The sequence below is a fragment of the Pelagibius marinus genome, assembly GCF_014925385.1.
Classification (GTDB): Bacteria; Pseudomonadota; Alphaproteobacteria; order Kiloniellales; family Kiloniellaceae; genus Pelagibius; species Pelagibius marinus.
This window is the reverse complement of record NZ_JACSDK010000011.1, coordinates 1-54,626: the sequence shown is the minus strand read 5'-3', so window position 1 is coordinate 54,626 and position 54,626 is coordinate 1. Positions and strand designations below refer to the sequence as shown.

At 67.7% G+C, this 54,626-nt stretch carries 53 protein-coding genes (1 of these 53 running past the window's edge); 33 read left to right on the top strand and 20 right to left on the bottom strand.

Annotated features, from left to right (window positions below; genetic code table 11):
* The 4 genes from H7X47_RS14500 to H7X47_RS14485 form a co-directional block, all read right to left on the bottom strand.
* Nucleotides 1–707: the 5' portion of a LysR family transcriptional regulator gene (locus tag H7X47_RS14500; protein WP_227010504.1), read on the bottom strand. 208 nt of this gene lie to the left of the window's left edge; only the first 707 of its 915 coding nucleotides appear in the window; the start codon lies at nt 705–707; the stop codon falls past the left edge of the window.
* Between the two features lie 11 nt (nt 708–718).
* Nucleotides 719–964 (bottom strand): hypothetical protein, encoded by a 246-nt coding sequence (locus H7X47_RS14495; protein WP_193369429.1) that lies wholly within the window; start codon nt 962–964, stop codon nt 719–721.
* 292 nt (nt 965–1,256) lie between these two features.
* Nucleotides 1,257–2,231 (bottom strand): ABC transporter transmembrane domain-containing protein, encoded by a 975-nt coding sequence (locus tag H7X47_RS14490; RefSeq protein ID WP_227010503.1) that lies wholly within the window; start codon nt 2,229–2,231, stop codon nt 1,257–1,259.
* 61 nt (nt 2,232–2,292) lie between these two features.
* Nucleotides 2,293–3,612, bottom strand: coding sequence for an MFS transporter (locus H7X47_RS14485; protein ID WP_193369428.1), 1,320 nt, complete (start codon nt 3,610–3,612; stop codon nt 2,293–2,295).
* A gap of 210 nt (nt 3,613–3,822) precedes the next feature.
* On the opposite strand from H7X47_RS14485, the gene H7X47_RS14480 reads away from it, so the two are divergent.
* From H7X47_RS14480 to H7X47_RS14470, 3 genes are read left to right on the top strand one after another with little or no spacing between them, the layout of a single operon-like run.
* Entirely contained in the window at nt 3,823–4,530 is a 708-nt protein-coding gene (locus tag H7X47_RS14480; RefSeq protein ID WP_193369427.1) for an ABC transporter permease, read from the top strand.
* A complete protein-coding gene (locus H7X47_RS14475; protein ID WP_193369426.1) occupies nt 4,523–5,296 on the top strand; it encodes an ATP-binding cassette domain-containing protein in 774 nt (257 codons plus the stop codon). The genes H7X47_RS14480 and H7X47_RS14475 overlap by 8 nt, the downstream gene beginning before the upstream one ends.
* A gap of 38 nt (nt 5,297–5,334) precedes the next feature.
* Nucleotides 5,335–6,180, top strand: a complete 846-nt coding sequence (locus H7X47_RS14470) for an ABC transporter substrate-binding protein (RefSeq protein ID WP_193369425.1) — start codon at nt 5,335–5,337, stop codon at nt 6,178–6,180.
* A gap of 133 nt (nt 6,181–6,313) precedes the next feature.
* Here the strand turns inward: H7X47_RS14470 and H7X47_RS14465 are convergent, their stop codons facing one another.
* Genes H7X47_RS14465 through H7X47_RS14455 form a run of 3 tightly spaced genes read right to left on the bottom strand, consistent with a single transcriptional unit; the run spans nt 6,314 to nt 9,018 of the window.
* A complete protein-coding gene (locus H7X47_RS14465; protein ID WP_193369424.1) occupies nt 6,314–6,943 on the bottom strand; it encodes an SAM-dependent methyltransferase in 630 nt (209 codons plus the stop codon).
* A gap of 4 nt (nt 6,944–6,947) precedes the next feature.
* Nucleotides 6,948–7,841 (bottom strand): substrate-binding domain-containing protein, encoded by an 894-nt coding sequence (locus H7X47_RS14460; protein ID WP_193369423.1) that lies wholly within the window; start codon nt 7,839–7,841, stop codon nt 6,948–6,950.
* A gap of 58 nt (nt 7,842–7,899) precedes the next feature.
* Nucleotides 7,900–9,018: a 5-methyltetrahydropteroyltriglutamate--homocysteine S-methyltransferase gene (locus tag H7X47_RS14455; protein WP_193369422.1), complete on the bottom strand. Its 1,119-nt coding sequence runs from the start codon at nt 9,016–9,018 to the stop codon at nt 7,900–7,902.
* A gap of 479 nt (nt 9,019–9,497) precedes the next feature.
* Between H7X47_RS14455 and H7X47_RS14450 the strand changes: the two genes are divergently transcribed.
* The 7 genes from H7X47_RS14450 to H7X47_RS14420 all read left to right on the top strand — a co-directional run bounded on the left by H7X47_RS14450 (nt 9,498) and on the right by H7X47_RS14420 (nt 16,638).
* Nucleotides 9,498–10,541 (top strand): TRAP transporter substrate-binding protein, encoded by a 1,044-nt coding sequence (locus tag H7X47_RS14450; RefSeq protein WP_193369421.1) that lies wholly within the window; start codon nt 9,498–9,500, stop codon nt 10,539–10,541.
* Between the two features lie 377 nt (nt 10,542–10,918).
* The gene (locus H7X47_RS14445; RefSeq protein ID WP_193369420.1) at nt 10,919–11,446 is read left to right on the top strand and encodes a TRAP transporter small permease; all 528 of its coding nucleotides are present in this window, start codon (nt 10,919–10,921) and stop codon (nt 11,444–11,446) included.
* Entirely contained in the window at nt 11,443–12,765 is a 1,323-nt protein-coding gene (locus tag H7X47_RS14440; RefSeq protein ID WP_193369419.1) for a TRAP transporter large permease, read from the top strand. The genes H7X47_RS14445 and H7X47_RS14440 overlap by 4 nt, the downstream gene beginning before the upstream one ends.
* 15 nt (nt 12,766–12,780) lie before the next feature.
* The gene (locus H7X47_RS14435) at nt 12,781–13,353 is read left to right on the top strand and encodes a hemerythrin domain-containing protein (protein WP_193369418.1); all 573 of its coding nucleotides are present in this window, start codon (nt 12,781–12,783) and stop codon (nt 13,351–13,353) included.
* Between the two features lie 317 nt (nt 13,354–13,670).
* A complete protein-coding gene (locus H7X47_RS14430) occupies nt 13,671–14,933 on the top strand; it encodes an N-acetyltransferase DgcN family protein (protein ID WP_227010502.1) in 1,263 nt (420 codons plus the stop codon).
* Nucleotides 14,930–16,126, top strand: coding sequence for an alanine/ornithine racemase family PLP-dependent enzyme (locus H7X47_RS14425; RefSeq protein ID WP_193369417.1), 1,197 nt, complete (start codon nt 14,930–14,932; stop codon nt 16,124–16,126). Before H7X47_RS14430 ends, H7X47_RS14425 begins: the two co-directional genes overlap by 4 nt.
* 53 nt (nt 16,127–16,179) lie before the next feature.
* The gene (locus tag H7X47_RS14420) at nt 16,180–16,638 is read left to right on the top strand and encodes a hemerythrin domain-containing protein (RefSeq protein ID WP_193369416.1); all 459 of its coding nucleotides are present in this window, start codon (nt 16,180–16,182) and stop codon (nt 16,636–16,638) included.
* Between the two features lie 117 nt (nt 16,639–16,755).
* Here H7X47_RS14420 and H7X47_RS14415 read toward each other — a convergent pair whose 3' ends face one another.
* Together H7X47_RS14415 and H7X47_RS14410 are read right to left on the bottom strand one after the other, a co-directional pair.
* Nucleotides 16,756–17,220 carry a GNAT family N-acetyltransferase gene (locus H7X47_RS14415; RefSeq protein WP_193369415.1) on the bottom strand — a complete coding sequence of 155 codons (465 nt, stop codon included), beginning with the start codon at nt 17,218–17,220 and terminating at the stop codon, nt 16,756–16,758.
* 166 nt (nt 17,221–17,386) lie between these two features.
* Complete coding sequence (locus H7X47_RS14410) at nt 17,387–18,466, bottom strand: helix-turn-helix domain-containing protein (RefSeq protein ID WP_193369414.1); 1,080 nt, start codon at nt 18,464–18,466, stop codon at nt 17,387–17,389.
* Here H7X47_RS14410 and pobA point away from each other — a divergent pair.
* The 6 genes from pobA to H7X47_RS14380 all read left to right on the top strand — a co-directional run bounded on the left by pobA (nt 18,444) and on the right by H7X47_RS14380 (nt 24,216).
* Complete coding sequence (gene pobA, locus H7X47_RS14405; RefSeq protein ID WP_193369413.1) at nt 18,444–19,616, top strand: 4-hydroxybenzoate 3-monooxygenase; 1,173 nt, start codon at nt 18,444–18,446, stop codon at nt 19,614–19,616. The two genes, H7X47_RS14410 and pobA, sit on opposite strands and share 23 nt — an antisense overlap.
* A gap of 124 nt (nt 19,617–19,740) precedes the next feature.
* A complete protein-coding gene (locus tag H7X47_RS14400) occupies nt 19,741–20,790 on the top strand; it encodes a TRAP transporter substrate-binding protein (protein WP_193369412.1) in 1,050 nt (349 codons plus the stop codon).
* A 30-nt stretch (nt 20,791–20,820) separates the two neighbouring features.
* Nucleotides 20,821–22,092 carry a flavin-dependent oxidoreductase gene (locus H7X47_RS14395; RefSeq protein WP_193369411.1) on the top strand — a complete coding sequence of 424 codons (1,272 nt, stop codon included), beginning with the start codon at nt 20,821–20,823 and terminating at the stop codon, nt 22,090–22,092.
* A gap of 16 nt (nt 22,093–22,108) precedes the next feature.
* Nucleotides 22,109–22,576 carry a MarR family winged helix-turn-helix transcriptional regulator gene (locus H7X47_RS14390; protein WP_193369410.1) on the top strand — a complete coding sequence of 156 codons (468 nt, stop codon included), beginning with the start codon at nt 22,109–22,111 and terminating at the stop codon, nt 22,574–22,576.
* Between the two features lie 28 nt (nt 22,577–22,604).
* The gene (locus H7X47_RS14385) at nt 22,605–23,270 is read left to right on the top strand and encodes a 5-formyltetrahydrofolate cyclo-ligase (RefSeq protein ID WP_193369409.1); all 666 of its coding nucleotides are present in this window, start codon (nt 22,605–22,607) and stop codon (nt 23,268–23,270) included.
* A gap of 28 nt (nt 23,271–23,298) precedes the next feature.
* Nucleotides 23,299–24,216: an NAD-dependent epimerase/dehydratase family protein gene (locus tag H7X47_RS14380; protein ID WP_193369408.1), complete on the top strand. Its 918-nt coding sequence runs from the start codon at nt 23,299–23,301 to the stop codon at nt 24,214–24,216.
* On the opposite strand, the gene H7X47_RS14375 is transcribed toward H7X47_RS14380, so the two are convergent.
* Both H7X47_RS14375 and H7X47_RS14370 read right to left on the bottom strand, forming a co-directional pair.
* Nucleotides 24,209–24,499 carry a thiosulfate oxidation carrier complex protein SoxZ gene (locus tag H7X47_RS14375; protein ID WP_193369407.1) on the bottom strand — a complete coding sequence of 97 codons (291 nt, stop codon included), beginning with the start codon at nt 24,497–24,499 and terminating at the stop codon, nt 24,209–24,211. The genes H7X47_RS14380 and H7X47_RS14375 overlap by 8 nt on opposite strands.
* A gap of 2 nt (nt 24,500–24,501) precedes the next feature.
* Nucleotides 24,502–24,981, bottom strand: coding sequence for a thiosulfate oxidation carrier protein SoxY (locus H7X47_RS14370; protein WP_193369406.1), 480 nt, complete (start codon nt 24,979–24,981; stop codon nt 24,502–24,504).
* A 173-nt stretch (nt 24,982–25,154) separates the two neighbouring features.
* Here H7X47_RS14370 and H7X47_RS14365 point away from each other — a divergent pair, with 173 nt between their 5' ends.
* The 9 genes from H7X47_RS14365 to H7X47_RS14325 all read left to right on the top strand — a co-directional run bounded on the left by H7X47_RS14365 (nt 25,155) and on the right by H7X47_RS14325 (nt 35,645).
* A complete protein-coding gene (locus H7X47_RS14365) occupies nt 25,155–26,858 on the top strand; it encodes a winged helix-turn-helix domain-containing protein (RefSeq protein ID WP_193369405.1) in 1,704 nt (567 codons plus the stop codon).
* Nucleotides 26,859–26,959: 101 nt separating this feature from the next.
* Nucleotides 26,960–28,003: a hydroxyectoine utilization dehydratase EutB gene (eutB, locus tag H7X47_RS14360; protein WP_193369404.1), complete on the top strand. Its 1,044-nt coding sequence runs from the start codon at nt 26,960–26,962 to the stop codon at nt 28,001–28,003.
* Entirely contained in the window at nt 27,996–28,988 is a 993-nt protein-coding gene (locus H7X47_RS14355) for a cyclodeaminase (protein ID WP_193369403.1), read from the top strand. The genes eutB and H7X47_RS14355 overlap by 8 nt, the downstream gene beginning before the upstream one ends.
* Before the next feature lie 97 nt (nt 28,989–29,085).
* Complete coding sequence (locus H7X47_RS14350) at nt 29,086–30,270, top strand: hypothetical protein (RefSeq protein ID WP_193369402.1); 1,185 nt, start codon at nt 29,086–29,088, stop codon at nt 30,268–30,270.
* A gap of 445 nt (nt 30,271–30,715) precedes the next feature.
* The gene (locus H7X47_RS14345; RefSeq protein WP_193369401.1) at nt 30,716–32,818 is read left to right on the top strand and encodes an ATP-binding protein; all 2,103 of its coding nucleotides are present in this window, start codon (nt 30,716–30,718) and stop codon (nt 32,816–32,818) included.
* A 135-nt stretch (nt 32,819–32,953) separates the two neighbouring features.
* Entirely contained in the window at nt 32,954–34,045 is a 1,092-nt protein-coding gene (locus H7X47_RS14340; protein ID WP_193369400.1) for an alkene reductase, read from the top strand.
* A gap of 33 nt (nt 34,046–34,078) precedes the next feature.
* On the top strand, nt 34,079–34,702 hold the full coding sequence (locus tag H7X47_RS14335) for a TetR/AcrR family transcriptional regulator (protein ID WP_193369399.1): 624 nt from the start codon (nt 34,079–34,081) through the stop codon (nt 34,700–34,702).
* 13 nt (nt 34,703–34,715) lie between these two features.
* The gene (locus H7X47_RS14330; RefSeq protein WP_193369398.1) at nt 34,716–35,021 is read left to right on the top strand and encodes a YciI family protein; all 306 of its coding nucleotides are present in this window, start codon (nt 34,716–34,718) and stop codon (nt 35,019–35,021) included.
* 3 nt (nt 35,022–35,024) lie between these two features.
* On the top strand, nt 35,025–35,645 hold the full coding sequence (locus tag H7X47_RS14325; protein ID WP_193369397.1) for a DNA-3-methyladenine glycosylase I: 621 nt from the start codon (nt 35,025–35,027) through the stop codon (nt 35,643–35,645).
* A gap of 33 nt (nt 35,646–35,678) precedes the next feature.
* Here the strand turns inward: H7X47_RS14325 and H7X47_RS14320 are convergent, their stop codons facing one another.
* From H7X47_RS14320 to H7X47_RS14310, 3 genes are read right to left on the bottom strand one after another with little or no spacing between them, the layout of a single operon-like run.
* The gene (locus H7X47_RS14320) at nt 35,679–36,317 is read right to left on the bottom strand and encodes a hypothetical protein (protein WP_193369396.1); all 639 of its coding nucleotides are present in this window, start codon (nt 36,315–36,317) and stop codon (nt 35,679–35,681) included.
* Nucleotides 36,318–36,368: 51 nt separating this feature from the next.
* Nucleotides 36,369–38,498 carry a DUF294 nucleotidyltransferase-like domain-containing protein gene (locus H7X47_RS14315; protein ID WP_193369395.1) on the bottom strand — a complete coding sequence of 710 codons (2,130 nt, stop codon included), beginning with the start codon at nt 38,496–38,498 and terminating at the stop codon, nt 36,369–36,371.
* Nucleotides 38,499–38,505: 7 nt separating this feature from the next.
* Nucleotides 38,506–39,018 carry a hypothetical protein gene (locus tag H7X47_RS14310; RefSeq protein WP_227010501.1) on the bottom strand — a complete coding sequence of 171 codons (513 nt, stop codon included), beginning with the start codon at nt 39,016–39,018 and terminating at the stop codon, nt 38,506–38,508.
* 359 nt (nt 39,019–39,377) lie between these two features.
* On the opposite strand from H7X47_RS14310, the gene H7X47_RS14305 reads away from it, so the two are divergent.
* From H7X47_RS14305 to H7X47_RS14295, 3 genes are all read left to right on the top strand, one after another.
* Nucleotides 39,378–39,653, top strand: a complete 276-nt coding sequence (locus tag H7X47_RS14305; protein ID WP_193369393.1) for a DUF4212 domain-containing protein — start codon at nt 39,378–39,380, stop codon at nt 39,651–39,653.
* Nucleotides 39,654–39,664: 11 nt separating this feature from the next.
* Entirely contained in the window at nt 39,665–41,482 is a 1,818-nt protein-coding gene (locus H7X47_RS14300; RefSeq protein ID WP_193369392.1) for a sodium:solute symporter family protein, read from the top strand.
* Between the two features lie 94 nt (nt 41,483–41,576).
* Nucleotides 41,577–41,936: a YggT family protein gene (locus H7X47_RS14295; RefSeq protein ID WP_193369391.1), complete on the top strand. Its 360-nt coding sequence runs from the start codon at nt 41,577–41,579 to the stop codon at nt 41,934–41,936.
* Between the two features lie 17 nt (nt 41,937–41,953).
* On the opposite strand, the gene H7X47_RS14290 is transcribed toward H7X47_RS14295, so the two are convergent.
* The 5 genes from H7X47_RS14290 to H7X47_RS14270 form a co-directional block, all read right to left on the bottom strand.
* Nucleotides 41,954–43,012: a tartrate dehydrogenase gene (locus H7X47_RS14290; protein WP_193369390.1), complete on the bottom strand. Its 1,059-nt coding sequence runs from the start codon at nt 43,010–43,012 to the stop codon at nt 41,954–41,956.
* 110 nt (nt 43,013–43,122) lie between these two features.
* Nucleotides 43,123–44,040 (bottom strand): ubiquinone anaerobic biosynthesis protein UbiV, encoded by a 918-nt coding sequence (gene ubiV / locus H7X47_RS14285; protein WP_193369389.1) that lies wholly within the window; start codon nt 44,038–44,040, stop codon nt 43,123–43,125.
* A 29-nt stretch (nt 44,041–44,069) separates the two neighbouring features.
* Complete coding sequence (ubiU, locus tag H7X47_RS14280) at nt 44,070–45,074, bottom strand: ubiquinone anaerobic biosynthesis protein UbiU (protein ID WP_193369388.1); 1,005 nt, start codon at nt 45,072–45,074, stop codon at nt 44,070–44,072.
* A gap of 2 nt (nt 45,075–45,076) precedes the next feature.
* Nucleotides 45,077–45,634 (bottom strand): ubiquinone anaerobic biosynthesis accessory factor UbiT, encoded by a 558-nt coding sequence (gene ubiT, locus H7X47_RS14275; protein ID WP_193369387.1) that lies wholly within the window; start codon nt 45,632–45,634, stop codon nt 45,077–45,079.
* A gap of 124 nt (nt 45,635–45,758) precedes the next feature.
* Complete coding sequence (locus H7X47_RS14270; RefSeq protein ID WP_193369386.1) at nt 45,759–47,375, bottom strand: inverse autotransporter beta domain-containing protein; 1,617 nt, start codon at nt 47,373–47,375, stop codon at nt 45,759–45,761.
* Nucleotides 47,376–47,686: 311 nt separating this feature from the next.
* Here H7X47_RS14270 and H7X47_RS26340 point away from each other — a divergent pair, with 311 nt between their 5' ends.
* Nucleotides 47,687–48,742 carry a helix-turn-helix transcriptional regulator gene (locus H7X47_RS26340; protein ID WP_193369385.1) on the top strand — a complete coding sequence of 352 codons (1,056 nt, stop codon included), beginning with the start codon at nt 47,687–47,689 and terminating at the stop codon, nt 48,740–48,742.
* 343 nt (nt 48,743–49,085) lie between these two features.
* On the opposite strand, the gene H7X47_RS14260 is transcribed toward H7X47_RS26340, so the two are convergent.
* Nucleotides 49,086–50,669, bottom strand: a complete 1,584-nt coding sequence (locus tag H7X47_RS14260; RefSeq protein WP_193369384.1) for a rhodanese-like domain-containing protein — start codon at nt 50,667–50,669, stop codon at nt 49,086–49,088.
* Nucleotides 50,670–50,822: 153 nt separating this feature from the next.
* Here H7X47_RS14260 and H7X47_RS14255 point away from each other — a divergent pair, with 153 nt between their 5' ends.
* From H7X47_RS14255 to H7X47_RS14240, 4 genes are all read left to right on the top strand, one after another.
* A complete protein-coding gene (locus H7X47_RS14255; protein ID WP_193369383.1) occupies nt 50,823–51,992 on the top strand; it encodes a mandelate racemase/muconate lactonizing enzyme family protein in 1,170 nt (389 codons plus the stop codon).
* Nucleotides 51,989–53,029: an Ldh family oxidoreductase gene (locus tag H7X47_RS14250; protein ID WP_193369382.1), complete on the top strand. Its 1,041-nt coding sequence runs from the start codon at nt 51,989–51,991 to the stop codon at nt 53,027–53,029. The genes H7X47_RS14255 and H7X47_RS14250 overlap by 4 nt, the downstream gene beginning before the upstream one ends.
* An 88-nt stretch (nt 53,030–53,117) precedes the next feature.
* Complete coding sequence (locus tag H7X47_RS14245; protein WP_193369381.1) at nt 53,118–54,092, top strand: LOG family protein; 975 nt, start codon at nt 53,118–53,120, stop codon at nt 54,090–54,092.
* A 50-nt stretch (nt 54,093–54,142) separates the two neighbouring features.
* Nucleotides 54,143–54,505 (top strand): SpoIIAA family protein, encoded by a 363-nt coding sequence (locus H7X47_RS14240; RefSeq protein WP_193369380.1) that lies wholly within the window; start codon nt 54,143–54,145, stop codon nt 54,503–54,505.
* Nucleotides 54,506–54,626 lie beyond the last annotated feature (121 nt).

The following is a 54,626-nucleotide window of genomic DNA, read 5'->3' as shown; positions in this document are numbered from 1 at the left end:
AGGCCCAGCGAACCCAGCTCCATGTAGAGGCCCGGCGTCACGATGTCCGGAAAGTTCAGGCTGTGATCCACCTGAAACTCCGGGCCCCAGTCGATGTAGATGTAGTTGCGGCCCAACCTGCTGCCGGGCTTGCCGCCTTGCGCCCCCGCAGGGCGCGGCTCGCTGGAGACCAGCACCAGCTCTTCCTCGAACAGCAGCTCCACCTCGAAGCCGGGCCGCCCCTGGGGCGTGTACATGACGCCGAAGTCGAGGGTGCCTTCCACGAGGCGCTGCATCAGCGCCGAGGAAATGCCGGAGAGGGTGCGGATCGCCACCTCCGGCGCCTTGGCCCGCATGCGCGCCAGCCAGTCCAGCAGGAAGCCGTCCCAGAGGCTGTACTGGCCGCCCACGGTCAGGGCCGCCTGGTAGCCCGGCGGCAGCGACACTTCGAGCCGCGCCTGCTCCCAGACCCGGATCATGGCGACGGCATGCTTGTGGAACTGCGCGCCCGCCGGGGTCAGCACCGCCCCGGCCTTGCTGCGCTCGAAGAGCGGCTTGCCGAGCCGGTCTTCCAGGGTGCGGATCCGCGTCGAGACGGTGGACTGGGTCACGTAGACGCGCTTGGCCGCCTCGACGAAGCTGCCGCTGTCGACCACGGCCAGGAAGGTACGGGCGAGATCGATGTCCAAGACCGGGGTGCCCCATGCAACCAGGATAAAATTAGCCATGAAACCCGCCGTCAGGCAGGCGAAGGCGCTATATTTGTTTCATCGATATTAAACTGCAATAAAATTCGTTTGTTAAATGGATAGAGCAGGCGCATCTTCCGGGCATCGGCGAATTGTCGCCGTCTATTGGAGCCCATCAAAATGGCATTCGGCAAATCCACCAAATCGGCGGGCGGCAAGAGCGGCTCGTCCTCCGCGTCCCAGGTGAAGGCTGCCCCCAGCAAGGGCGCCGGCACCGGCAAGTCGGCTGCCCCCAAGAAGTAGGCTCTGGTCCCCCGACCAGGGAATAAGGGGCTGAAGCGCCCATGACGATTTCCCGCTTGGTCCAAGGCTTCGCCATGGCGCTCGTCAACGCGGATAAGCTCCCGGCTCACGCCCACGGGTCCCCCGCCCGGCTATCCGCAGCGCGCGGCGCTTCGTCCCGCCGACAAACTACCGCCCGGCTGCCGTAAACGGCGGCAGGGAAAGGGCAACCGAACGAGGGGGCGGCCAGCGAAAACCGGCCGCCCCCGCCCTCGTTGAAGCCTTCCCCGGAATCTTCCTGCAGGGCTACATCCAACGCGCAATCATGCGGTGCTGCACGTTGGCCTGGGCGGCGACGCGGTAGTAGGCGACGAGCTCACGCAGCGGCGCCGAAAGCCGGTCGAAACCGGAGATGAAGGCCACCACCACGCCGATGGTGGTCTGTCCCTGGATCACCATGAAGCCGCCGATCAGCAGCACGCTGAGCGGCGCCAGGGCGCTCAGCAGGTTGTTGGCCGCCTTGAGACCGAATTTCAGCAGGAAGCTATGCAGGCGGTTGTCGTAGATGCCGTCGAGTTGGCCGGGCAGGTCGCTGTCCTCCAGGCTACCCTCGGTCTCCGGCAAGGCGGTGAGGCTGTCGCCGAGGGCGCGCATCATGCGTACGCGCGTGGCGATCAGGCGATTGATGCGGCGCTGGAACAGCGGCACCAGAACGATCTGCGGCAGGATGAAGACCAGGGAGACCAGGGCGACCAGGGGCTCGACGGCGATCATGTAGCCGCCAACGGCCAGCAGCATCGCCAGATTCGTGCAGGGCTGCGACAGCCCTTCACCGACAAAGCCGCCAAGCTTGTCGACCTCCTGGCCGATGACCGAGACGGCCTCGCCCGCCTCGCCATTTCCCTTCGGCTCCGCGCCGGCCTGGCGGCATTCGTAGATGCGCGAGAGATGCGCGCGGTTGTAGCGGATCGCGCTCTCGCTCAGCCAGCCCTGGTACATGCGCAGGACGTACTTGGTCAGCCCCTGCATCAGCAGGACCGCAAGGTAAAGTCCGGCGAAGAGCCACAGCAGGTTCAGATCCTCGTTGCCGATGACGCGATCGACGATGCGCCGCTGCAGTTCCAGCGGCACCGCGGTCAGCCCGGCCGTGAGCACGGCGAGCAGGCAGATCGTGACCTGATGCCAGCCGCTCATTCGCCAGACGTAGCGCAGCAGCGTCGCGGCGGGCGTGTCGTCGCCAGAGCGGGGTATCTTGCGCGGGGGAATCAGGAACTCGGGCATCTTGGGAACTCCCGGTGAAGTCCTGGCAGGTGAAGTCCTGGTGGGTAGAGGCTCTGGTGCGTCACGCCTCGCGCGCCTGTTCCTCGCGCAGACCCCAGGCGGTCAGCGCGGCCAGCGCACTCATGATGGCGAAAACCGCGAGCACCGTCGCCTCTCCGGCGGCCTGCGCCAGGAAGCCGAAGGCGCCGCCGGCCAGCAGCAGAATCCCGATCACGCTGTTGGAGAGCGCCGTATAAGCGGCGCGGTCGTCGCGCCCGGCCATGTCGACGATATGGGTGGAGCGGCCGAGGCGTACGCCCTGATAGGCGATCATCAGCACCAGCAGCAGCGCCGGGGCGGCGACGCCGCCGGTCAGCTGGCCCGGGGCCCACCATCCGACGAGCGCGCAGAGCGCCAGCACCGCCGCCGCGACCAGGGCGGAAAGCAGCAGCACCTTGCGGCTCGACTTGTCGGACAGGCGTCCCCAGACATAGCCGCCGCCCATGCCCGCCAGGGCCGAAGCGACGACGAAGAGGCCGAGCTGGCCCAGTTCGCCTCCCCCCTCGCGCCCGGCCAGCGCCAGCAGGTAGGGCGGCGCCAGCGCCGTGGCGGTCAAAAGGCCGCGGGTGGCGATGAAGCGCGTGAGCTGCGGGTCGCGCCACAGCAGGGAGACCTGTTCGCGCGCCACGGCAATGGGATCGCCGCCGCCCTCTGTGGCGCCGGATTGTTCGGCCAGGGTGGCGAAGACGGCGGCGGCCAGGATCCAGAGCCCGGCGGCCACCGTCAGGGCCGCGGCGATCGTCGCCAACGATTTCTCCAGCAGGCCGAGACTGAGCAGCAGGCCGAAGGCCAGCACCAGGGCGGCGGCGATGCTGCTCGCCGTGCCGGTCGCGGTGCCGCGGGTCGCCTTGGAGACCGTCTTGCCGAGTACGTCCTTGTAGCTCACCGAGCAGGCCGCGCGCGCGCTGGCGAAGACCGCCAGCAGCACCAGGATCGCCCAGCCGGCTGCCGCGCCGGTCAGGGTCAGCGCCGCCGCGGCCATGCCGAGCAGGCAGAGCCCCTGCACCAGACTGCCGCCGGCCCAGACCCACTTGCGCTGCGGCAGGCCGCGCACCGTGGCGGCGATGAAGAGCTGCGGCAGCAGGGCCCCGGCCTCGCGCAGCGGCACCAGAAAACCGATCATGAAGGCCGGCGCACCCAGCGCGGTCAACAGCCAGGACAGCACCAGCTTCGGGTCGACCAGGCCGTCGCCGGTCTTGGTCGCCGCCAGGCTGATCACGTGCTTGGTGAAGTTCTGCGGCTGCTCATCGCAGGCCTCTTCGGGAATGTCGCGGCAGACCCGGCCGTCGTCCTCGCTGGTCAGCAGCTCGTAGACCGCCTGCTGCGTTTCCTCGATGCCCACATCGCCCCCGAAAAATCGTTTTCTCCACGGCACTTAGAAGTATCGGTCGCGGTCGCGCCGGGACAAGGCCCGGCCTGCCGACTGCGCCCGAAACCTGAGGATTCCCTGGCTTTCTTGCCCTTTGATATGTTTATTTTCCGAATATCAGGAAATTTCGACAACTAACGCAGATTAGAGTATGCTGTGGGCCGGAGTTGAGGGGACCAGGTGATGCAGGATTTCGGGGCGGCCTTCGGCCAGGCCTTCGCCCTTATTCTGTCGGGCGACGCCGACCTGATGGAAATCATCGCGCTGTCGCTGCGGGTGACCATCCTGGCGGTGGCCATGGCCTGCGCCATCGGCTTGCCGCTGGGCGCCCTGCTCGCGGTCGGGCGCTTTCCGGGCCGCGGCGCCGCGACGGTCTTCGTCAACGCCCTCATGGGCCTGCCGCCCGTGGTGGTCGGCCTGGGCGTCTACCTGCTGCTGTCCAGCGCCGGCCCCCTGGGGGTGCTGCAGCTGCTCTACACCCCGACGGCGATGGTCATCGCCCAGACCATCCTGGTGACGCCCATCGTCGCCGCCCTCACCCGCCAGGTGGTGGAGGACCTCCACGCCGAGTACGACGAACTGCTGCGCTCCATGGGCGCGCGCCGCCTGGGGGTCATCGCCACCCTGCTGTGGGACGCCCGCTACTCGCTGCTGACCACCGCCCTGGCCGGTCTCGGCCGCGCCCTGGCCGAGGTCGGCGCCGTCATCATCGTCGGCGGCAACATCAACCACGTGACCCGGGTCATGACCACCACCATCGCCCTGGAGACCTCCAAGGGGAACCTCTCCCTGGCGCTGGGGCTCGGCATCATCCTGGTCGGCCTCTCCATCCTGGTGAACGGCCTCGTCATGGGGCTGCGCGGCAGCGCGGCGCGACTGGCCTATGCATGACGCCCTGACCAGCCCGGCGCGCCAGCGCACCACCGCGGCGGCGCCGGCCGGCGCCATCTGGCCGGTGGCGCTGGAAGACGCCAGCTTTGCCGCCGGCGACAAGACGTTGATCGACCGCCTGTCGCTGCAGCTGACCCCCGGCTTGCGCAGCATCGTTATGGGCCCCAACGGCGCCGGGAAGAGCCTCCTGCTGCGCCTTGTCGCGGGCCTGCTGCGCCCCAGTGCCGGGCGCGTCACCTTCGCCGGACAGCCCCTGGACGAGACCCTGCGCCGCCGCGTCGCCATCGTGTTCCAACGCCCGGTGCTGCTGCGCCGCTCGGTCGCCGCCAACCTGACCCACGCGCTGAAGACCTACGGCGTGCCGCGCGGCCAGCGGGCACAGCGCCTCGACGAACTGCTCTCGCTCGGCCAGTTGGAGAGCATCGCCGACAGCCCGGCCCGCGTGCTCTCCGGCGGCGAGCAGCAGCGTCTCTCCATGGTGCGCGCCCTGGCCGCGGAGCCGGACCTGCTGCTGCTCGACGAGCCCACCGCCAGCCTGGACCCCCAGGCCACCGCCGCCATCGAGGCCCTGGTCAGCCAGGCCGCCGCCAAGGGCGTCAAGATCGTCATGGTCACCCACGACCGCGGCCAGGCGCTGCGGCTGGCCGACGAGGTGCTGTTCCTGCACCGCGGCCAGCTGGCCGAGCGCGCCCCGGCCGAGACCTTCTTCGCGCAGCCGCAGTCGGCGGCGGCGCAGGCCTACCTGGAGGGCCGCCTGCTTCTCTGAACCCAAACAGATCAGTCTAAGAATACGGGAGACGCTTAATGATCAGACGTTCGTTCCTCACCCTGACGCTTCTGGGCGCCGCCGCGGCGACCGCCGCCGGCCTGGCCTTCACCGGGCCATCCCAGGCCGAGGACAAGTTCATCGTCGTGCAGTCCACGACCTCGACCCAGAACTCCGGCCTCTATGACTACCTGCTGCCGATCTTCACCAGAGAGACGGGCGTCGAAGTGCGCGTGGTCGCCGTCGGCACCGGCCAGGCGATCAAGAACGCGCAGAACTGCGACGGCGACGTGCTGCTGGTGCACGCCAAAGCCTCGGAAGAGAAGTTCGTGGCCGCCGGCTACGGCGTCAGCCGCGCCGACGTGATGTACAACGACTTCGTCATCGTCGGCCCGGGCAGCGACCCGGCGGGCATCGCCGGCGGTAAGGACGTCACGGCGGCGCTCACCAAGATCAAGGACAGCAAGGCGGTCTTCGCCTCGCGCGGCGACGATTCCGGCACCAACAAGAAGGAGATGGCGCTCTGGAAAGCCGCCGGCATCGACCCGACGGCGGACAGCGGCAGCTGGTACCGCGAGACCGGCTCGGGCATGGGCGCGACCCTCAACGCCTCCGTCGGCATGGGCGCCTACACCATGTCCGACCGCGCCACCTGGATCGCCTTCGGCAACAAGGGCGACTTCGAGATCGCCGTCGAGGGCGACGAGCGCCTGTTCAATCAGTACGGCGTCATCCTGGTGAACCCGGAGACGTGCGCCAACGTGAAGGCGGACCTGGGCCAGGCCTTCATCAACTGGATTCTCTCCGACGAGGGCCAGTCCGCCATCGCCGACTACAGGCGCGACGGCAAGCAGCTCTTCTTTCCCAACGCCAAGATGAGCTGAGGTTCAAAGTTCCCGGGGTCGTGCCCTGCCCTTTCCCGGGTGGGGCGCGAACGAGGGGTGAATGGCCTCGTGCCGCAGGGCTCGCTCAAGTCCCATCTGCCGGCAGGGGGCCATTCATTTTCCATTCAAGCGATCAGGCGGGACGCCGCGCGGCGAAACGGACCACTTCCGCTTCGCCCCGGTGCCGGGGGCCTTCGTCGAGCCGCACCTGCCCGGCCAGGGCCTCGATCACCTGCAAGCCGGAAGTCGCCGCGCGCAGCTCCTCCAGGTCATAGAGCCGGTCGGGGTCGTCCGGCCCGATGCCGGGCCGCGGGCCCTGCGCCTTCGAAAACCCCTCCACCAGCAGCCAGCCGCCCGGCGCCAGCGCCGCCGCCGCGATCTCCAGCGCGCGCAGCCTGAGCGCCTGGGTGCCCTGCAGATAGATCACGAAGACCGCATCCCAGGCCTCGCCCGGCGCGGGCGACCACTCGGCAAGGTCGGCGACGATCCGCGTCACCGCGACGCCGCGGCGCCGGTCCAGGTCCTCCGCCCGCTCGGTCGCCACCGCGGAGCAATCCACCGCCGTCACCGCCAAGCCCTGCGCGGCCAGCCAGGCGCCATTGCGCCCGTCGCCGTCAGCCAGGGAGAGCACGCGCCGCGCCGCGAAGTCCGAGCGCGCGCAGACCATGCGCAGATACTCGTTGGGCGCCTCGCCGAAAGGCGGCTCCGTCGCCGCCCGGTAGCGCTCGTCCCAGCGCTCCGCCGAGGAAGTCTCGTCTGTCATGATGTCAGGGCGCGTTCCAGACCACCCGGCCGTGGCCGGAGAGATCGTAGCCGCCCAGCTCCGCCGCCTTGGCGGTGAAGGCCGAGGAGCCGCAGAAGCTCAGCAGCCGCTGGAAGGGCGGCTCGAACCAGGCGTGGCGGTCGACCACCAGGTCGAAGCGCTCCTCCACCGTCGGCAGGAAAGCCAGGCCGAACTGGCGGGCCATGGCCTCCAGCCCCGGCGCCGCTTCAGCCTGCCCGGAAGCGACGGCCGCCGCCGCCTCTGTCTCGGTGCGCGCGACCTCCACCAGGAAATCGACCTGCGAAGGACCGAGCCCGGCTTCCGCCAGCAGGTGGTCGAGCAGCAGGCCGGCCCCGGCCGAGGCCTGGCGCCGGACCACGCGCCGGCCGGCCAGGTCGGCGGCCGAGGTCACGCTGCCGTCCAGGGACTCGGCAAGCAGCAGGCCCTGCTGACGCCGGGCCCATTCGACCAGCACCACCGGGGCGCCGCCCAGGGCCTCGCGGACGTGGGCGACGTTCCAGTCGCGCCGCTCCGGCTCGTAGACGTGCAGGCCGGCCAGTGCCGCCTCGCCCGCCCGCAGGCGCTTCAGCCCGTCCAGGCTGCCGTCGAAGAAGGTGGCGAGGCCGGAGCCGGACTCGCGGATCGCCCAGTCGAGCAAAGGATCATGGCTGCCTGCGGCGATGTTGGCCGGCGCGGTCTTCGGTCGTGCAACCTCGCCGTCGGCGCCGGCCAGCCAGGCCTCGATCTCCGCGCGCGGGAACAGCAGCTTGCCGGTCACCCGGCGGCAGGGGATGCCGCCGGAGGCCGCCAGGTCGTAGACCTTGCGCTCCTTCACGCGCAGCAGCTCGGCAACCTCGCGCGTGGTCAGGAAGGTGGGCTCGGAACCTTCGACTGTCATGCCCTCTTCCTTAGACGTTCCATCGGAAGCGGGAAAGCCCCCTTGGCGTGCGCGGCTCTCAGGTCTCGCCCCAGACTTCGCCCGCGACGTCGACGCAGCGCGCCAGCTTCTTCCACTGGTCGTCCTCGGAAAGCTGGTTGCCGTGCGCGGTGGAGGAGAAGCCGCACTGGTGGCTGAGGGCGCACTGGTCGAGCGCCACGTACTGCGTCGCCTCGTCGATACGCTGCTTCAGCTCGTCCTTGGATTCCACCGCCGGGTGCTTGGAGCTCATCAGCCCCAGGACCACGCGCTTGCCCTTGGGCATGAAGCGCAGGGGCGCGAAGTCGCCGGAGCGCTCGTCGTCGTACTCCAGGAAGAAGCCGTCGATGCCCATCTCGTTGAAGAGGATCTCCGCCACCGGCTCGTAGCCGCCCTGGGCCACCCAGGCGCTCTTGAAGTTGCCGCGGCAGAGGTGGACGCAGACCGTCATGTCGTCGGGGCGGTCCTTGATCGCCTCGTTCACCAGGCGGCAATAGAGATGGGTCAGCTCGTCGGGATCATCGCCGCGCGCCGCCGTCCGCTCGCGGATCGCCGGGTCGCAGAGGTAGGCCAGGTTGGTGTCGTCCATCTGCAGGTAGCGGCAACCGCGCGCCGCCAGGTCGTTGATCTCGGCCCGGTAGGCGGCGGTGAGGTCGGCGTAGAAGGCCTCCAGGTCGGGATAGACCTCTTCCGAGATCGCCTGGCGGCCGCCGCGGAAGTGCAGCATGGAAGGCGCCGGGATGCAGACCTTGGGCGTGCGGCTGACGACGCTCGCCAGGTAGTCGTAGTCCGCGCCCTGGATCGACGCCACGTGGCGGATCGGCTTCTCGACGTGCATGGTCGGCGGGCGGAAGCCCACCTCGGTGCCGTCGTCCCGGCGAAAGGCCGCCGTGAACTCGCCGTAGGTCACGGTCACGCCTTCCAGGCGCTCCAGAAAGTCCACGTGGAAGAAGGTGCGGCGGAACTCTCCGTCGGTGATGCCTTTCAGGCCGACTTCTTCCTGCTTGGCGACCAGTTCGCGAATACATTCGTCCTCGACCTCGCGCAGGGCCTCGGCGCTCAGGTCACCGGCGGCATGGCGCCCGCGGGCCTCGACGAGACGCTCGGGGCGCAGAAAACTGCCGACGTGGTCAGCGCGAAAAGGGCGTGTACCGTGCATCAAAAAGCCTCCTGGTCTGTTCCGCTTACCGCGGAATCGTCGCTTCCCGCCCTGAAAGGCGGCGCAGGGGGTAGCCCCCACACCTTCTCGGTAGCGCGTCTTGCCGCTTTATACAACGCCCGGGCAGTCCTTGGGCCCGGGCAGTCCTTGGGCCCGGGCAGCCCTTGGGCCCGGGCAGCCCTTGGGCCCGGGCAGCCCTTGGGAAAGTGCGATCTGCGTCAAAACCGGGGCCGCCGCAGCGGCGCAGAGAGCGGGGTTGATCACGAGACATGGAAGCATCAAGCTAGACCCCAAATGAAGTCCGGCCGGGCAGCAGAAGCCGGACCTGAATAAGATCGCCCTCCCGAGGCTCCAGGGCCCGAGGCTCCAGGGCCCGAGGCTCCAGGGCCCGAGGCTCCAGGGCCCGAGGCTCCAGGGCCCGAGGCTCCAGGGCCCAGGGCTTTAGGTCTTACCGGGAGAGGCGTCAACGGGAGGCTATCATGAAAAGAAACGTTTCCTTCGCGCTGGCGTTCGCCCTCGCGGCTGCCGTCACGGTTTCGCTGCTGCCGGCGGCACAGGCGCAGGAAGTCACCCTGCGCCTGCACCAGATGCTGCCGCCCCAGGCGGCCATTCCGGCCAGGGCCTTGACGCCCTGGATCGAGAAGGTCGAAAGCCAGTCCGGCGGGCGCATCAAGGTGGAACACTACCCCTCGATGCAACTGGGCGGCGCGCCGCCCGCGCTCTACGACCAGGCCCGCGACGGCGTGGTCGACCTGATCTGGACCGTGCTGGGCTACACGCCGGGCCGCTTCCCGAAGTCGGAAGCCTTCGAACTGCCCTTCATGGTCACCACCGCGGAAGTGACCAGCCGCGCCTTCCATGAATACGTACTGGCCAACGCGCTGGACGAATTTAAGGACGTGCATCCTATCGCGCTCCACACCCACGGCGCCGGCCTGCTGCATGTGCGCGGCAGCGGGGTGCACAGCCTGGCCGACATGAAAGGGCTGAAGATCCGCACGCCGACCCGCGTTGCCGCCGGCCTGCTGAAGAACCTGGGCGCCACCCCGGTGGGGATGCCGGTACCCTCGGTGCCCGAGTCCCTGTCGAAGGGCGTGATCGACGGGGTCGCCATCCCCTGGGAAGTGACCCTGCCGCTGAAGATCTCGGAACTGGTCGACAGCCACACCGACTTTTCGGGGCGCCACGGGCTCTATACCTCGACCTTCATCTTCGCCATGAACCGCGACTCCTACGAGCAACTTCCCGCCGACCTGAAGAAGGTCATCGACGACAACTCGGGCCCGGAGGTCGCCGCCCTCTTCGGGCGGGCCATGGACGAGGTCGACGTGATTGGCCGCAGCGTCGCCGAGAAAGCCGGGAACAGCATCATCACCCTGGACGACGCGGAGACCGCACGCTGGCAGGAGGTCGCGGAGAAAACCAAGCTCGACTGGATCGCCGAGATGAAGGGCAAAGGCATCGACGGCGCCGCCCTGGTGGAAGACGCGCGCAGGCGGATCGAGAAATACAGCGGCCAATAGGGCCCGAACATGGCCAGGGAACCGCTTCGCCGGCGCGGAGGCCGCCCCCTCGGCGCGCGCCCCATATCACAGGCGTGGAAAGCGGGATGCCGGAATTCGCGGTCTCAGGTTCGATTTATCCAGGAATTTGTCCGAAGTCCCCCTTCCGCCCCGGCCGCCCCGGTGGCTGTAATGCGCCAAAAAAATAGGAAAAGAACGGGCAAGGGTGGGTCTTCGGCTATTACTATGCTGGTTGGAATTGTCGGGGGCGGGTCCCGCTGGCGGACGCCCGCGCGAAACGAATAGACTGCGCCCTGCCGCGGGCGGTCTGCGATACCCCCCGAAGGGGAGCTGTATCGGGCTGAACAGGATGGAAAGCTCTTTTGGGGACCTCGTCTATGCGATCAAGGATTGATCGGGCCGTCGAACGCATCGCGTTCTGGACCGCGATGCTCGGCGGCGTGGCGCTGATCGCCGTGCTGGTCCTGACCGTCGTCAGCATCATCGGGCGCAGCCTCATCTTCGCGGGTCTGGGCCCGATCCCCGGTGACTTCGAGCTGGTGGAGGCCGGCACCGCCTTCGCCGTGCTGACCTTTCTGCCGCTCTGCCAGTTCCACCGCGGCCACGTCACGGTGGATCTCTTTCTGTCGCGCGCGGGACGCCGCCCCAACGCCGTCATCGACGTGATCTCCAACCTGTTGATGACCGGCGCGGCCGCCGTCCTGACCTGGCGTCTCTACGACGGCATGCTCGACAAGCGCTCCTACGGCGAGACCACCTTCATCCTGCAGTTCCCGGTCTGGTGGGGCTACGCCGCCTCCCTGCTGGGCGCCGCCGCCTTTACCCTGGTCTGCGCCTACACCGTCGTGCGCAGCCTGCGCGAGACCCGGACGACCCACGGCGCGCGAAAGATCTCCGAGCGATGAGTCACCTGGAACTGGGTCTCTGGTCCTTCCCGCTGCTGCTGGCGCTGATCTTTCTGCGCGTGCCCATCGGCCTCGCCATGCTGCTGGTCGGCTTCTTCGGCACCTGGCTGGTGACCGGCAGCTGGACGCCGATCCTGGCGCAGATGAAGTCGCTGACCTACGACACCTTCTCCAACTATTCGCTTTCCATCGTGCCGCTGTTCCTGCTGATGGGGCAGTTCGCCACGCGCGGCGGCATGTCCCAGGCGCTGTTCAAGGCGGCGGAGACCTGGCTGGGCCACCGCCGCGGCGGCGTCGCCATGGCCGCCGTGGGCGCCTGCGCCGGCTTCGGCGCCATCTGCGGCTCCTCGCTGGCCACGGCGGCCACCATGGGCCAGGTCGCCCTGCCGGAGCTCAGGCGCTACGGCTACTCCGGCGCGCTGGCGACCGGCTGCCTGGCGGCCGGCGGCACCCTGGGCATTCTCATCCCGCCCTCGGTGGTGCTGGTGATCTACGCCATCCTCACCGAGCAGAACATCATCAAGCTCTTCATGGCGGCCATGGTGCCCGGCGTGCTGGCCGCCCTGGGCTACATGATCACCATCGCCATCTACGTGCGCCTGAAGCCGGACTCGGCCGGCCAGCGCGAGCCCGCCGACAGGGGCGAGCGGCTCTCCGCGCTGGTCTCCGTCTGGCCGGTGCTGCTGATCTTCACCCTGGTCATCGGCGGCATCTACCTCGGCTGGTTCACCCCCACCGAGGGCGCCGCCGTGGGCGCCGCCGGCACCGGGCTGCTCGCCTTCTTCAACGGCGGCCTCACCTGGCGCGGCCTCGGCGAGTCGATCACCGGCACGGCGATCTCCACCGGCATGATCTTCTTTATCGTGCTGGGCGCGGTCGTCTTCAACGGCTTCCTGGCCTTTTCCCAGCTGCCGCAGGAGACCGCCAACTATGTCGCCACGCTGGGGGTCAGCCCCTGGCTGGTGCTGGTGCTCATCCTGGCCTGCTACCTGGTCTTCGGCTGCGTCATGGACTCCCTGTCGATGATCCTGCTGACCATCCCGATCTTCTTCCCCATCGTCTCGGTCCTCGACTTCGGCCTGCCATCGGAGGAGCTGGCGATCTGGTTCGGCATCGTCGTGCTGATCACGGTGGAGGTCGGGCTCATCACGCCGCCGGTGGGCATGAACCTCTTCGTCATCAACTCCATGGCGCCCGACGTGCCGCTGCCGCGCACCTACGGCGGCGCCCTGCCCTTCGTGCTCAGCGACGTCATCCGGATCGCGATCCTGATCCTCTTCCCGACGATCACCCTGGGGCTGGTGCGGCTGCTCTATTGAGCTAGAGTGCCGGGCATGAACGACGACCTTCTCGATCTCGACAGGCGCAACGGCCTGCCGGCGGAATGGCTCACCCTGCTGTCGCGCCACCCGCGCAGCAGCTGGCAGAGCCCCGGAACACTAGGCATGACCGCGCAGTTCTGGCTCGACCGCCACCAGGCCTTCCGCCAGCTCGGCCAGGCGCTGCAGGACAGCATCGAGGCTCTACGCGCCGGCCGCAGCGCGCCCGAGGATTTCCAGGCGGGCTTCGTGCCGCGCCTGCGGCTCTTCCTCGGCGAGCTGAACGGGCACCACCAGGTCGAGGACCTCCACTACTTCCCGGTCTTCCGCCAGGCCGAACCGGATCTCGCCCCCGGCTTCGAACTGCTGGACCGCGACCACCAGACCTTGCACGCCGAGCTGATTGCGACGGCCGAGGCCGCCAACGCCCTGTTGCAGGCGCTCGCCCGCGATCCAAGCGCCGCGGAAGGCCCGCTGGAGACCTACGCCGAGATCAGCGGCGACCTGCTCAGTGGCCTGCTGCGTCACCTGGACGACGAGGAAGACCTTGTCATTCCGCTGATGATCGAGCTGGGGGAGATTGGCTGACGCCTCGGGGGGCAATGAGACGCCTTTACTCAGAGGTCCGCTCAGTCTCTCGCTGCGAACACAGGCAAGAGGGCGCTTTTGGTCTTAGATGTGCCAGGAGCGGAGATCAGCGAAAACGGGGCGCCTGTGGCCCTCTTCATCGCCGTTGGGGGCAGGGGACCGATCTTGCACCGCAAGTATAGAGCACAAGAAATACTGTCCTCACATTAAATATCCATCCGTCACCATGCTGAATAATGTTGGCACTGTGATTTGATCATGGGTTTCTTTTTATTGAAGTTAAATCGAACAAATTCGATAAACAATATTATTTTTAGTTGTTTTATCTGAAATTACCTCTATATCTCTTATGGCGCCACGGTATTTCCGAAATAATTACAGGTATTTTTATGCCCCTACGGCTCTCGGGACAATCAACGCGACTGCCATGCCCGGTCAAAGACGAGCCCCCGGTCGGCGCGCTGGCCATATCCCCTGACGCGCCCCTGCATACAGTGCCGGGCAGCGCCATCGTCTATTGCGAAGCGAATTTTGGCTCAATCGACGGCAAAACCGCCAACGGGCTGGTTCGTTACTCGCAGAAATACGAAATTCTCTCGGTTATAGATAGCTGCAAGGCCGGCCATGACGCCGGCATGGTGCTCGATGGAACACCGAAGGCTATCCCCATCTGCCGCGATCTTGCAGCCGCTCTGACACATGCCGGAGGTGTGCCCGACTATTTCATTTTCGGGATGGCGCCGGCGAGCGGTCTGCTGTCGCCTCAGGAGCGCGCCATCCTGCTCGAGGCAATGGGGCACGGGATGAACATCGTCAACGGTTTGCACGAGTTCCTCAGCGAGGATCCGAAATTCGTGGCGGCCGCGGTGTTGGCAAACGTAACGATCCTTGATGTCCGCAAACCGCGCGCGCTAAAGGGGCTTCGGACGTTCAGCGGTCGCATTGCCGAAGTCACCTGCCCACGTATCGCCGTGCTCGGCACCGATTGCGCCATCGGCAAGCGCACCACCGCTACCATCCTGACCCAGGCGCTCAACGATCGCGGCGTGAAGGCGGTATTGGTCGGCACCGGCCAGACAGGCCTGATCCAGGGCGCGCGTTACGGAATAGCGCTCGACGCCGTCCCGTCACAATTCTGCGCCGGCGAGTTGGAGGCCACTATTGTCGAGGCGTTCGAGGCGGAAAACCCCAACATCATCGTCGTCGAAGGTCAGGGCGCGCTGAGCCATCCCGCCTACTCTACCTCCTCATTTATCCTGCGCGGGAGCTGCCCCGATGGGGTCGTGCTGCAGCATGCACCGGGACGCAGCCATCGCTGTGACTTCGCAACGATGGCAATGCCGACTCCAGCCAGCGAAATCAATCTCATCGAGACCTTCGCCGACACAAAGGTCATCGGCCTGACGATCAACCATGAAAACATGACCGGCGCAGAGATCGACACCGCGATCACCCGCTACGAAGACGAGCTCGACATCCCCGTCACAGACGCCCTGACCCGTTCGCCGGAGCGCTTGGTGGACATGGTACTCGCCGCTTTTCCCGCGTTCGGCGTTGCGTTGACTGCCGGGGCGGGATGACGGCCCCACGGCTGGAAATCGACCTCGATAAAATCCACCACAACGCCCGCACTCTGGTCGACCGACTGGGCGCACGAGGCATTTCGGTCACCGGCGTCACCAAGGCGGTCCTCGGCGCGCCCGAAATCGCCGCCGCGCTGATCCGCGCCGGTGTGGTGGCTCTGGGCGACTCGCGCATCGGAAACATCGCGACCCTGCGCGGTGCGCGCATTGTCGCGCCGATAATGCTGATCCGATCGCCGATGCTGAGCCAGGTGGAAAAGGTCGTCGCGCAGGCCGAGACCAGCTTCAATACCGAACTCGACGTCGTCAGCGCACTATCCCAGGCCGCAATTGCGGCGCGGCGCACGCATGGCATCATGCTGATGGTCGAGCTCGGTGATCTGCGGGAAGGCATCATGCCCGGCGACCTTGAGTCATTTGTGCATGCGATGCTGGACTTTCCCGGCACCGCGCTTAGGGGTATCGGCACCAACCTCGCCTGCCGCAGCGGCGTGGCACCGGACGCCAGAAACATGGCCGAACTGTCGGTGCTGGCCGATTCGATCGATGCTACCTTCGGCCATCGACTTCGCCCCCGGCTCGGGTCTGCCGCCGGTTCCGGGCTCGAGATCGTCTCGGGCGGCAATTCGGCTAATCTCCAATGGGCTCTGAGCGGCGCCGATACGGGTCGGATCAACGATCTGCGCCTCGGCGAAGCAATCTTGCTGGGCTGCGAGCCGCTGCGTCGTCAGCCGATCGAGGGTTTGTACACCGACGCCTTCACGCTGATCGCCGAAGTGATCGAGACGAAGGTCAAGCCGTCAAAGCCGTGGGGTGATATTGCCCAGACCGCGTTTGGCGCGACGCCGACCCCTGCCACGGACCGGATTTCCGAACCCGCCGCCGAACAGAGCCGCACCACGCAGACAATCCTTGCCCTTGGGCGCCAGGATATCGATCCGGACGGCCTTCTTCCGCCTGCCGGAATAGATATTCTCGGAGCCAGCAGCGACCATCTCATTGTCGATTCCGGTGGCTCCCGTCTGTCCGTTGGCGCCGAAGTCCGCTTCCAGCTCAATTACAGCGCGCTGCTCCGCGCCATGACGTCACCCTTCGTTGTCCAGGTAGTGAAGACAGCCAGTGGTTGCCGCCAGTCCAAGACGAAGCAGCCTCCAGAAAGCGTGCAATTGGAATTCCAAGCTGCCAGCTGACGCTGCTGGCGCGCCATCCGCGCGAGCGCTGGCAGGACCCGGGGGCACTCGGCATGACCGCCGCCTTCTGGCTGGAGCGCCACGGCGCCTTCCGCAGCCTGGGCGATCTGCTGGAACAGGCGACGCAGCGCTTTCTCGGCGGCGGTGTCGAGGCGGAGGAGTTCCAGGGCTTCTTCGTGCCGCGCCTCAGGCTGCTGCTGGGCGAGTTGAACGGGCACCACCAGGTGGAGGACCACCACTACTTCCCGGTTTTCCGGCGCGCCGAGCCGAGCCTGGAACGCGGCTTCGACGCGCTGGACCGCGACCACGTGACCCTGCATGCCGATCTCCACGCCACCGCGGAAGCGGCCAACGCGCTGCTGCAGGCCCTCGCCCGCAGGCCCGACGTGGAAGCGCCGGCCGCGGCCTACGCCGAAACCAGCGCCCGCCTGCTACGCCGCATGCACCGCCACCTCGACGACGAGGAAGACCTGGTCATTCCGCTGCTGATCGAGCGGGGGGAGATTGGCTGACGTCTCGGGGGGCAATGAGACGCCTTTTCTCAGAGGTCCGCTCAGTCTCTCCCTGCGGAAGCAGGCAAGAGGGCGCCTTTGGTCTTAGATGTGCCAGGAACGGCTCTTGTCTGCATGTCAGAGGGCCATCTTCAGACGCGGACCGATTTCAGCGAAACCCTCTTTCAAGTAGAAGCTCAAAGTACGTTCCCACGCTGGTTGGTCGGGAGCACCAACTTCCAAACGCGACCAACCGCGCGCCTCTCCAACCTTCTTTGCCGCTTCAATAAGCCTTAGGGCTATCCCCTGAGATCGGTACTCCGGCGTTACGTACAACTCTGTGATTTCACCGAAACGCCCCCTGGCGTAAATCGCAGCGCATTCGTTCAAACATAACACCCCAACAGGTTCCTGATCTTTAAAGGCGATAAGGCCCGTCACTACCCCCGAGGCCATAAGTTCTTTTGCGGTGGCAGTCAAATCATTGAGTGAAGGCCCTTGACCATCAGCAAGCTCTTTCAAAAGGTTATGGACCAACTTCCCAACGATCGGAGCATTTTCAACTTCCGCTTCGGCAACAATAAAGTTCGTCTCTGTCGGCATTTCTTAATGGTTTTCCTTGGCAGTGGGTCGCAATGCAATCTCGATGATCCCGAAAATTCGCGCACGCATCAACTGTCCGAGATGGGTCAGATGTGGACGTCCGGAGGTCGCCATAGGTCGTCCGCTTTGAAGTCAAGCTCTGTCCTAAAAGTTGGCGCCGCTTGGGCTACAGCGCCGTCATCCGCACCCGGAACGCCGACGGGCTTTCCCCCGTCGCCTTGGCGAAGACGCGGGCGAAGTAGGCCGGGTCGCTGTAGCCCAGCATGTAGGCGATCTCCGCCACCTGCATGGTGGTGTAGGCCAGGGCGCGGCGTGCCTCCAGCAAGCGCCGCTCGAGGACGAGCTGCGAGGCCGGAACGCCGGTCAGCGCCCGGCTGACGCGGCTGAGGTGCGTCGGCGTCACGCCCAGGGCGCGCGCGTAGTCGGCCAGGGCGCGGGCGCTGCGGTAGTCCTGCTCCACCAGCGCCTGGAAGCGCGCCAGCAGCTCCGCGCCCGCCTGGGGCGCAGCGCCGTCGCGCGCCGCCTCCCGGGCCGCCTCCTGGGCCAGTGCCCGGGCGAACCAGGTGGCCAGCAGCCCGACGAGAGACGCCAGGGCCTTGTCGCGGCCGAGCCCGCTGCCGGCGAATTCGCGGGCCACCGCTTCGAAGATCCAGGCGGGGGACTGCTCCCGGTGAATGAGGGGCGGACGGATCAGCGCCGTGCGCGCCAGGGCGGCGCGCAGCGGCGCCGCGTCGGCCAGCTGCTGGGCCAGGGTGGCCACCGGCAGCGTCACCACCCAGCCCTGGGTGCCGGGCCGGAACTGGAAACCGTGCACGCTCAGGGGCGGCAGGGAGATCGCCGCCGCAGGGGCCAGGGCGTGGCTCCGGCCCTCCAGCGTCGCCTCGCCGCCTTCTGCATTCTCTTTCGGCGGTTCGATCCAGAAGAACTGGTGCAGGTTGTGGTGGCGGTGCGGCGCGATGGTCCAGTCGTGCAGGCTGGCCCGCGCCGGGATCGATTCGCAGTGCAGCACGTCGGGAAAGGGCGCCTGCCCGGCCTCGCCCCCCTGGCGCCCCGGGGCCTCGCCGTAGAGGGCGAAGTTGGGAATTCCCGCCTCGCCGGCCCAGGTGGCTTTATGTTCGATCTGTCCAGGAATTTGTCCGAAGTCTCCCTTCCGCCCGCGCCGCCGGAGGCGCTGTAATGCCCCAAAATAAGCAAAGTTGCCCGGAAAGGACAGTTCTTCAGGGATGCGTGCCCAGGTTGGAATCATCGGGGGTGGGCCGTCGGGCCTGCTGCTCTCGCAACTGCTGCACCTGCAGGGGATCTCCACCGCGGTGCTGGAGCGGCGCAGCCGCGCCCACGTGCTGGGGCGGATCCGCGCCGGGGTGCTGGAGCAGGGCTTCCAGAACCTCATGCGCCAGGCCGAGATCGCCCAGCGCATGGACCGTGAGGGCCAGGTCCACACGGGCGTCAACATCGCCTACCAGGAAGACCGCCTGCGCATCGACCTGGAAGGCCTGACCGGCGGCAAGACCGTCATGGTCTACGGCCAGACCGAGGTCACCCACGACCTCTACGAGGCCCGCGACGCCCTGGACGGCGTGGTCATCGACGAGGCCGAGGATGTCACGCCGCACGACCTGCAGAGCGACACGCCCTACCTGACCTTCCGGAAGGACGGCGCCGAGGAGCGCCTGGACTGCGACTTCGTCATCGGCTGCGACGGCTTCCACGGCGTCAGCCGGCAGTGCATCCCCGACGACGTGCTGCAGAGCTTCGAGCGGGTCTACCCCTTCGGCTGGCTGGGGGTGCTGTCGGAGACGCCGCCGGTAAACGAGGAGCTGATCTACGCCCGCCATGACGTCGGCTTCGCCCTCTGCTCCCTGCGCGGCCCGCAGCTCAGCCGCTACTACGTGCAGGTGAAGGCCGACGAGAACCCGGACGACTGGTCCGACGACGCCTTCTGGGAGCGCCTGAAGGCGACCATCCCGGCCGAGGTCGCCCAGCGCCTGGTCACCGGCCCCTCGATCGAGAAGAGCGTCGCGCCCTTGCGATCCTTCGTCGCCGAGCCGCTGCGCTGGGGCCGGCTGTTCCTGGCCGGCGACGCCGCGCACATCGTGCCGCCGACCGGCGCCAAGGGGCTGAACCTCGCCGCTTCCGACATCCAGTACCTCTCCAGCGCGCTCATCGACTGGTACAAGAAAGGCGACAGCAGCGGCATCGACAACTACTCGGCGCGCGCCCTCAAGCGGGTGTGGAAGGCCGAGCGCTTTTCCTGGTGGATGACCTCGCTGCTGCACAGGTTCCCGGAGAACGAGGGCTTCGGCGACCGCATCCAGCGCGCCGAGTTCGACTACCTGGCCAGTTCCAAGGCCGCCCAGACGGTGCTGGCCGAGAACTATGTCGGCCTGCCGTACTAGGAACCCGCACGGCGGGCCGCCTCATCGGGAGACTTGACCCGCGACACGGCAATCAGTTTACATAGTAAACAATAATCAATGACGCCCGGTCCTCGCAGACCGGGACGCCTTGGGAGGAGACCTCATGACGTCGTTTTTCAAAAACCTTTGCGCCGCCGCCCTGATCGCGGCGGCGTGCTTCGCCGGCCAGGTCGGCCCGGCCGCCGCGCAGGAGGTCACCCTGCGCGTCCACCATTTCCTGCCGCCGCCGGCGCCGGTGCCCAAGAACTTCATCACCCCCTGGGCGGAGAAGATCGAGAAGGAATCCGGCGGGCGCATCAAGGTCGAGATCTATCCGACCATGCAGCTGGGCGGCAAGCCGCCGGCGCTCTACGACCAGGCGCGTGACGGCGTGGTCGACGTCGTCTGGACCCTGCCCGGATACACCCCGGGCCGTTTCCCCGGCACCGAGGCCTTCGAACTGCCCTTCATGCCGGCCAGCGCCGAGCAGACCTCGCAGGCCGCCTGGCGTTTCTACGAGAAGTACCTGACCGACGAGTTCAAGGACGTGCACATGATCGCCGTGCATGTGCACGGGCCCGGCCTGCTGCACGTGAAGGGGGACGGCGTCGCCAAGCTGGAGGACATGAAGGGCCTGAAGCTGCGTGGGCCCACCCGCCAGGCCAACGCCCTGCTTTCGGCGCTGGGCGCGACGCCGGTGGGCATGCCGGTGCCGGCCATGCCGGAAGCCCTCTCCAAGGGTGTGATCGACGGCACCGTGATCCCCTGGGAGGTGACCACGCCGTTCAAGGTGGCCGAACTGGTCGACAGCCACACCAACTTCGCGGGCTCGCGCGGGCTCTACACCTCCTTCTTCGTCTTCGCCATGAACAAACCCAAGTACGAATCCCTGCCCGCCGACCTGAAGGCGGTGATCGACGCCAATTCCGGTCTCGAGACCTCCAAGTGGGTCGGCCGGGTGATGGACGAAGGCGACGCCCCGGGCATCGCCATCGCCAAGAAGTCCGGCAACAAGATGCTCACGCTGGACGAAGCGGAAGTCGCGCGCTGGAAGAAGGTGGCGGCGCCGCTGGTCGACCAGTGGATCGAGGAGATGAACGCCAAGGGCTACGACGGCGCCGCCATGGTGGCCGACGCCAAGGCGCTGATCGCCGAGTACGCGGGCGCCGAGTAGGCTGTCCGGAAGAGCGGAGCTGGGAACGTTATGACCGTCCTCGTCGCCGGCGCCGGCATCGGCGGGCTGACCCTCGCCCTCTCCCTGCACCAGGCCGGAGTGCCGGTGAAGGTCTTCGAGACCGCCACCGAGCTCCGGCCGCTGGGGGTCGGCATCAACCTGCTGCCCCACGCGGTGCGCGAGCTGGACGAGCTGGGCCTGCTGGCCGGGCTGGATCGCCTGGGCGTGCGTACCGCCGAGCTGGCCTACTATTCCAAGCGCGGCCAGCTCATCTGGTCGGAGCCGCGCGGCGAGGCCGCGGGCTACCGCTGGCCGCAGTTCTCCATCCACCGCGGCGCGCTGCAGATGATGCTGCTGGAGGTCGCCCAGCAGCGCATCGGCAAGGAGAACATCGTCCCCGGCTGGCACCTCGCCGACTGGCGGGAGACCGGCAAGGGCATCACGGCCGCCTTTATCGACAAGAAGACCGGCAAGCCGCGCGGCGCGGCCGAGGGCGACCTGCTGGTCGGCGCCGACGGCATTCACTCCAGCCTGCGCCGGCGCTTCTACCCCGACGAGGGCGCGCCGATCTGGAACGGCGCCATCCTGTGGCGCGGCACGGCGCGGGCGAAGCCCTACCTCACCGGACGATCGATGATCATGGCCGGCCACGAGTTCCAGAAGTTCGTCTGCTACCCGCTGTCCGAACCCGACGAAGACGGCAAGGCGCTGATCAACTTCATCGCCGAACGCAAGTTCGCGGCCGACCACGCATGGCGGCGCGAGGACTGGAACCGTCCCGGCGATCCGGCCGATTTCCTGCCGCAGTTCGAGGACTGGACCTTCGACTGGCTGGACGTGCCGGCGCTGATCCGCGCCGCCGAGGCGATCTACGAGTATCCCATGGTCGACCGCGATCCCCTGCCCCACTGGACCGAAGGGCGGGCGACGCTGCTGGGCGACGCGGCGCACGCCATGTATCCCATCGGCTCCAACGGCGCCTCCCAGGCGATCCTCGACGCCCGGGTGCTGACCCGCGAGATCCTGGCCCAGGGCGCAACGCCCGCCGCCCTGGCGTCCTACGAGGCCGAGCGCCGCCCGGCCACCGCCAAGATCGTGCTGGCCAACCGCCAGAACGGGCCGGAGCAGGTGATGCAGCGGGTCGAGGAGCTGGCGCCCGACGGCTTCCGGCGCATCGAGGAGGTGCTGACGCCGGGCGAGCTGGAAGAGACCGCCGCGAACTACAAGAAGCTGGCCGGCTTCGACAAGGACGCGCTCAACAGCCGCCCCTCCATCGTGCAACTGCCCCAAGGCGCAGCATGAGCAAAGGCGGCACGTCATGAGCAAGGGCAGCGCCGCAAAGCACGAAAAGACGCTGAGCACCGGCCTGCTGCACGACGCCCTCGGCCACCTTTTCCGGCGCAGTCACCTGCGCAGCCAGCAGGCCTTCGCCAAGGCATTCGACGGCAGCGATCTTTCGCCGCTGCAGTACGGCATCCTGGAACTGGTACTGCTCAACCCCGGCCTCACCCACGGCGAACTGGCCGAAGGCATGGTGACCGCGCCGTCGGTCGTCACCACCGCGATGAAGCCGCTGCTGGAAGCCGGCTTCCTGGTGAAGCGCGCCGCCGACGACGACGGCCGGCGCGCCGGCTATTTCCTGACGCCCTCGGGCTCGGCCTTCTTCCTTGCCCTGCGCGAGCGCATCCTGGAAGCCGAGGAACTGCTGCTGGCCCCCCTGAACGAAGGCGAGCGCCAGGCGCTGAAGCGCCTCTTGCGCCGCCTGACCGCAAGCAGCAGGCTGTAGGTCCGATCCGACCCTCAGGAAGGCAACCTTGCCGCACGACGATCCCCCACCCGACGACCCTGCCTCGCCCACCTGCTACGCGCGGGAGCTGGACGAGGCCTGGCTGAAGCCGCTGAGCCCGGAAGAGCGGGCCCGGCAGGTGGCGCAGTGGCGCCGCGAGGAACGCGCGCGTCTGGTCGCCCTGCGCGTGGCGCGCCCGGCCGAGGAGCGTCAGGCCATCGCCGACCAGGTCGGCCGGGAACTGGACCGCCTGATCGCCCCGGACGCCGTGGTCGGTCTCTACTGGCCGTTCCGCGGGGAATTGGACCTGCGCCCCTGGATGCGGGATTTCGTCGGGAAGGGCGGACGCGCCGCCCTGCCGGTGGTGGTGGCCAAGGACCAGCCGCTGGTCTTCCGCGCCTGGACGCCGGGCTGCCGCATGTCCCACGGCGTCTGGAAGATCCCCATCCCCGCCCAGGGTCCCGAGGTCGTCCCCGACGTGGTCGTCGCGCCGCTGGTCGGCCACGACCCGAACTGCTACCGTCTGGGCTACGGCGGCGGCTTCTTCGACCGCACCCTGGCTGCCTTCGCCGAGAAGCCGCTGGCCATCGGCGTCGGTGACGGCAGCGGCGCCATCGCCTCGATCTTTCCCCAGGCCCACGACATCCCCATGGACGTGATCGTGACCGAGGCCGGGCGCCAGGACCGCCGCTGAGCCACAGAGTTCTGAAAGAGGGGCCGCCATGCCCGTCGAGCAGATCACCGTATTCGGAGGCACAGGTTTTCTCGGACGCCGGATCGTCGACCGCCTGCGCCGGCGCGGGCTGCGGGTCAGGGTGGCCGGCCGCAAGGCCGGGACCACAGAACCATCCGGCTCGGCGACGCAGGAGTTGTCGGTGGTGCGGGCCGATGTGCGCGACGCCGCCTCGGTCGACGCAGCCGTCGCCGGCGCACAAGGGGTGGTCAATGCCGTCGGGCTGTACGTGGAGCGGGGCGAGGCGACCTTCCATGCCGTCCACGTCGAGGGGGCGGGAAACGTCGCCGCCGCCTGCCGCCGCCACGGTGTCGAGCGGCTTGTCCAGCTGTCGGGGATCGGCGCCGACCAAACAGCACGCTCGGCCTACATCCGCTGCCGCGGCGAAGGCGAAGCGGCCGTGCGCGCCGCCTTCGAACAGGCGACCGTATTCCGGCCCAGCGTGATGTTCGCGGCCGACGATGCCTTTCTGAACACACTGCTGCCCCTCGTGCGGCGACTGCCCGTCATCCCGCTGTTCGGACGCGGCGACACCCGCCTGCAGCCTGTCTTCGCAGAGGACGTTGCCGAAGCAGCGGTGCGGGTCCTTACCCTGAAGGAACCTCCCGCTCCCCTCTACGGTCTGGGCGGGCCGCAGATATACAGCTACCGTCAACTCCTCAAGCGGCTGATGGACTTTGCCGGGCGACGGCCTCTCCTTCTCCCGCTGCCCTTTCCGCTTTGGGACACCCTGGCGCTCGCCGCCGGCGTCCTGCCGAGACCACCGCTGACCGAGGGCCAGGTGGCCCTGATGAAGCAGGACAACTTCGTGCCGCCCGACCTGCCGGGACTCGATGCCCTGGGGATAAAGCCCACGTCGATAGACGAGATCCTCCGGCGCGACTTCGCGCCCGCGAAGACTAGCTGACCAGCAAAGCGGCCTGGCCCCGGTCGCCCCGGCTGTCGCGCCAGCAGACCTCCAGCAGGTCGCCGGCGCAGATCTCGTCGACGGCCAGCACGAAGAGGGGATTCTCCGCCACGTTGGCGCCGGTATAGATCTCGCCCACGGCCGCGCCGTTGCAGCGGCAGGTCAGCTTCTCGATGCAGTCGGCGGCCTCTGCGCCGGCTGCCTTCATGGGATGCCGCACCAGGACCTGAACCTCGTTCAGCAGCCCCTGCCGCCGCACCCGCATCCGCGTCGTCTTTTCCATGATCATCCTCCCTTCTTTTCGAGCCGGCCGAAGCCCATGCCGTAGCCGCCGCGGGTCACCTTGATCCGGCGCGTGGCCGAATAGAGGCCGCTCTCGCTCAGGACATAGGCGACCACCGGGGAGCTGCGCTGCAAACGCAAGCGCAGGCCGAAAACCCCCGCCGACCTCTGCAGGACCGCCAAGGCCACGAGCGGCCGTTCCGCGTCAGGGGCGGTGATCGCGATCCCCTGCGCCGGCTCACGGCGATAGGCCGCCCGGACCATGATGGCCTGGCCCGGCGTGGCGAGATAGGGCGCGATCAGGTCCACCGCGTCGCTCGGCCGGGCAGTCAGCCCGGGGAAGAGCCGGGCGAGCACCTCGTCTTCGCTGTTGGCCGCGAAAGCGGCGGCGGCACCGTCGCCCGCCCACGCGGGGACGATCGCTCCGCCGACCAGCAGCGCGCCGCAGGCCGCCGCACCCATGAGAAAGTCTCTGCGTTCCATCTCCTCACCTCCGTCAGCTTGCTTTGCCAAACACCGCAGCGAGGCTAGGGGGACGCGGCGAGGAAGTTATGATGATTTGCTGGTTTTATTCTGGATTTTAGATTATCATTTAAAATCAGTAGTTTAATAAGGGTGGTCTCAACTTTCCCTTGTCCGGGACTTGGGGGGTGGCCATGAAAAGCCAGTCCGGTTTCATCGATCTTCGAGGACCTTACCGGATCGGGTCTTGCCGCGTGGATCCGGCGACCGGCCGGATCCAAGGCGGCGACTGCGACGTCAGATTGCAGCCGCAGGCCATCAAGGTTCTCACCTATCTCGCCGGCCGGCCCGGCGAAGTCGTCCCGAGGTCGGAGATCGAGGACGCCATCTGGCAGGACCGCGTCGTGGGCTACGACGCGCTTACCAGCATCATCTTCAAGCTGCGCAAGGCGCTGGGTGACGACCCGAAAGAGCCGCGCATTATCGAGACCCTGTCGAAGCGCGGTTACCGCCTGCTGGCGGCGCCGCAGCCGGACACTGGGCAGATCGGGGAAGAAGTCGCGGAGCAAAGCGACGGCACGCCACCGCGGCGCCGCTTCGGCGGCCGGCCCCTCCGCGCCACCGCCGCGGCCATGGCGACCGCCTTCCTCGCGGCGGGGCTGTTCTGGCTCACCAGCCGCGATGACCAAGTGGAGGCCCCCGGGCCGCTTGCCACCCGAAGCGCCGTCGTCGTCCTCCCCTTCCAGCAGCTCGGCGCGCTGGACGGCCGGGAGCACCTGGCCGACGGGTTGACCGACGACCTGACGACGGCCTTGGCGAAGTCGCGAAACCTGCTGGTCATCGCCCGCGACTCGGCCTTCGTCTACAAGGACGGCACTGTCGACTACAAGGAGGTCGCGCAGCGCCTCGGCGTGGACTACATCCTGCGCGGCACCGTCCGCGGCAGCGGCGAGGGGCTGCGGGTCAACGTACAGCTGGTCGATGCCTCGAACGGCAGCCATCGCTGGGCGGAAAGCTTCGACAGCGATGCCGGTCGCATCTTTGACGTCGAAGACCGGGTGCTGCGCGCCGTCGTTCCGCTGCTGACGGAAGAAGCGGGGTCGGCCGAAAGCGAGCGCCTGCTGGTGGCGCGCACCTCCAGCGCCGCGGCCTACCGGGCCTTCCAGCTTGGCCGGCAGCACTTCTACCTCTACCGGAACAAACCAGAGAACGCCAAGGCGCGGAAGTTCTTCGAAGAAGCACTGACGCAGGATCCCGACTTCGCCATGGCGCATGCTATGCTGGCCTGGACCTACGTTTTCGATGCCGTGAACGGCTGGGCAAGCGATCGCACGGCGGCGCTGCGGCGCGCCGATGAGGCGGCCCGGCTGGCGATCGCGGCGGACCCGGAAATTCCGCTGTCCTACTTCATCACCGGCCTGGTGTTCCGCGAGCGCGGCGAAGACGTGAAGGCCATGGTGGAGGTGGAGAAGGCCCTGGCGCTCGATCCCAACTACGCCAACGCCCATGTGCTGCTGGCCACGCTGTTCTACTACGCCGGCCGCCCGGCCGAGAGCGTCGAGCGCCTGAAACAGGCCATGCGGCTCAACCCGCACCACCCCTTCAATTATCAGTTCCATCTGGGCCAGGCCTACTTCGTGCTGCGCGACTACGACAAGGCCATCGAGGCCCTGCTTGCCGGCGTCGAGAGCAACCCGGCCTCGGAGCGCCTGCACATCTGGCTCGCCGCGTCCTATGCCCAGGCGGGCCGGATGGACGACGCCGACTGGGAAGCCGAACAGGTGCGCATCCTCAACCCAGATTTCTCCCTGGCGGCCATCACCGAGGCCTTTCCCTTCAAGGACCCCGTCGACCGCGACCATTTCGTCGCCGCCCTGCGCAAGGCGGGCTTCTCCTAGGCAGCGCTCGGCAGAGCCCGGGTTTCAATCGTCCCAGGGGCTGTGCTAAGCCTTTCGGGCCGCAGCAGATCCAAGAAGAAGACCCTGAGGAAAGGCGCCCTATGGCCGGCCCAGAGCAAGGCACAAGACATCCGCAACTGACCGACACCCTGGTGGCGCGCCGCCGTCTGGCCGGCCGCCTGCGCCGCACGCCGCTGATCGCCTCACCCAGCCTCACCGCCCGCCACGGCGCAGCCGTCCACCTGAAGTGCGAGCACCAGCAGATCACCGGCGCCTTCAAGCTGCGCGGCGCCACCAACGCGGTGCTCGCCCTGCCGCCGGACCAGCGCGGCAAGGGCGTCACCGCCGCCTCCACCGGCAACCACGGCCGCGCCCTGGCCCATGCGGCGCGCGCGGCGGGCATCCCCTGCATCGTCTGCATGTCGGCCCTGGTGCCGGCCAACAAGGTCGAGGCCATCGAGGCCCTGGGGGCGGAAGCGCGCATCGTCGGCCTGTCCCAGGATGACGCCCAGGTGGAGGTCGACCGCCTGGTGGCCGAAGAAGGCATGATCGCCCTGCCGCCCTTCGACCACGCCGACATCATCGCCGGCCAGGGCACCCTGGGGCTGGAAATGCTGGAGGAGCTGCCGGAGGCCGAGACCCTGCTGGTGCCGCTGTCGGGCGGCGGCCTCATCGCCGGCGTCGCCATGGCGGCCAAGACGGTGAAGCCCTCGATCCGCGTCGTCGGCATCTCCATGCAGCGCGGCGCCGCCATGCACGACAGCCTCAAGGCGGGACACCCGGTGCCGGTGGAGGAACTGCCGACCCTGGCCGACTCCCTGGGCGGCGGCATCGGCCTCGACAACCGCCACAGCTTCGCCATGGTGCGCGACCTAGTGGACGAGGTGCTGCTGGTCAGTGAAGAGGAAATCGCCGGGGCCATTCGCCATGCCTACGCCGAGGAACGCCAGGTGATCGAGGGCGCCGCCGCCGTGGGCATCGCCGCCCTGCTCACCGCGCCGCATCCTGATTGGGGCGTCACCATCGCGCTGCTCAGCGGCGGCAACATCGACATGACCCTGCACCAGCGCATCGTCGCCGGCGAGAACCCGGACCTGCTGGCCGAGCGTCAGGCGCAATTGACGGAGGCTGCGCGCCATGCCTGAAGTCAGCATCCTGAACGAGCCGGACCTGCGCGACCTGCTGAGCCTGGACCGCGACGTCGTCACCTGCATCGAGGAGGCCTTCAAGGCGCTGGCCACCAAGGCGGTCATCATGCCGCCGGTGCTGCACCTGGAGATCGCCGAGGCCAACGGCGAGATCGACGTGAAGACCGCCTACGTGCCGGGCCTCGACTCCCTGGCCATGAAGATGAGCCCCGGCTTCTTCGACAATCCCAAGATCGGCCTGCCCAGCCTCAACGGCCTCATGGTGGTGTTCAGCGCCAAGACCGGGATGGTGGAAGCCATCCTGCTGGACAACGGCTACCTGACCGATCTGCGCACCGCGGCGGCCGGCGGCGTCGCCGCCGACTGGCTGGCCCGCAAGGACGCGAAGACCGCGGGCATCGTCGGCGCCGGGGTGCAGGCGCGTCTGCAGCTGAAGGCGCTGAGCCTGGTGCGCCCCCTGGAGAGCGCCCTGGTCTGGGCGCGCGACGGCGGCAACGCCGAAGCCTGCGCCCAGGAGATGACCGACGCCCTGGGCATCCCGATCAGCGCCTGCGACGACATCGGCGCCCTCTGCGCGGAGAGCGACGTGGTGGTGACCACCACGCCCTCCAACAAACCGCTGATCACCCCGGAGCATCTGCGCCCGGGCCTGACCCTCATCGCCATGGGCTCCGATGCCTCCTACAAGAACGAGGTCGCGGCGGAAGCCCTGGCCGCCGCCGACACCTACGTCTGCGACCGCCTGAGCCAGGTGCGCCTGCTGGGCGAATTGCACCACGCCATCGAGGCCGGCGCCGTCGACGCCCACGCGGTCTTCCCGGAGCTGGGCGAAGTCATCGCCGGCGACAAGCCGGGCCGCGAGAGCGAGGCGGCCTGCGTGCTCTGCGACCTCACCGGCACCGGCGTGCAGGACACCGCCATCGCCACCCTGGCCGTCGCCCGGGCGCGTGCTGCGGGCGCGGGCACGGTGTTTCAGTCGTGACGGCGGCGAAGGAACCTCCGGTCGCAGCAAACCTGGAACGACGGCCTGCTTTCAAACAGAATGGTCGGCGAAGACCTAACCCATAGCGGGACACCGAATGTTCCACAGGACCTACAGACCGCTGATCAATAGCGAACTGCACAGATTCGCGGGATTTGAATCCAAAGCCACGGACTTTGACTCCGGGTTTTCCGTCGCCCGGGTAGGCAGGACGACCGAGGGCGGAGGCCCTGACCCGGATTTTTACGACATTTTTGCCGTTGAGTTCAAATCCGAGAGGTTTCTTTTCAAGGTCGAGGCGCGGGCCCCGGAACTCGGCGAGATCAACGGCCATACGATGGTATCCGTTGGCACCTCCTTTTGCGACCATGACCCGGTCACGAAGGAGTCCCCTCGAATCAGCAGCTCCTTCAAGCCGTCGAACCTGAACCCCCTCTATACGACCGTATATGACTTTTGCGATGTCGAGGAATTCGACCTAGTCACCCGTATTCTCACTGAAGGGGTTAGGCGTCTCAATTTCTCGTGCGACGCCGAGCGCTACGAAAAAAGACCAGTGCAGTATTGTGCGGAGTTTCGCTTCCGCGACCCGCCGAGCGGCTTTGGGCCGGAACAACAGCTGGCGGAAAACCGAAAGAGAAAAGCGCCCGGCCCAACCCTTGCATCGCTGCTCGCGATGAAACAGTACATCGATACGAGGCGCTTTATAGAAGGGTCTTCGACTCTCTCCAAGGAGTTCGGTGAGCGCAGTTCCTTGGCGTCAACTCTGCTGCCGAGAGAAGGAGAGATCAATCGATCCGTAACGTCGAAGCGTCGCAACCTTACCGAGGAAGCCCGGGTCTGGATCGAAGAGAACGACAGGACCCTGCCGCCCGAAGCCGTGCTTGCTGCGCTGGCGGACCCGTCAAACGCAGCGAAGCTGACGGACCTGGAATGGGTACTTGCCCAACTCGTTGCTCTGGAGCCAACTGCTGCGGTCTATCCGGATTACACGCCGGGGTCCCCGGTCAACCTGGAGAAGGTGATCTCAGAGCCGTCAGTCCAAAAGATCTTCCGCTCGATCTATACTGATCAGTTCAACACCTGTATCGAATCGTTCGATACCTTTTTCTCCCAGATTATCTTCGCACTCACCACCCCCTACATCATCCGACGAAACCAAGTCGCGGCATCACAGATGAAAATGCTGCGCGACAGAGCGAAAGAGGACCTGGAAAAGGAGGCTAGGATACGCGCCGGGTTGCAACAAAGGCGCGTCCCAGGCCCTGACCATTCCGACTGATAAGATCTAACAGGCGGCGACTCCTTCTCTCGTCCAAATGGAGCCAGGATGCGATCTTCATGTGGCGTCGGCATTCGACGTTTTCGGATTCTCGCGCCCCTGCCAGCGCCAGCAGGGAGCTTGCTTCAGTCTTGAGGCCTCGCTGCTTCGCGCGGGCCTCATCGCCCCCTTGGAGTTGACTCCGGCACCAGGGATTGCTATCAACCGCGCCCACGGCGTCTTCGGGCGCCGTCCCTTTCGAGAACGAGGCACGCGCATGATTGAGCGCAAGGAAGATACCCTGGGCATGACGCCCCGCCTCCTCGTCCCAGCGACCGCAGACTAGCGGTTCCGGCCGGGCGAGGCCCGGCCTGTCATCCCCAAACGAATTGAACAAGAACCACCTTCCGGTGGCGCTGCGCGCTTGCGCGCGTCCGGCCGCCCGAAGGCGACGATCGGATGACCGATGGACGAAAGATCACTGCTGCTGGGACTGCTGCACCTTGCCGTGCGGGACGCCCCGGCCGACTCTCCGCTGGCGAAGGCGCTCCTGGCCTGGTGCCGGGACAGGGCCCATGTGCTTGGCCTGCCGGTCGCCCCGGAAAAGGCGGAGGAGTCCGAGGAAGATACGAAGAAGCGGCCCCGCCTGTGGCTCCGGCGGAAGCCTGAGCAGAAGCCCGAGGAGAAGCCGGCGCCGCCCGCCGAGGCCTGGGCTGAGCTCGCGCGCGACATCGCCGCCGCCCGCACGGCGGCGCCGGCGAAGCCTTCGCCTGTGCTGGTCCTGACAGCGCGCCTCGCCGCGCTGCTGGCGCTCGACGCGGCGGAGACGCGGCTGCTGCAGACAGTGGTGGCCTGCGACCGCCTGCGCCATTGCTCCGCGCTCTGCCATCTGCTGGAACGCCACGGCGCGGAAACGCCGCCGCTGCTGCTGGAACTGGCGGGCATCGAGTCTCTCGAGGCCCTGCGCCAGACCAAGTCCGTGCAGCTCAACCTGATCGACCTGTCGATCGGGCGGCACGACACGACGCCGACCCTCCGAGCGATGCACTGCGTCCACCGGCTGCTGAACCGCGCGCCGATGAACGACGAGGCGATGATCGAATGCCTGGTCGGCACGGCGGCGCCCGCGCGCCTGGCGCTGAGCGACTTCGCGAGCCGGGGCGAAGAGCTGTCGCTGCTCCACCGCCTGCTACGCGGGGCCCTGAGCGACAGGGCCGAGGGCATCAACATCCTGCTCTACGGGCCGCCGGGCACCGGCAAGACCGAGCTGGCCAAGGCGCTGGCGGCGGCGGCCGGCGCGCGCCTCTATGCCGTGGGCGAGACCGACGGCTATGGCGACGAGCCGGAGCGCTGGGAGCGCGTCGACGCCTTGAAGCTGGCGCAACAGCTTCTGGCCCAGCGCCGCGACGCAGTCCTGCTGTTCGACGAGATGGAAGACCTGATCGGCGACGCCTACCGCAACACCGACAACCGCATTTCGCGGCGGCCGGGCTCCAAGGTTTTCGTGAACCGGCTGTTCGAGAGCAACGCCGTGCCGACGATCTGGACCAGCAACTCCATCGAGAACATCGACCCGGCCTACCTGCGCCGCATGACCTACGTCATGAAGATGGACCTTCCTTCGCCGCAGGCACGCAAGGTGATTCTCGGCCGCATCGCGCGGGACGAGGGCCTGGAGCTGTCGCCCGGCGCCATCGGTCGCCTGGCCGAGACCGCCAGCGAGTCGACCGCCGTGGCGCGCAACGCCCTGCGCACGGCGCGCCTGCTGCAGGGCGGCGAGGAAGAGACCAGCCAGGTCCTGGAGTCCCTGGTGACGGGCCTGCGCTACGGCCGCCGCCTGCCGCCGGGCGGGGGCGCGGAGCGCGACCTCGACCTCGGCCTCTACCAGTCCGACATCTCCATCGCGGCGCTCTTCGACCGGCTGTCTGCCGCGGGCGCGCCGGCCGACTTCTCGCTGCTGCTGACCGGCCCGCCGGGCACTGGCAAGACCGCGCTGGCGCGCCATCTGGCGCGGCAGCTCGACCGGCCGCTGCTGGTCAAGCGCGCCTCCGACCTGCTGTCCAAGTGGATCGGCGAGACCGAGAAGCTGATCGCCGAGTCCTTCACCGAGGCGGCGGAAAGCGGCAGCATTCTGCTGTTCGACGAAGTCGACTCGCTGCTGTCCGACCGCGGCCGCGCGGAGAAGACCTGGGAAGTCAGCCAGGTGAACGAGCTGCTGACCTGGATGGACAGCCATCCCTTCCCCTTCGTGGCGGCGACCAACCACGCGGCGCGGCTGGACAGCGCCGCGCTGCGCCGTTTCGTCTTCAAGGTGAAGCTGGAGGCTTTGGGCCCGGCCGCCGCCGCGCGGGCCTTCGAGGTCTTCTTCGACCGGCCGGCGCCGCCGCGCCTGGCCGAGATCGCGGGCCTGACGCCCGGCGACTTCGCCGTGGTGGCGCGCCAGCTGCGCTTCCAGGAGGACGCGGCCTCGCCCGAGGCCATCGTCGGGCTGCTGGCCAAGGAAGCCGCCGCCAAGCCGGGCACGCCGGGGCGCATCGGCTTCCGCCCGCAACCCCGGCAGAACGCCTAGCCGGCCCGGTAATCGGGCCGGCGGGCACTACGGCGCGTCTCTGCCCCCTTGACAAATTTGGACAGTCGTCCTAAATCAATACCCTGAATTTGGACGTTCGTCCTATACCCTCGTTTCGGACCCTGGGAGTGCTTCATGGCCGCAGACCTCTTCGCGCCCGTCCAGCTGGGCGACCTGACCCTCGCCAACCGCCTGGTCATGGCGCCGATGACGCGCAACCGCGCCGGCGCCGACGGGGTGGTGCCGCCGCTGATGGCGGCCTACTACCAGCAGCGCGCCAGCGCCGGGCTGATCGTCACGGAGTCCGCGCCGGTCTCGGCCCAGGCCATCGGCTATCCCTTCACCCCGGGCATCTTCACCGACGCCCAGGCGGCGAGCTGGCTGAGCCTTACCGATGCCGTGCACTCGGCCGGCGGGCGCATCTTCATCCAGCTGCAGCACTGCGGGCGCATCTCGCACCCCAGCCTGCAACGGGACGGGGAAACCCCGGTCGCGCCCTCGGCGCTGCGCCCGGCGGGCCAGGCGGTGACCTACAGCGGCATGCAGGATTTCGTGACGCCCCGCGCCCTGGAGACCCGGGAGATCGCCGGCATCGTGGCGCAGTTCCGCCAGGGCGCCGAGCTGGCCCGGCGCGCCGGCTTCGACGGCATCGAAGTGCACGGGGCCAACGGCTACATCATCGACCAGTTCCTGCGCGACGGCAGCAACCAGCGCGGCGACGCCTACGGCGGCAGCGCGGCGAAGCGGCTGCGCCTGCTGAACGAGATCCTGGAGGCGGTCTGCGAGGTCTGGCCGGCCAATCGCGTCGGCCTGCGCCTGACACCCGAGAACAGCTTCAACGCCATGTCGGACTCCGACCCCCAGGGACATTTCGAGTACTTCGCCGAGCAGCTCAGCCCCCGCGGCCTGGCCTATCTGCACGTCCTGGAAGGCGACATGCTGACCAAGGCCAGTAGCGTGGACTACCGCGCCCTGCGTGCGAAGTTCGACGGCCCCTACATCGCCAACAACGGCTATGACCTGGCCCGGGCCCGGGCGGCGCTGCGCGAGGGCGCGGCCGACCTGGTCGCCTTCGGCACGCCCTTCCTGGCCAACCCCGACCTGGTGCGGCGCTACCGGGAGAGCCTGCCCCTGAACGAGGCCGACAGCACCACCTTCTACGGCGGCAGCGAAACAGGCTATACCGACTACCCCACCTACCGCAGCGCATACGTTTCGGCGGCCTGAGGCAGAGGCGCCGCCGGACCCGGAGACAAGACCATGAGCGAGAAGACCACCCGCGAGCAGATCGTCGAGGCCGCCGATGCACTGTTCTACCGGCAGGGCTATGACCACACCTCCTTCGCCGACATCGCTGAGGCTGTGCAGATCTCGCGCGGCAACTTCTACTACTACTTCAAGACCAAGGACGAGATCCTGGACGCGGTGATCGAGCAGCGCCTGGCCGACCGCCGCGCGATGCTGGCGCGCTGGGAGGCGGAGACGGAATCGCCCGCCGAGCGCATCCGCTGCTACATCAAGATCCTGATCACCAACCAGGCGGACATCAAACGTTACGGCTGCCCGCTGGGCACGCTGTCGAGCGAACTGGCCAAGCTGAACCACGAGGCCCAGGGCGAGGCCAAGGCGCTCTTCACCCTGTTCCGAACCTGGCTGCGCCGCCAGTTCGAGGAACTCGGCCACGGGGCCGAGGCCGACGCCCTGGCGCTGCACGTCCTCGCCGCCAGCCAGGGCGTCGCGACCCTGGCCAACGCCTACCAGGACGACGCCTTCGTCCGGCGCGAGGTGGAGGGGCTCTTCGACTGGCTGGACGCCCGCCTCGCGGAAGCGAAGAACACCGGAAAGAACGGCGCCCGGCCACGCAAGCGCCAGGCCGCACCCTAGGAGACCTCGAGCGATGTTCATCGTGCAGCTCAAGTTCGCGGAAAACAAAGGCCAGGCCGGCCAGTTCATGGAAGGCCACAAGGCCTGGCTTCAACAGGGCTTCGACGAAGGCGTCTTCCTGCTGGCCGGCAGCCTGCAGCCCAATGACCAGGGAGGGGCGGGCGGCGGCGGCATCGTGGCGCACAACACCTCGCGCGAAGACCTGGAGGTCCGGGTGAAAGCCGACCCCTTCGTCGTGGAAAAGGTCGTCAACGCCGAGATCATCGAGATGACGCCCTCGCGCGCCGACGAGCGGCTGAGCTTCCTGGTCGAGGCCTGAGGCATGGGCAACACGGTCGAGGGGCCGGACGGCAAGCCGCGTTGCCGCTGGTGTGCCGCCGCCCCGGAGTTCTTCGTCTACCACGACAAGGAGTGGGGCTTTCCGGTCGCCGACGACCGGCGCCTCTTCGAGAAGCTCTGCCTGGAGGGATTCCAGTCGGGCCTCAGCTGGCGCACCATCCTCGCCAAGCGCGAGAACTTCCGCGCCGCCTTCAAGGACTTCGATTTCGACAAGATCGCCCGCTTCACACAGCGCGACGTCGAAAGGCTACTGAAGGACGAAGGCATCATCCGCCACCGCGGCAAGATCGAGGCGGTCATCAACAACGCCAAGCGGGCCCGCGAGATGGTGAAGCAGGATGGCTCGCTCGCCGCCTTCCTCTGGCGCTACGAGCCCGACCCAAAGACGCTCGGCAAACCGCAGACCGCCTCCACCTCGCCGGAGTCGGTTGCGCTGTCGAAGGACCTGAAAAAGCTGGGCTGGAAGTTCGTCGGCCCGACCACGGTCTATGCCTTCATGCAGGCCATGGGCCTCATCAACGACCACGTCGAGGACTGCGCGATGAGAGCCAAGGCCGAGACGGCGCGCAAGCGGTTCACGGTGCCGACGAATCGGCAACAGTAACCCAGTGAACACTGAAAGAAGGCAGCTTTGTTATCAGGACCAACCGTGTTCATGAATTTCGACCGCGCGATACCGCTTGTTCTCAGCGATAAACACATTGCGCTTTTCATCGAGAAACGCACCGAAGATCCGTAACTTGGTACCAGTTGGGGCCTTCCGCCCCCATTTCGCTTTCTGAGTCTCTTCCTTCTCCCACCGCTCATTTTGTATTTCTGCTTTGTCGTCCTGAGGAACACTCCACTCTCCTTCACATTCCGAGCAGAGGTTCTTGTTGACCTCTGCAAGCCAGACTTTCGCCGAAGGTGAGCTCAGAGACTCCTTTGCAAATTCGCTGCGAAAGCGATCGCAATTCGACTCCGCCCATTTGAGAAGGATTGGAGAAAGTCGACGGATGAATTCATCATTTGCCTGGCTACCGCAATATGGAGACTGATAATAGGCCCCTCGGTATCCATGTAGCGAGTTAAAGAACTTGTCGAAAAGCGGGCAAGTGATCCTAATGCAAAACACAACTCGGCTAAACCGATTGTCGTCGCAACATCGGTCATCATGGCAGCAGCCAATCGACATATGCTCGACGACTTCTTGCGATATGACGTCAAACGACGGCGCATTAAGAAGCCGCGCCCTTCGACCTGAGGCTACCGTATCGGCATATCCCCAATCAGACATGTAGTGAAATCCCTCCACGGGTATTTGGCCTAGCCAAATCGGATTCCAGCCCTAGCCCACTGCCGGCGTGCCGAGCAGGTTGCGGACGTTTTCCACCTGGCCCAGGGCCCAGGTGAGTTCCTGGCGCTCGTGGGCCGGCATCTCGCCGGGGGCGACCTTGTTCGACAGCGCGACGCCGTGCTGGATATCGCGCAGCTGCTGGCGCAGGATCGCACCCAGCAGGATCTTGTGCGCATCAATCAGTTTGCCGATGACCCCGGCATCGAAGGCGCCGAGCTGACGCACCGCCTCCAGGCGCTCCGGCGTCGAACGGGCGTCGAACTTGTGGGTCAGCGCGACGATGCGCGCCGCCGAGAAGATCGGCATGAGGCCGCTTTTCTTCAGGTCGATGCGCCCGTTTTCCAGCCGCGGACGCCCCAGCCAGTTGAGCGGCGGGCGGAAGTCGCTGGCCTTCAGGGTCATGGCCATGAGGAAATCGCGTGACCCGCCGGCCGCCGTCTGAGCCTCGTCGTAGAGCCTCTCGGCCAGGGCGCGCTCGCCGTAGACCGGCACGGCGTCGAAAAAGATATCGCTGTTCAGCAGATCCTCGGGCCGCGCCTTGGTGATCCAGGTCTCCAGGCGGTGGCGCCAGCCGGCCACGTCCAGGCGCCATTCCGGCTTGGACGCCATGATGCCGCCGGGGCAGTAGATCACGCCGGCCTCGTTCAGCATGTCCGCGACCAGTGTGCCGAGCCGCTCGAACCAGCGGTCGGCCTCGCCGCCCGGCTCGCCTTCATCGAAGATGACGGCGTTGTCCTGGTCCATGGCCAGCAGGCTCTCGCCACGCCCGCCGGAGCCCAGCACCATCATGGCGTAAGGCCGGGGCGGCTGGCCTTCGCCGCGCTTGGCCATCTCCGCCTCCGCCAGCTCGCAGGCGCGCCGCGTCAGGGCCCTGAGCTCGCGCGAGATGATGGCGGCGATGTCGCGGGGGTCGGCCTCCTCGAAAACCAGGCCGCGCGCCACGGTGGTCAGCTCCGACCAGATGCGGCCCAGGTCCCCGGGGCTGGCGGCGCGTTCCAGGCTGTCGCCCAGGGAGAGCGCGTCGCCGGCGCGCTGGCGCAGCAGGTCGCGCGCCGAGATCGCGCCCACCAGCTTGCCGTCCGGATCGCGCACGCCGAGGTGGCGGAAGCCGCGCTGCGACATGCTGGCGATGGCGCGGTAGACGAACTCCTCGCTCTCCACGGTGACCAGCGGCCCCTTGGCGTAGTCGGAGATCGGCGCATCGCGCACGCCGGCGACGTTGCTGTTGAAGGCGCGCAGCAGGTCTCGCTCGGTCAGGATGCTGTAGCTGCCGCCCGCCTCTTCCGGATCGACGAAGACCGAGGAGATGCCCTTTTCCATCATCAGCGCCAGCGCCTCGCGCACCGGCGTCGTCGGCGGCAGGGTCACCGCCGGGAAGCGCATGACGTCGTAGACCCGGTGGCGGTAGGGAAAGCTGTCGATGCGGGCGTATTCGGCGACGCTTTGCGGGGCGATGCGGCTGTCGCGCAGCACCTCGTGCCAGCCGGCCTGGGCCTCTTCCTCCAGGCGGGTGGTGAGGTTGCGGCAGACCCGCTCGGCCTGGGCCAGGGTGACGATGCCCTTTTCCCTGAGCCTCGGCACCAGGGCCGTGAAGATCCGCGCCGCGGTCTCGGCGTCGCCGAGGGCCCGGTGCCGCTCGCCGACCTCGACCCCCAGCCACTTCGCCGCCAGTTCCAGCGACTGGTTCGGCAGGTCCGGCGCCACCAGTTGAACCAGGTGGCGCACGTCGATGGAGCGCGGCGCCTGCCAGTCGAGACCGTGGCGCTGGTGCTCGGCCTTCAGCACCGCCAGGTCGAAACCCAGGGCATAGCCGATCACCAGGCGGCGCCCGACCCATTCGCTGAATTCCGGAGCGACCGCCGCGAAGGCCTCGGCCCCGGCCACCTCGTCGTCGGTGATGCCGTGGATGCGGATCGAGGCCGGCGGGATCGGAATGCCGGGGTTGACCAGCCGGGCAAAGGGTTTGTCATCGCCGCCGCCGGCCTGCAGGCGCACCGCGGCAATTTCCACGATGCGGTCCGTGGCGACGTCCAGGCCCGTGGTCTCCAGGTCCAGCGCCACCGCGGGCACGGCGCCCAGCGGCAGGCCCGAAAGGCTGTCGTCGGCCCCGCGGAAGCTCATGGCCGCTTTATCCCCCGGGGACCGGAGGCGCCGGCTCCCCCGCCTGCGCTTCCGCTGCAAGGGCGGCGCCGTCGATGCGCTTTTCCAATTGGCTGCGCACCTCGCGCCAGGCAAACCTGACGGAGTTCCGCACGATTTCCTCGTCGAACTTCTTGAGCTCCGGCGCGATGGGCGCCCAGCGCACCAGCGCCGCCGGGCTTTCACTGAAGAGATCGGTGCCGCTGGCTCCGTCGTGCCAGTCAAAGAAGGCCAGGCGCCGCTCGAAGGCGGCCAGCGCCTCCGGCGGAGAGAAGCCCTCCACCCCCGCCGCCTGCCCGGCGTTGTCCGCCAGCCCGCGCTCGTAGCAGGCGAGCGCCGCCCGCCGGCGCAGGGCGTCGTCCAGCGGGGCGTCGAAGAAGGCGCGCCGCACCGCGAAGATCGCCATGTCGGAGAGGCAGGCGGCGAAGACGTGCATTTTGGCCACGTTGATGGAGGCGACGAAGATGTCGTCCTCGAACATGCTGGGATAGCGCGTGCCCATCCGGGTCTTCAGGTAACCGTAGAGGGTCTTCTGGGCAATGAAAGCCGCACGTGTAGAAACGAATCGGGAAAGGCCCGAAAGCGAATCGATCGGTTCCGATTCGCGCCGGATTGTCAAACGAGCGATGAATTCCGGTAAAAACGCCCGTGCCGTCTTCAGGCTTGGGATCACCCGCAAAAACCCCCTGTTGCGCCAGTTTCAGCCGACTGGCCTGCCGGCCCGACCAAAATTCGACGGTCTACCTTCATTATTGGTATTACAATGCTACCCATTTTTGTACAATCTTGGCGTGATCCCAGTCATCCGCCAAGGGGGTCACAGTAGTGGGGTAAGATACAATAATTAATGCGGGGGATAACATGCCTGAAATCAGCCAAGACGCTAAACAGCGCCATTGGGCCAAGACGCGAAGTCTGACGATCTTGGTCCTGGCGCTCTGGTTCATCTTCTCATTTATAGTTCCCTGGTTCGCCAAAGACCTTAACTCGATGACCTTCATCGGCTTTCCGCTGGGCTACTACTTCATCGTTCAAGGCTCGCTGATCGTGTTCGTGCTGCTCATCTTCTTCCAGAACTGGCGGCAGGACGCGATCGACGACGAGGCCGGTGTCGGTAGCGAGAGCGATCAGCAATAGGGGAAGCCATCATGATAAAAGGAAGCTTTATCGAAAACCTCGGCCGCGTATACGCGATGTATACCGGCGGGTTCTTGGCCTTCGTCATCCTGATGGCCATTCTTGAACTGTTCGGTGTGGGCGCCAACACCATCGGCATTCTCTTCGTGGCCTTCACCGTGGTGATCTACGCGGTCATCGGCTGGCTCTCCCGCACCATGCAGGTTGAAGCCTACTATGTCGCCGGGCGTGAAGTGCCCGCCGTCTACAACGGCATGGCCACGGCGGCGGACTGGATGTCCGGCGCCTCCTTCGTGGCCCTGGCCGGCGGCATCTACTTCGGCGGCTACGGCTACCTGGGCTTCGTCGTCGGCTGGACCGGCGGCTATGTGCTGGTCAACTCGCTGATGGCGCCCTACCTGCGCAAGTTCGGCTGCTATACGGTGCCGGACTTCATTGGCACCCGCTACGGCGGGAACTTGGCCCGCTTCTGTGCCATCGTCGTTCTCGTGGCCGCCTCCTTCACCTACGTGACCGCGCAGATCAACGCCTCCGGCACCATCGCGGCCCGTGCCCTGCACATCCCCTTCGAGGTGGGTGTCTGGGTCGGCCTTCTCGGCATCCTGCTGTGCTCCATGCTGGGCGGCATGCGGGCGGTGACCTGGACCCAGGTGGCCCAGTACATCGTGCTCATCATCGCCTACGTGGTGCCGGTCGTCTGGATGTCCAACGTGCAGGGCTTCGGCGTCATTCCACACTTCAGCTACGGCGATGCGGTGCAACGCATCCAGGAACTGGAGCCCGTAGTGGGGCTGGGTACCGCCGCCACCGAATCCTTCGCGGGCTTGCGGATCCTGACGACACCGCACAACGATCCGCAGGGGGGGCTGGACAGCTGGAAGTTCGTTACCCTGGCCTTCTGCATGATGGCGGGCACCGCCTCGCTGCCGCACATTCTGATGCGCTACTTCACGACGCCATCGGTTCGCGCGGCCCGCAAGTCGGTTGCCTTCTCGCTGTTCTTCATCTTCCTGCTGTACTTCACGGCGCCGGCTCTGGCCACGCTGACGAAGCTGCAGCTCCTCGATCCGACCTTGCCGACGGCCATCATCGGACAGTCCTTCGAGGCGGTGAGCAGCCTGCCCTGGATCCAGAACTGGTCGAGCGTCGGGATGCTTGCGCTTTCCGACAGCAACGGCGACGGCATTCTGCAGCTGAACGAGTTCTTCATGCGGCCGGATATCGTCGTGCTGGCAACGCCGGAGATCGCCGGCCTGCCGTACGTCATCTCCGGTCTGGTCGCCGCCGGTGGCCTGGCTGCCGCCATGTCGACGGCCGACGGCCTGCTGCTGGCCATCGCCAACGCCCTCAGCCATGATCTTTACTACAAGATCATCGATCCGAAGGCCGATACGCGTCACCGCCTCATCGTGGCGCGCGTCCTGCTGATCGCCATCGGCGCCTTGGCGGCCTTCATCGCGAGCTTGAAGCTGACCGGCATCCTCGGTGCAGTGGCCTGGGCCTTCTGCTTCGCGGCCTCCGGCCTGTTCTTCCCGCTGGTGCTGGGCGTCTGGTGGAAACGGGCCAATACCCAAGGCGCGATCGCAGGCATGGTCTGCGGTTTCGTCGCCGGATCGGCCTACCTCTACTATGTCTTCCCTGGAGGCATGGGCGGTACGCCTTGGCTCGGCATCGACCATCTGCGCTTCGCGATCATCGGCATGCCGGTGAGCCTGGTCGCCATGGTCGTCGTCAGCCTGATGACCCCCGCACCTGATGCGGAAACCCAGGCCATGGTGGACGAGGTTCGCGTGCCTTCGGGCAAGACGATCCTCGGTGCTGCCCACTGACCTGAGTTACAAAGCAAGTGTGAACTGGGGTGGCGGAGTTTCTCCGCCACCCCTTTTTCTTCCTTCGACGGCTTCTTTGAGTTAAGCAGTCCCGATGACCGATCCGCTTTCCACTTTCCCGATCTGGGTCGTGGCGATCGACTACGCCCTCGGCGTGGTCATGTGGACCCTGATTGGAAGGGTCGCCATGAACCTCTTCCTGCCGGTCGATTCCGATTGGTTCTTCATGAAGGCTTTCGTGAAGCTGACCAACCCCATCCTCAGGGTCTTCAAGCCGGTGACGCCGGGCTTCCTGATCGAGCCGCTGGTGCCGCTCTTCGTCGCCTGGTTCTTCTTTATGGTCCGCTTCTACCTCATGCCCTGGCTGCTCGGCTATTCGGTCATGGGGATGCTGTCCTTCCCCCTGGAAGGCGATATCGCCTACGTCATCTACGACCTGCTCAACAAGCAGTAGCGCCGGGCCGGCGCCTGCTAGAGCGCCGCCAGCACCGCCTTGGTGACGTCGGCGCTGCCGGCCTGGCCACCCATGTCCGGCGTGCGCGGCCCGTTCTCCGTCACCGCCTCCACCGCCTTCATCAGGCGCTCCGCCGCCGCCGTCTCGCCCAGGTGCTCCAGCATCATGGCGCCGGTCCAGAAGGCGCCCACCGGGTTGGCGATGCCCTTGCCGGTGATGTCGAAGGCCGAGCCGTGGATCGGCTCGAACATCGAGGGCACGCCGGGCCCGGGGTTGATGTTGGCGGTGGCGCCGTTGCCCAGGCTGCCGGTCAGGGCCGAGGCCAGGTCGGAGAGCACGTCGGCGTGCAGGTTGGTGGCCACCACGGTGTCGATGTCGCCCGGGTGGGTAACCATGCGCGCGGTCATGGCGTCGACCAGCTTGAAGTCCACGTTCAGATCCGGGAAGTCGGCCAGGACCTCGCGGCAGACCGCGTCCCAGAACACCATGCCGTGGCGCTGGGCGTTGGACTTGGTGACCACCGTCAGGCGCTTGCGCGGGCGGCTCATGGCCAGCTCGCAGGCGAAGCGGCAGATGCGCGCGACGCCCTCACGGGTGAAAACCGAGACATCCATGGCGGTTTCCAGCGGCAGGCCGGTGTGGACCCGCCCGCCGACACCGGCGTATTCGCCCTCGGAGTTCTCGCGCACGATCACCCAGTCGATCTGCTCGCCCAGTTCGGGGCGCAGCGGCCCCTGCATGCCGGGCAGCAGGCGCGTCGGGCGCACGTTGGCGTATTGGTCCAGGCCCTGGCAGATGGCCAGGCGCAGTTCCCAGAGGGTGATGTGGTCGGGAATGTCCGGGTCGCCCACGGCGCCGAAGTAGATGGCGTCGAAGCCGCGCAGGGTCTCGACGCCGTCCTCCGGCATCATGCTGCCGACCCGGCGATAGCGGTCGGAGCCCCAGTCGAAGCTCTGGCTCTCGAAGGTGAAGCCGCCGTCGGCCTCGGCCACGGCCTGCAGCACCTCCAGGCCCGCTGCGATGACTTCCGGGCCGACGCCGTCACCCGGCACCACGGCGATCTTGTGCTTCTTCATGCTTCGTCTTTCCGCTGTCCGCGCCCGCGCCGCAGGTCCGGCCGGGTCATTTCCTCAAGGCGGAGATACACCATACGGGCCCCGAAGCCAAACGGCGCAGCCCCAGAGGATCAGGCGGCAGACCAGCCGTGCCCCGCGGCTTCCGCGCCGGGCCGCCCGGCGATAAACCCGTTGGCGAAGACGATCTCAGGCAGGTCGCCTGCCAGCGCCTCCTGCGCGGCCTCCGGTGCAAGACGTCCGTCGAGGGTTTCCCGGAACAGGCGCGCCACCGCCACCATGTCGCAGTCCTGGGGCGAAAGGCGCAGCGCCGCCACCCCGGCCGCCTCAAGGACCTCGATATCGCCGAGCAGGCCGGCATAGGCGAAGGACAGCGTCTGCACGCCGTTGATGGCCAGAAAGTCCTCGCCGTCCAGGGTTTCCACCGGCAGGCCGTCGGGATCCTCGCCGCAGACGAACTGGCAGGAGTCCTTGGCCAGGCCGTGCACCCGGGCGTGATAGCAGCGCCCGGAAATCGCCAGCGGCAGGCGCCCGAAGGCCCAGACCTCCGTCGCGATTCCCCGCGTCTTGCCGGCGGCGGCCAGGGTCGCCACGGAGGCCAGCGGCAGCTCGGGCGGCAGGCAGACGTGGCGGGCGCCGCGACTTGCGAGGAAGGCGAGCGTGCCTTCGTTGTAGACATTGACCAGCGGCCCGACCGCGAAGTCCCGGTCCGCCGCCAGATGAGCGAGCATCGTCAGGTCGTTGATCTCGACGTCGAAGTCTTCGCCGGCGGCCAGATCGGCACAGAGCCGCTGTTCGCGGGCCAGGGTGACCAGCGCCAGGGAGGACAGCACGACGGTCTTGCCGCCGCGCTGCAGCCGCTCGATGGCTTCCGGAATGCGGTCGGCGTAAAACGGCAGGCGCTTGGAGCAGACGACCTCGCCCAGGCAGACACGGTCCAGCGGCGCCTCGTCGGCGATGCGGGCGTAGAAGTCGCTCCAGCGCTCCGCCGGCCAGTTGAACAGCAGCGGCCCGAGTGTCAGCTGGGTCATGGTCTTCTCTCCTTCCTGGGGAGCCGCAGCTAGCGCCAGGTCTTGCGGTAGGCGCCGGCGGTCGTCGTCTGACCCTCGCTCAGGCGCCGCAGTTCGCCCGCGGGGATGGCGCGGCCTTCGGCCTGGGCGTCGACGGCGCGGCGAAAGCTCGCGACCACCGCCTGGGTGTAGGAGCGGCTGCGCTGGCGCCCTTCGATCTTCAGCGCGGTCACGCCGGCCTCGGCAAGTTGCGGCAGCAGCGTGGCCGCGTCCAGGCTGACGGGGTCCTCGAAGACATGGCCGCGCTTGCCGCCGGCGCTGAAGCACCCCTTGCAGAGGGTCGGATAGGGCGCCGGCTCCCCGGCGGGCACCCGGTCGATGGTGAAGTTCCCGAGGCGGGAAACCAGCTCGCCGTCTTCTTCCTGATAGCGCACATGGCTGGCCGGCGAACAGACTCCGTGCATGTTCGGCGACTTGCCGGTGGCGTAGGAAGACAGCGCGCAACGCCCTTCGGCCATGACGCAGAGTCCGCCGAAGACGAAGACCTCGGTCTCGCAAGACACCGCCGCGTTGATGGCGGCGATCTCCTGCACCGTCAGGACGCGTGGCAGGACCACGCGGCGGACGCCAAAGGCCTCGACGTAGAACTCTATGGCCTGGGCGTTGGCCGCCGCCGCCTGGACCGAGAGATGGCGCCGCAGGTCCGGGTGCCGCTCGGCGGTGTAGGCGAGGAGGCCCATGTCCGCCAGGATGACGGCATCGGCGCGCAGCTGCGCGGCGGTGTCGACGGCGCGGTGCCAGATTTCCTCGGCACCGGCGCGGGGAAAGGTGTTGATGGCGACCAGGACCCGCGCGCCGCGCTCATGGGCGTAGTCGATCGACTCCGCCAGCTCCTCCGGGGAGAAGTTGAGGCCGGGGAAGTTGCGGGCGTTGGTTTCGTCCCTGAAGCCGCAGTAGACGCAGTCGGCCCCGGCCTCGACCGCCGCCCGCAGGGCCGCGGGCGTGCCGGCCGGGCAGACGAGTTCAAGCCTGGCGCCCTCTCTCCTGCCCTCCATGCCTAGCTCTCCGCCCGGACCAGGCTGACGCCGGTGAGGCGGCCGGCCTCGGAGAGAACACCGCGCCCGACGCGCTCCACGACGCCACCGGCCGGGCCCAGGAGTCTGGCGGCTTCGGACAGCAAGTCGATTTCCGCGTCGTCGAGGGCATTGCGCAGGGCGAGAACGGCCTCGGTGTCCCCTTCGACGACGATGTCGCGGGAAAAGAACAGGGCATCGCCGTCGAAACTGCCGTGGATCATGCCCAACAGCGCCGCCAGAGGGCCGGCAATGCGCGCGTCCCACGGCCCCAGGCGCGCCCCCGAGACCGCACGGCGGCAGAGATCGATGGACGGCCGCTCCGCCGAGGGGCGCAGGCGGAAGATGAAGGGAAGGTCGACGGCGTCGATGAGGTAGACCTTTTCGGCGTGACTGCCGAGTCGGCGGAAGATCGCCGGACGCTCCGCCGCAAAGCGCGCCACCACCCGGTTCAAAGCGAGGCGCAGGGGGAACAGCGGCAAGGGCCGGAGCAGAAAGCGCAGCGGTTCTGGAAAAAGGGGAATACCTTGGACCTCAGACATGGGGGCATCATCCAAGGGATTCGCCGCCGCTGCCTTGCGCTAGCGCAATGACAGGCCGTTCCCAGCTGCGGTTCGAATTGGAAGGGTGAGAGGCTGAAAGTGCCGCCGCCGGCCGCCGCACCCCTCATGGGCAGGTCGAGCCGTTGGTGAAGCTGACCGAACCGGTGGAGCCACCACCGCTGCAGGTGCCGCTGATGATAATGTTGCCGGTGGAGGCGGCGGTCACGAAGGCCGTGCCGTTGGCGCTGATTGTGAAGTTAGCAACCCCGCCGGACGAGCTGAAAGTGTTGCCGGCTACGGTGACGTTGGTTTCCGTCGTGCCGCCAGCGCTCAAGAAAATGCCGTACGTGATACCGCCAGTACGCGCGTCCGTTGCCGTCAGCGTGTTGCCGCGGATCAGCAGCGTGTCGATGTTGCCGGCCGTGGCGATCGCTGCCGCCTCATCCCCGCTGGTCGAGGTGGCGGTGAGGGTGTTGTCGAGGATGGCGACGTTGTCGACGCCGGCGACCAGCACCGCATCGGTGGTGATCCCGCTAGTGTTGCTGACCGTCAGGCCGGAGAGCGTGCTGTCGTTCGCCATAGCGACGGTCCAGTCGGTGATGGCGCCGGCGATGGTGGCGGCCGGCGTGGCAAGCGCCGCGGTGCGGCCCGACGGGGTCTTCACCGTGACCGTCCCCGCCCCCATCAAAGTCTGGCCGTCCTGCAGCGTCGTGGCGGCGGTCGTGTTGAAGGTGCCCGACAGGATCACCGTCGCGTTCGCCCCGGCCGCGGCGACCGCCGCCGGCAGGGCCGCGCCGCTGGTGGAGGCACTGCTCAGCACGGTGAGGGGGCGCCCGTCCGCCGTCTCGGTCGCCGTCTCCACTGCGCCGAAGGCGCCGGCCTGGGCGACGATATCGACATCGCGGATCACCGGGACAGTCATGCGCCGCTCCTGGGCGGTCAGCCGGCGCGCGCGCTCCCTTTCCGGCTGCAGGGGGATGCGCAGGCGCAGGCTGGCGAAGCCCTGGCCGCCGCGCACCTCGTCGTGCTGCCACTCGGCGCCCAGGGTCAGCCGCGCCCCGTCCCAGAGATAGGGCACCTCGTAGGCGGTGAACTCGGCGCGCAGCCGCGGGCCCGTCACGTCGGGCACATCGCCGTCGTCGGGATCGTAGAAGGTGAAGCCGCCGGCGTAGAGCCTGAGGTCGAGGGGGCCCTCCGCCTCGAAGACCGGCAGCCGCCAGCCGACCTCGGCATCGAAGCCGCGCAAGGCGTGCTCCTCGCCGGCCCGGACGGTGATCGTCGAGCCCGACAGGGTCGCCGTGTTGAGACTGTCCAGCGACTTCACCGTCTTGCCGACGGGCCAGTAGGAATTGGCGCGCAGGTCGAAGTCCTCGCCCAGCGCCTCGGCGCCGAAGGTGAGTTGCTGGTAGGAGTGGCCGCTCTCCGTGCGCCGCAGGTCGAAGTAGCCGTAGCCGCCCAGGTTCCAGCCGCCGCCCAGCATGTGCCGCAGCCCGAGGCCGACGTTGCCCTCGCGCGAGTCCCGGTCGTCGAGCCGTGTGCGGATATCGCCGAAGAACAGCGTGGCGTCGTTCTGCGCCAGCGGTATGAAGATCTCCGCCTCGCCCAGGTTGCGCTTCGTCCCCGCCTTGCCCTCCAGGTCGATGTGCGCGCCCCACTTGTCGTCCGCCGCCGCCGGCGAACCGGACAGCGCGAGCAGGCCGGCGGCCGCGATCGCCCCCGAAAGCTTCCTGGATAGCCTCATGCTTTGCTCCCCCTCATGCCCCGCCGCACCCGGGCCGCACCCGGTTAGCGCCTGTTAACGGCAATGGCCGTTCCTGGCCCCCTGCCAAGCCGCGCCGCCGGCCGTTTTCTTGATAGCGAAGCGGGGGCCTTGAGCGGAGCGCCGGCATATATGGACGAGGGGCCGATTTATATGAGCGGGCGCAGAAAGGTCACACGACGACGCCTTGCATCACGCGCCGGTCCTGGGATTAATACAGGCAAGCCGCAGTTCATGGATTGGCGTGTAGCGTTGCGGTTCCCGGGGGGTTGAAGCGGAGCCGAAAACGCGACGTGGGCATAGACAAGTTCAATCAATGGCTGTTGGAAAGCGACGGTGAGGGTAAGACCGTCGCTGTCGCCCAAGTGGCGCAGCTCAAAGACGACAACTGGGACGCCGCAATCGAAAAGCTGGAAGTGTCGGATGGCGTTCGCCTGTACCTGACTACGGCGAAGGTCCATCGCGACGTGACGGTGACGCCGCGGGCCGACGTCTCCGGCTGGCTGGGCTCTCATTTCACCGTCGAAGGCGAGCTTACGCTGAAGCTTCCCGGCAACCCCGCGCCGGAAATAGACATCGATCCGCAACACGGAGTCGCCTTCCGCGCGATCGACGATTGGGCGGAATTCCGCCTGCCGGAGGGCCAGACCATCCGGCACATCGCGTGGTCGGCGGACTGGATCGTGATGGCGCGCCTGCTGGGCGGCGACATTCCCGAGGAGTTGGGCCGGTTGTTCGGCGCCGCCGCGGACACGACGCCGCATTGGCCGCTGCGCACAACAACGCTGTTGCGCAAGCTCGGCTGGCGCCTGTTCCGGAGCCCGCTGACGGGCCCGCTGCGCCGGCTCGAAACCGAAGGCGCGCTCCTGGAGATCGCGGCGCATCACATCGGACAGATGGTCCGGCGCTCCCCGCGTGAAGACGACGGCACCGACAGCCGACTTTCGCGCCACGAAAGACAGCGGCTCACGCGAGCGCGCCACCGCCTGATCGCCGACATGCGCCAGCCGCCGAGCCTGAGCGAGATCGCCACGGAGGCCGGAATGGGCGAAAGGCGCTTGAACGCGGGCTTCCGCGAGCTGTTCGGCATGACCGCGTTCGAAATGCTCCGCAATGAGCGCCTGGAGCACGCCCGCCAGGTCCTGGAAACCGAGGATATTCCTCTGAAGGTCGTGGCCCACCGGGTCGGATACAGGCACGTCACCAACTTCATCAACGCCTTCACCCAGCGCTACGGGACCCCGCCGAAGCGCTACCTCCGCGAGCTCGCGGACGGACAGGAAACGACGGCGGCGGAGGATGGCGGACACCTGGAGGCCGCAGACCGGTCCCGGTCTCCCGAGCAATAGGAAGGAGCCCCGAGCGGGTTCCTTTTCCGCCGGTGGCGAGCGCAGGTGAGAGATCCGGAAGTCCCGCGGCCTGCGAGACCGGCAATTGTCGCCTTCGGGAATCAACCGCTATCGTGTAAGACCTGACGGGTTGTGGGAAAGCCCGGCCGGACGCTCCGCCGCAGAGCGCGCCACCACCCGGTTCAAAGCGAGGCGCAGGGGGAACAGCGGCAAGGGCCGGAGCAGAAAGCGCAGCGGTTCTGGAAAAAGGGGAATACCTTGGACCTCAGACATGGGGGCATCATCCAAGGGATTCGCCGCCGCTGCCTTGCGCTAGCGCAATGACAGACGCCGCCTCGCTGCTTCAGCCGGGCGGCGTCTGCGCCAGGGCGAAGGCCGCCCGCTCCTCGGCATCGAGCTGGGCGATGAGGCCCTGCTCCCAGGCCAGGTAGGCCCGCGAGGCGTCAAGGTTGCCGTCGTGGCGGTCGTGCACGAACCAGAGGAAGTCGATGGCCTCCTCCCGGCCCGGGCTTTCCGGGCTGGCCTCCACCTCGGCGCCGGCGGCGCTCAGGGCGTCCTGGCCGCCGCTGACGGCGAAAACCGCAGCCTGTCCCAGCGCGCGCAGCTCGGCTGCCGCCAGGGCGGTCACCGCCGCCTCGTCGCCGACAAGATAAACCGCCCGGGCGCGGTCCAGCGGCAGGCGGTCCAGGCGCGGGCGGATGCCCCAGAGCGCGCCGGCGGCATGGCCGACCTGGAAGGCGGTCGAGGCGCGGACATCGACCAGCTGCGCCTCGCCTGCCCGCACCGCCCGCCAGGCCGCGGCGGCCTCCACAGGCTCGACCGCCGGCAGGGTCGGCGCCCCCTTGCCCGGCGGCAGGGCGGCGAGTTCCGCATCGAAGCAGGCCACCGCCACTTCGTAGCCCAGCTGCCGCAGCCAGAAGGCGGCGATGGCGCCGCGCAGGCCCAGGTCGTCCAGCAGCACCAGGCGGGCGTGGCGCACCCCGACCCACTGGTCGGTGGCCTGCACCAGCTGTCCGGAGAGGGCGGGAATGAAGGCGGGCGCCGGGGCCGCGGCGATCTCCTGCGGCGCGCGCAGGTCGAAGAGATAGGTGCTGCGCCCCGCCTCGGCGCGCCAGGCCTCCACCGCCGCCCGGTCGGCCACGGCGATCCCCTGGCGCGCCAGCAGCACCTCGGCGCGGGCGCGCGTCGCCGCCGCGCCCGCCGGGTCGAGCTCCGGATACGGCGCCGGCGTGTTGCCGCGTTCCAGCTTGTAGCCGGCGAGCTGCCAGCCCTGGGTGCCGTTCTCCAGGGCATAGACCGGCGCCTCGACGCCCGCGAGCCGCAGCCCGAGCGCCCCGACGATGCTGCGGGTCCGCCCGGCGCAGGTCACCACCACGGGTGTCTCGGCCTCCGGCGCCGCAACCGGGAAGCGGTGCGCCAGCTCGCCGTTGGGCAGGCAGACGGCGCCGGGCACGCGCATCTTGGCGTACTCCGCCGGCGGCCGGCAGTCGAAGAAGCGGATGACGCGACCCTCGTCCTGCCAGCGCTTCAGCATCGGCGCGGTGATGGTCTCGGGATGCCAGGCATGCTCGGCCAGTTCCCCCAGGGTCTTGGAAGGCACGTTCACGCCCTTGAAAACACCGAAGCCCGCCGCCGCCCAGGCCGCCACGCCCCCGCCGACCCAGGCGACGTCGCCGTAGCCCAGGCTTTCTAAAGTCTGCGCCGCGCGCGCGGCGACACCGTCGCCGCCGTCGATGAGCAGCACCCGGACGCTACGCCGCGGCGCCAGGGCCGCGATGCGCGCTTCCAGGCGGCTGTAGGGGCAAGGTATGGCGAAGAGCGGATGTCCCTCGCCGAATTCACCGGCCTCGCGGACATCGAGAAAGGCGATCTCCGCACCGTCGTGCACCCGGGTCTTGGCCTCGACGGCGGAAACTTCACGGCTCACGGCAGATGGCTCCTTTACAAGATGCGGGGCCCAGCATGGCGCGATCGCCGCCCAATTCAAGAATGAAGGCGGTCGACAGGCCCCGGCCAGGCATTCTATAGGACAGGGGCAGCTGCCCGCGTCCCAATCACGCCCGCCAGACCGGAACCCGCCATGCGCATCGTCGAAATCCGCGAGACCGTCGTTCCGATCTCCTCCCCGATCCGCAACGCCTATATCGATTTCTCCAAGATGACCGCCAGCGTGGTCGCCGTGGTGACCGATGTGGTCCGCGACGGAGAGCCGGTGGTCGGCTACGGCTTCAACTCCAACGGCCGCTACGCCGCCAGCGGCCTGCTGCGCGAGCGCTTCCTGCCGCGCCTGGAGGAGGCCGATCCCGAAAGCCTGCTGAACGACGCCGGCGACAACCTGGACCCGCGCCGGATCTGGGCGGCGATGATGAGCAACGAGAAGCCCGGCGGCCACGGCGAACGCTCCGTCGCCGTGGGCGTCGTCGACATGGCGGTGTGGGACGCCGTGGCCAAGATCGCCGGGGTGCCGCTCTACCGCTACCTGGCCGAGACCGAAGGCGACGGCACGCTGGACGACTCGGTCTTCGTCTACGCCGCCGGCGGCTACTACTACCCGGGCAAAGACCACGCCCAACTGCAGGAGGAGATGCGGCGCTACCGCGGCCTGGGCTACGAGGTGGTGAAGATGAAGATCGGCGGCGCGCCGCTGGCCGAGGACATCGCACGCATCGAGGCGGTGCTGGAGGTGGTCGGCGAGGGCAGGTACCTGGCGGTCGACGCCAACGGCCGCTTCAACCTGGAGACGGCCATCGCCTATGCCGAGGCCATGGCGCCCTACAAGCTGTTCTGGTACGAGGAGGCCGGCGACCCGCTGGACTACGCCCTGCAGGCCGAGCTGGCGAAGCACTATGAGGGGCCCATGGCGACGGGCGAGAACCTCTTCTCCCACCAGGACGCCCGCAACCTGCTGCGCTACGGCGGCCTGCGGCCCGACCGCGACTGGCTGCAGTTCGATTGCGCGCTCAGCTACGGCCTGGTCGAGTACCTGCGCACCTTGGAGCTGCTCGGCGACCATGGTTTTTCCCGGCGCAACGTCGTGCCCCACGGCGGCCATCAGCTGTCCCTGAACATCGCCGCCGGGCTGAAGCTGGGCGGCAACGAGTCCTACCCGGAGGTCTTCGCCCCCTTCGGCGGCTTCGCCGACGACACCAAGGTGGAGAACGGCCGCATCGCCCTGCCCGACGCCCCGGGCATCGGCTTCGAGAAGAAAGCCAAGCTGATCGCCTGCCTGCGCGAGGCCACCGAGACATGAGTGACCAGGTCACCATCGCTACCGGGGACCTGCGCCGCCTCGCCGCCGCCGCGCTGACCGCCGCGGGGGCTCAGGCGGCGCAGGCGGCCGCAACCGCCGAGGTGCTGGTGGAAAGCGACCTGCTGGGCATCACCACCCACGGCGTGCAGCGCCTCGCCACCTACTGCCAGCGCCTGCGCCAGGGCGGCATCAAGGCGGCGGCGCAGATCACCGTCGAGCGCAAGGCCCCCTCCCTGGCGCTGGTCGACGGCGACAGCGCCCTCGGCCAGGCCGTCGCCCTGACGGCGCTGGAAAGCGGCCTGGAGATGGCCGCCGAGACCGGCATCGCCTACGTCGGCTGCCGCAACTCCAACCACCTGGGCGCCCTGGCGCCCTATGGCCTGAAGGCCTGCGAGAAGGGCTTCCTGCTGGTCGGCGGCAGCAACGCCGCCAGCACCATGGCGCCCTGGGGCGGACGCGAGGCGCGGCTCGGCAACAACCCGCTGGCGGTGGCCGCGCCCTGCCCCGAAGCGCCGCACTTCCTCCTCGACATGGCCATGAGCGTGGCGGCGCGCGGCAAGGTCCGCCGCGCCGAGCGCGAGGGCCGCCCCATCCCCGAGGGCTGGGCGCTGGATGCGGAGGGCCGGCCCACCACCGATCCGGCGGCGGCCCTGGCCGGCTTCCTGCTGCCCTTCGGCGGCCACAAGGGATCGGGCCTGTCCCAGGCCGTCGACCTGCTGGCCGGCGTGGTGACGGGGGCGCGCTTCCTCACCGACCTTTCCTCCGGCATCGGACATCTGGACCGGCCCAGCGGCAGCGGCCACTTCTTCCTGCTGATCGATCCGAAGCGCCTGCTCGGCGCCGGGGCCTACGCCGCCGCCGTCTCCCGCTTCCGCGCCCTGGTGCAGGAGACGCCGCCGGCGGACCCGGCCGCGCCGGTGCGCATTCCCGGTCAGCGCCAGCAGGCCCAACGCGCCAAGGCCCTGCGTGACGGCATCGAACTGCCCCAGGACCTGCTCGCCCGGCTCGAGGCCCTGGCGGCCGGCGCCCCAGACTGAGAGTTCTCTAAAAAAGACCCCTGCCCGCCAAGGCCTGCGCCGGTGCTAGACTGTCCGGCGTCGAAGGCATCCAAGCGCGAGCGACACCATGAACGACGAGAAACCGGCCCGGGAGAGCGCCTGCCCGCAGGTGATCTGCCCCGCGCCGCAGCAGCGTTGCCAGCCCCTGCCGTGGCAGGCTCCGAAGGACCTGGCGGATGACCCGGAAGCCTTGAAGCGGGTGCAGGCCCTGCTGGCCAGCCCGAGCTACCGCCCGGCCGACGAGGACAGCGACTTCCTGCGCCGCGACGACGCACGCGCCGCGCGGCTGGGCCTCGACTACCTGAAGCCCGAACTGCTGCTGCGCGAGCAAGGCATCCGCCACACCATCGTCGTCTTCGGCAGCACCCGTATCGTCGAGCCGGCGGCCGCGCGGCGGCGGGTCGAAGAATTGCAGAAAGCCCTCGCCCGGGCGCCGGGGGACAACGAGCTGCAGCGCGCGCTCGGCGCCGCCGAGCGGGTGCTGGACCGCAGCTACTACTACATGGTGGCGCGGGAATTCAGCCAGCTGGTCAGCGAAGCGGCGCAGCACAGCGGGCGCGACGGCATCGCGGTGATGACCGGCGGCGGCCCGGGCATCATGGAGGCGGCCAACCGCGGCGCCTTCGAGGCCGGCGCCAAGTCGGTCGGCCTCAACATCACCCTGCCGCACGAGCAGTATCCCAACCCCTACATCACGCCGGATCTCTGCCTCAGCTTCCACTACTTCGCCCTGCGCAAACTGCACTTCCTGCGCCGCGCCAGGGCGCTGGTCGCCTTTCCCGGCGGCTACGGCACCCTGGACGAGCTTTTCGAGACCCTGACCCTGGTGCAGACCCGCAAGATGAAGCCCCTGCCCGTCGTCCTCGTCGGCGCCGAGTTCTGGTCGCGGGCCATCGACTTCGATTTCCTTGTCGAAGAAGGGGTCATAGACCCGGAGGACCGGGAGCTTTTCTGGATCGCCGAGGAGGCCGAGGAGATCTGGGGCGGCATCCAGGAATGGCACCGCATCAACGGCGAACCGCTGTTCGACGGCAAAACCTAAAAAGAGCGCCGCCTCCGCCAGGTCCACAGATCAGGGAGGAACAGACTGAGATGTTCGAATTCATGCCCGAAAGCAGCGGCAGGGTCCTGGGGGTCACGGCGCACGGCAAGCTGACCGACGAAGACTACAAGCAGACCCTGATCCCCAGGTTCGAAGCCCTCTTCAAGCAGCACGGCAAGCTCAAGGTGCTGTTCTCTATGGCCGATGACTTCGAAGGCTGGGACCTGGAGGCCGCCTGGGACGACGCCTCCTACGGGCTGAAACACCGGGCCGACTTCGAGCGCATGGCGGTGGTCGGCGGCCCCGCCTGGGTCGACTGGTGCGTCAAGTGGGCGGGCTTCTTCATGGAGGGGGAGATCAAGGTCTTCCCCGCCGACCAGCTCGACCAGGCCTGGGCCTGGCTGCGGGGCTGAAGGCTCGAGCCCCACCACCTGGAGCCAAAAAAAGGCCCCCGATTTGGGGGCCTGTTTTGTTGGTTGCGGGGGCAGGATTTGAACCTGCGACCTTCAGGTTATGAGCCTGACGAGCTACCGG

What these genes read in the sequence shown, in the direction of transcription:
- H7X47_RS14240 (WP_193369380.1), top strand. Translation starts at nt 54,143, where the DNA reads ATGTTCGAATTCATGCCCGAAAGCAGCGGCAGGGTCCTGGGGGTCACG.
- H7X47_RS14490 (WP_227010503.1), bottom strand. Translation starts at nt 2,231, where the DNA reads ATGCCCGAGTTCCTGATTCCCCCGCGCAAGATACCCCGCTCTGGCGAC.
- H7X47_RS14465 (WP_193369424.1), bottom strand. Translation starts at nt 6,943, where the DNA reads ATGACAGACGAGACTTCCTCGGCGGAGCGCTGGGACGAGCGCTACCGG.
- H7X47_RS14310 (WP_227010501.1), bottom strand. Translation starts at nt 39,018, where the DNA reads ATGGGCACGCGCTATCCCAGCATGTTCGAGGACGACATCTTCGTCGCC.
- H7X47_RS14375 (WP_193369407.1), bottom strand. Translation starts at nt 24,499, where the DNA reads ATGGAAAAGACGACGCGGATGCGGGTGCGGCGGCAGGGGCTGCTGAAC.
- pobA (WP_193369413.1), top strand. Translation starts at nt 18,444, where the DNA reads ATGCGTGCCCAGGTTGGAATCATCGGGGGTGGGCCGTCGGGCCTGCTG.
- H7X47_RS14270 (WP_193369386.1), bottom strand. Translation starts at nt 47,375, where the DNA reads ATGAGGCTATCCAGGAAGCTTTCGGGGGCGATCGCGGCCGCCGGCCTG.
- H7X47_RS14445 (WP_193369420.1), top strand. Translation starts at nt 10,919, where the DNA reads ATGCGATCAAGGATTGATCGGGCCGTCGAACGCATCGCGTTCTGGACC.
- H7X47_RS14475 (WP_193369426.1), top strand. Translation starts at nt 4,523, where the DNA reads ATGCATGACGCCCTGACCAGCCCGGCGCGCCAGCGCACCACCGCGGCG.
- H7X47_RS14335 (WP_193369399.1), top strand. Translation starts at nt 34,079, where the DNA reads ATGAGCGAGAAGACCACCCGCGAGCAGATCGTCGAGGCCGCCGATGCA.
- H7X47_RS14440 (WP_193369419.1), top strand. Translation starts at nt 11,443, where the DNA reads ATGAGTCACCTGGAACTGGGTCTCTGGTCCTTCCCGCTGCTGCTGGCG.
- H7X47_RS14315 (WP_193369395.1), bottom strand. Translation starts at nt 38,498, where the DNA reads ATGAGCTTCCGCGGGGCCGACGACAGCCTTTCGGGCCTGCCGCTGGGC.
- H7X47_RS14425 (WP_193369417.1), top strand. Translation starts at nt 14,930, where the DNA reads ATGACGGCCCCACGGCTGGAAATCGACCTCGATAAAATCCACCACAAC.
- H7X47_RS14355 (WP_193369403.1), top strand. Translation starts at nt 27,996, where the DNA reads ATGCCTGAAGTCAGCATCCTGAACGAGCCGGACCTGCGCGACCTGCTG.
- H7X47_RS14395 (WP_193369411.1), top strand. Translation starts at nt 20,821, where the DNA reads ATGACCGTCCTCGTCGCCGGCGCCGGCATCGGCGGGCTGACCCTCGCC.
- eutB (WP_193369404.1), top strand. Translation starts at nt 26,960, where the DNA reads ATGGCCGGCCCAGAGCAAGGCACAAGACATCCGCAACTGACCGACACC.
- H7X47_RS14305 (WP_193369393.1), top strand. Translation starts at nt 39,378, where the DNA reads ATGCCTGAAATCAGCCAAGACGCTAAACAGCGCCATTGGGCCAAGACG.
- H7X47_RS14460 (WP_193369423.1), bottom strand. Translation starts at nt 7,841, where the DNA reads ATGACAGTCGAAGGTTCCGAGCCCACCTTCCTGACCACGCGCGAGGTT.
- ubiT (WP_193369387.1), bottom strand. Translation starts at nt 45,634, where the DNA reads ATGTCTGAGGTCCAAGGTATTCCCCTTTTTCCAGAACCGCTGCGCTTT.
- ubiV (WP_193369389.1), bottom strand. Translation starts at nt 44,040, where the DNA reads ATGACCCAGCTGACACTCGGGCCGCTGCTGTTCAACTGGCCGGCGGAG.
- H7X47_RS14370 (WP_193369406.1), bottom strand. Translation starts at nt 24,981, where the DNA reads ATGGAACGCAGAGACTTTCTCATGGGTGCGGCGGCCTGCGGCGCGCTG.
- H7X47_RS14340 (WP_193369400.1), top strand. Translation starts at nt 32,954, where the DNA reads ATGGCCGCAGACCTCTTCGCGCCCGTCCAGCTGGGCGACCTGACCCTC.
- H7X47_RS14345 (WP_193369401.1), top strand. Translation starts at nt 30,716, where the DNA reads ATGGACGAAAGATCACTGCTGCTGGGACTGCTGCACCTTGCCGTGCGG.
- H7X47_RS14390 (WP_193369410.1), top strand. Translation starts at nt 22,109, where the DNA reads ATGAGCAAGGGCAGCGCCGCAAAGCACGAAAAGACGCTGAGCACCGGC.
- H7X47_RS14400 (WP_193369412.1), top strand. Translation starts at nt 19,741, where the DNA reads ATGACGTCGTTTTTCAAAAACCTTTGCGCCGCCGCCCTGATCGCGGCG.
- H7X47_RS14420 (WP_193369416.1), top strand. Translation starts at nt 16,180, where the DNA reads ATGACCGCCGCCTTCTGGCTGGAGCGCCACGGCGCCTTCCGCAGCCTG.
- H7X47_RS14470 (WP_193369425.1), top strand. Translation starts at nt 5,335, where the DNA reads ATGATCAGACGTTCGTTCCTCACCCTGACGCTTCTGGGCGCCGCCGCG.
- H7X47_RS14245 (WP_193369381.1), top strand. Translation starts at nt 53,118, where the DNA reads ATGAACGACGAGAAACCGGCCCGGGAGAGCGCCTGCCCGCAGGTGATC.
- H7X47_RS14325 (WP_193369397.1), top strand. Translation starts at nt 35,025, where the DNA reads ATGGGCAACACGGTCGAGGGGCCGGACGGCAAGCCGCGTTGCCGCTGG.
- H7X47_RS14250 (WP_193369382.1), top strand. Translation starts at nt 51,989, where the DNA reads ATGAGTGACCAGGTCACCATCGCTACCGGGGACCTGCGCCGCCTCGCC.
- H7X47_RS14480 (WP_193369427.1), top strand. Translation starts at nt 3,823, where the DNA reads ATGCAGGATTTCGGGGCGGCCTTCGGCCAGGCCTTCGCCCTTATTCTG.
- H7X47_RS14350 (WP_193369402.1), top strand. Translation starts at nt 29,086, where the DNA reads ATGTTCCACAGGACCTACAGACCGCTGATCAATAGCGAACTGCACAGA.
- H7X47_RS14455 (WP_193369422.1), bottom strand. Translation starts at nt 9,018, where the DNA reads ATGCACGGTACACGCCCTTTTCGCGCTGACCACGTCGGCAGTTTTCTG.
- H7X47_RS14295 (WP_193369391.1), top strand. Translation starts at nt 41,577, where the DNA reads ATGACCGATCCGCTTTCCACTTTCCCGATCTGGGTCGTGGCGATCGAC.
- H7X47_RS14365 (WP_193369405.1), top strand. Translation starts at nt 25,155, where the DNA reads ATGAAAAGCCAGTCCGGTTTCATCGATCTTCGAGGACCTTACCGGATC.
- H7X47_RS14330 (WP_193369398.1), top strand. Translation starts at nt 34,716, where the DNA reads ATGTTCATCGTGCAGCTCAAGTTCGCGGAAAACAAAGGCCAGGCCGGC.
- H7X47_RS14255 (WP_193369383.1), top strand. Translation starts at nt 50,823, where the DNA reads ATGCGCATCGTCGAAATCCGCGAGACCGTCGTTCCGATCTCCTCCCCG.
- H7X47_RS14435 (WP_193369418.1), top strand. Translation starts at nt 12,781, where the DNA reads ATGAACGACGACCTTCTCGATCTCGACAGGCGCAACGGCCTGCCGGCG.
- ubiU (WP_193369388.1), bottom strand. Translation starts at nt 45,074, where the DNA reads ATGGAGGGCAGGAGAGAGGGCGCCAGGCTTGAACTCGTCTGCCCGGCC.
- H7X47_RS14290 (WP_193369390.1), bottom strand. Translation starts at nt 43,012, where the DNA reads ATGAAGAAGCACAAGATCGCCGTGGTGCCGGGTGACGGCGTCGGCCCG.
- H7X47_RS14415 (WP_193369415.1), bottom strand. Translation starts at nt 17,220, where the DNA reads ATGCCGACAGAGACGAACTTTATTGTTGCCGAAGCGGAAGTTGAAAAT.
- H7X47_RS14380 (WP_193369408.1), top strand. Translation starts at nt 23,299, where the DNA reads ATGCCCGTCGAGCAGATCACCGTATTCGGAGGCACAGGTTTTCTCGGA.
- H7X47_RS14410 (WP_193369414.1), bottom strand. Translation starts at nt 18,466, where the DNA reads ATGATTCCAACCTGGGCACGCATCCCTGAAGAACTGTCCTTTCCGGGC.
- H7X47_RS14320 (WP_193369396.1), bottom strand. Translation starts at nt 36,317, where the DNA reads ATGTCTGATTGGGGATATGCCGATACGGTAGCCTCAGGTCGAAGGGCG.
- H7X47_RS14450 (WP_193369421.1), top strand. Translation starts at nt 9,498, where the DNA reads ATGAAAAGAAACGTTTCCTTCGCGCTGGCGTTCGCCCTCGCGGCTGCC.
- H7X47_RS14300 (WP_193369392.1), top strand. Translation starts at nt 39,665, where the DNA reads ATGATAAAAGGAAGCTTTATCGAAAACCTCGGCCGCGTATACGCGATG.